The following is a 57,671-nucleotide window of genomic DNA, read 5'->3' on the forward strand; positions in this document are numbered from 1 at the left end:
CCTACGGCTTTAAAACCATCCAAATCAAAAGGTTTCGCTGTTTTTAGATTGATGTAAGAGCCAATCCCCCCCTCTTGATTCGACGCATTGGATGTTTTGTAAACGTCTGCTCCAGCAATCAATTCCGAGGCTAAGGTATCAAAGCTAAACTCTCGACCTGATCTTTCAGACGCCATTTGACGTCCATTAACTGTTACTAGGTTAAATTGCGGACCAAAACCACGCACAGAAATTAACTGCCCTTCACCACCGCTGCGGTCAATAGCCACACCTGTTATACGTTGCAAAGATTCAGCAACGTTTTGATCAGGGAATTTACCTAAATCTTCAGCTGCAATACCATCTGAAACAATCAAGGCTTCTTTTTTATCAGAGAAAGCACGCTTGAGACTACTGATTAAACCTCTGACCTCGATAACTTCAGTTTCGTCGTTTGCGGGTACTTCTTGCGCAACGGCCGAAGATATACTCATACTCGCTGTTGGTACTATCAAGGCGGCTTTTACCGCTGTCCATAGGTAATTCTTTTTCATGTAATGTGTCCTGTTATTGTGTAAATAGTTTTTATTTTGTAGGTGTAGGGTATTGTCGTTTCATCGACCTTATTATTTTTATCATTCTATTATTGGGTCAATTCACCACTGTTAGCACTGACTGATGCAGTTACAATTTGCTAACATTTCTACATTAGAAAAAGTTTTAGTTAACACTCAGGTTTATATTCCCCTCTAATTTCAGTGCTAAAACTTGTTTCAACAATCAAGATAAATGCTAAGTATGTCGCTGCAGCTATCCTAATTGCAGCACTAACTTACACTTATATAAGACAGAAGAGTATTTTTTTCAATGATATTTGCAATTCAATTCCATTTATATTTTATTAACAATCAGCCCGCAGACACCACAAAACCTTAACAAATTCGTTTTTTACTTATCTATTGCGTTATCTATTCACTTATCTACTACCGAGAAAGTGATTAGTTTTAATTGCAAAAAATATTGCTCTGAGGCATAACTGCAGCCAATTTTTGCTGTCGATTATGCAAACAACTTTCTGGGGTTAAGCCATGTCCAATTCTTCACACAACTATATATCTATGTCCGGACGAAACAGTAGTTTGGTCATCGATTGCAACAATGAGACGCCACAAATTATTTATTGGCGTGACCGTTTATCTAAACAAAGCACCGGGCAGATGATGGACTTGTTACGCCTGAGGCAAGAAGCGCCGGCCTCACCTATGCAAGAAATTGGTCTAGCCATCACTCCAACTACTGGGCAAGGGTATATAGGCCATCCAGGTCTAAGCTTACACGGCGAGACAGATCAGTGGTCAGTGGCCCCTGAAATATCAAAATTTGAAACCGTCGCACCCAACCACTATACAATCACCAATGTTGATACAAGCCGTCATGTAACAGCTATCCATACCCTCAAAATGGATGCCGAAACCGATGTCCTCGAAATTGCCACTAAGCTAATTAACAATAGTGAATCCGCGATTCACGTGGATTGGTGCGCAGCGGCGACCTTTCCCATTCCTAGTAACTGTCAGCATATAATAGGTTTTGAAGGGCATTGGGCTGGAGAGTTTCAAGAGCACCAGCTTGAACAACATTTTGGATCCTATGTCAGAGAAAATCGCCGCGGTAGAACCTCACATGATAGTTTTCCCGGGCTCATCATGCGCACCAAAAACACCAACCAATTGCAAGGTGAAGCTTATGGCTTCCACTTAGGTTGGAGTGGAAACCATAAAATTGTGGCTGAGAAAATGGGGGATGGCCGAGCTTACGTACAAATGGGCGAGTTACTTTTGCCGGGTGAAATCATTTTACAGAAAGGCCAAAGTTACCAATCGCCCACATTGTATGCCAGTTATAGTAATCAAGGATTATCTTCACTGTCTCAGCAATACCATCAATACGTGCGCAGCCATTTAATTCGCCAAACAGTCAAAAACAAACCTCGCCCAGTTCACTACAACACTTGGGAAGGCATTTATTTTGACCATAATCAAGACACCTTAAAAGACTTAGCGACACGAGCTGCTAGCATAGGCGCAGAACGTTTTGTATTAGATGACGGTTGGTTTATTGGTCGTAATGATGACACAGCAGGTCTAGGCGATTGGTACGTCGACCAACAATACTATCCCCATGGATTAGGCCCGCTAATTGAACATGTTAAAGCCGCAGGTCTAGAGTTTGGTCTTTGGTTTGAACCGGAAATGATTAATCCAAACAGCGATTTATTTCGAGCTCATCCAGAATGGGTGTTATCTACCCCTCCTAATCCACAACTCGGCTTTCGTAGTCAACTAGTATTAGACTTAAGTCGTACTCAGGTATTCGATTATTTATTCGAACGCATTGACAGTTTGCTAACTGAATATGACATTTCCTATATTAAATGGGACATGAATAGAGATATAAATCATCCCGGTGATGCTAATGGCAAGCCCGCTATTCACAATCAGACCCGTGCTTTTTATCGATTATTAGCCAAACTAAAATCTGCACACCCCAATGTAGAGATCGAAAGCTGTGCCTCTGGCGGCGGTCGTGCTGACTATGGCGTATTAGCTCATACCGACCGTATTTGGACATCTGATTCAAACGATGCGCTAGAACGATTAAAGATTCAAAAAGGGTTTTCCTACTTTTTCCCTGCGGAATTGATGGGTACACATGTGGGTCCAAGAGATTGCCATATAACCCATAGAACGGTCAACATGGCGATGCGCGCATCTGTCGTGTTGTTTGGTCACATGGGAATGGAAATGGACTTAAGGGAGTTAACCGAGGACGAAATTGTTGAACTCAAAGCCATGATCACTTTGTATAAAAAACATAGACAATTAGTGCATTCTGGAGATTTATTTCGCCTTGAACTACCGGAATATATGCATGGTTTAGGCATTGTATCTCAAGACAAATCCGAAGCGTTGTTTTCGTGTAGCCTAGTAGCTTGCAGTTCAGCTTCGTTACCAGAACAATTCTATTTTGCCGGGCTCGATAAACAGGCTCTATATAAATTGCAGATTATCTGGCCTACAAAATCAGGTGAGCACTGGCCCAAAGCCTCGGTTTTCAATTTTAAAACCAACCTTCCTGATATAGATGGCAAACAATTTTCTGGTGAATTATTAATGCAATTAGGCATGCAAATGCCGTTGCTCACACCGCAAAATAGTTTAATTTTTCATTTAACTAGAGTGAGTTAGCAGATTCATTATCGAAAGTGACAGAGCATCTAATTTATGAGGCTCTTTCACTTTAATTCAGCAACCTATACACTGCTTGCAGGGAATTCTCCTCAACAATCATTACAAACAAAACAACTAAATCTAATTCAATCAATACGACGGAAGACAGTTAATATAACGGAGACGACATTTGTGAAAAAAATACTTAAAATCTCGGCAACCTTTGCTTTGAGTGTAGTGTGTGCCAGTCATGTCGCTGCTATCACTGTCAGTGAAAAAGCGAACAAACTAGCCCAAGAAAATATTATTATTGATTCTCATATCGATGTGCCTTATCGCCTAGAAGAGAAGTGGGTGGATGTCACTAAAGCCACAGCAAGTGGTGATTTTGACTACCCTAGAGCCAAACAAGGTGGACTCAATGCGCCTTTTATGTCGATTTATATTCCAGCAAGCCTAGATAATTCTGCTAATTCAACTAAATTAGCTGACAAACTCATCGATTATGTAGAAGCCATAGTAGGCCGCGCTCCCAATAAGTTTGCCATTGCAACTAGCTCTGCAGATGTACAACAACAATTTGAAAAAGGGCTGATTTCATTGCCATTAGGAATGGAAAATGGCTCGCCTATTCAAGGTGACTTAGCCAATTTAAAACACTTTTACGATAGAGGTATTCGCTACATTACTTTGGCTCATTCTATGGCTAACCATATCTCCGATTCGTCATACGATTTGCGTCGCAAGTGGAAAGGCCTTAGCCCTTTTGGTAAAGAACTAGTCAAAGAAATGAACAATCTAGGTATCTTAGTAGATATATCTCACGTATCTGATGCGGCCTTTTATCAAGCCATAGAAATCAGTCAAACACCTGTTATTGCTTCTCACTCTTCACTGCGGGCTTTTACGCCTGGATTTGAGCGTAATATGGACGACGCCATGATCAAAGCTCTAGGTAAAAATGGGGGGGTGGTACAAATTAACTTTGGTTCTACTTTTGTTACTAAACGCGCCAATGCGTGGAGCAAAAATCGTAGAGCTGAGCAAAAAAAGGCCGCTGAAAAGTTGGGTAAAGACAGCGATGAATTTAAGGCATTCATCACCAAGTTTAACAAAGAAAATCCTCTGCCCTACGCCACATTAGACAGTGTACTAGACCATATCGACCATGTTGTTAAACTTATTGGCATTGATCACGTGGGTATCGGCTCAGATTACGACGGCGTCGGCGACTCACTGCCCACAGACCTAAAAGATGTCTCGACTTACCCTAATTTGATCCAAGGTTTATTAGATCGCGGATACAGTGACAACGACATAGTCAAGATACTAGCTGGAAACTTCATGCGTGTTTGGAAAGCCAACGAAGAATACGCTGCTAAACATTAATAAATTCATTAACTAGCCACAAACAATTTAGACTTGGTTGTGGCTGTTTTTCCTCTTCTGTAGTCTTCCAATTATTCAACTTAACTTGCAAATTAATTCGAGCTTTTACTACTAAAGTTGAATTGTGAGTATCAATTCTTACAACTATTATCCGGATAGTTTAGTTCACTTAATTGCTGTGAATTAGTTTGAAGGAGAATAAACATGGTAAAGCAGATAATTGACCATTCTGTAAAGGATATTTCCAGTGCTGTTATATTGCTGGTCGATGACGATCGCCTAAACACCGCTATTTTAAGTAAAGCATTTGAGCAATTCAAAAACGTTTTTTCCGCGCATTCAGGTGAAGAAGCCATTGAATTTTGCCAAAAAAACTTGCCTGATCTAATTTTATTAGACGTAATGATGCCAGGTTTAGATGGTTACACCACCTGTAAAATCCTGAGGAGTTTAGAGGGAATGGAAGATTGCCCAATTATATTTTCCACATCACTAAGCGGTATTGAAGACGAACTCAAGTGCTGGGAAGCAGGAGGGACAGATTTTGTGTCTAAGCCTGTTTCGCCCAAAACTCTATTAAAACGTGTAGAAGTACATATTCAACTTAAGCTAGAATCCAATAAATTAAAGCATTTAGCCATTTATGACAAACTAACTGGGTTACGTAACCGTCGTTTTTTTGATGATTATTACAAACAACAGCTTCACATATGCCAACGCAGCAATACTGATTTGTCATTAGTAATTGTAGATATAGATCACTTCGAAGATTTCATCGGAATTCACGGACAACCCGAAGGCGATTCATGTATTAAGTTGTTAGCCACGACAATTTGCGAACTGTTGCACTATCCAACAGATGCTGCAATTCGCTATGACGAACATAAACTAGTCGTTGTATTACCTAACACCAATTTAAGAGGCGCAAAGTTTATTGCTAACGAAATAATTAATAAATATGAAAAACACGCAATCCCGCATCCGCAATCAGCTAGGGGGATTGTAACTGTAAGTACAGGATTGGCATCATTTGCTACAACGGCAGATGAAGTAGACATTTTTAATTTGGCCGAGCAACGCTTGAAGTCGCTCTCGAATGAGAGCAATTGTATTTCTGCATAGACATTAATTGGCTAAGCGATCAAGAATTGATCGCGCCCCGCTCGCTTGGCTGCATATAGTAGTTTATCAGCCCGCTCGATAGCTTGGTCTGTTTGAAGTGTTCCCCGCTCAACTAAAGCCCCACCAATACTTACGGTAATTTTAGAAAAAGGCGAGCCTTCATGGACGATACTAAGCTCTCGAACCTTCACTAATAAACGTTGACCAAGATATTGGACGCCTTCAAAATCAGTCCTTGGCAACACCACGACAAATTCCTCTCCACCATACCGAGCAACACAATCAGTTGGCCTATCAAATGCTTGAGAGAGTGTTTCTGCCACTATTTTTAAACAGTCATCCCCCCTAAGGTGACCATAGGTATCATTGTATTGCTTAAAAAAATCGATATCGACCAACAGCAAACCTAGAGATTCTTGATGCCTAGCGGCGAGCTTTGACTGTTTTAAAATATATTCATCAAAGAAACGTCTGTTCTTAATATTGGTTAAACCATCGGTGTTAGCTAACCGCTTAAGTTCATCAGTGAGAATTTTTACCGATAAGTGTGAGTTAACCCTATGCCGTAACGTTTTAACGGAAAACGGTTTGCTAATAAAATCAACACAACCAGCGTCCCAACATTCATCCTCTGACTGAGGATCACTCGCTGCTGTAATAAACACCACAGGAATATCTTTTGTTAGCACGTTACGTTTCAAAATACCGCAGGCTTCTAGACCGCTTATTCCTGGCATATTGATGTCCATTAGCACTAAGTCAGGTGGCGTCACTAAACAATAATCCACAGCGCTCCTGCCATCTGACACATGATGGGTAATATAAATATCTGACAAAGCCTGAGTAGATATAATGGCACTAATAGGGTCGTCTTCCACAACCAGCACCGTTATTTTCCTTGAAGCAAATGTATGCTTAACGAGGGTATCTATCAAGATAATACACTCCTAAAAACTGAGTAGACTTAAGCGTCAAAGAGCAAAAGTACGACTTCCATTACCGCTAAGATAGTAAAACCACTAAAACTTAATATTAATTATCTCTAGTAATTCAGGGTAAGGTACTACAGCAATATACATTTACTTATTCGATTTGTTCTATAAATGTATATATACGGACGATCAACCCTAAAGGCTAACTTGAACCAAACTTTGATAATGAATTTGCCTTCCTATTCTGGCGTTTCGAGCTTATCTTGCGTTTTGTTCTCAAAATCACTGGCATCATTGCGCTGGCGAAGTTGCCCCGCGGGATCTCCCCAACTGCGGTTCACCATCTTACCGCGCTGAACCGCGTCCCTAGCATCAATTTTTTCAGCCCATCCTAGTAGGTTTTTATATGAGGCGACATCTAAAAACTCAGCAGCTTCATATAGCTTGCCTAATACCATCGCGCCATACCATGCCCATATTGCGATATCTGCAATGGTGTATTCGTCACCACAAATATAATCTTTATCAGCTAAGTGAATATTCAATACATCTAGTTGACGTTTTACTTCCATCGCATAACGATCAATCGGATATTGATACTTTTCTGGTGCATAAGCATAAAAATGACCAAACCCGCCACCTAACATCGGCGCACTACCCATTTGCCAAAATAACCACGACAGACACTCTGGCTTTTTAGCAGGGTCGCTAGGTAAAAACGCATTAAACTTTTCGGCCAAATACAATAAAATAGCACCGGACTCAAAGACTCGCGTAGCGGGGGTAGTGCTGTTATCCATTAAAGCGGGTATTTTCGAGTTAGGATTAATAGCCACAAAATCGCTGCCAAACTGTTCTCCTTCCATAATATTCACTATGTAAGCATCATATTCAGCCCCAGTAAAACCAGCCGCCAGTAATTCTTCTAACATTACCGTGACTTTTACACCGTTGGGGGTAGCTAACGAGTGTAGCTGAAGAGGGTGTTTACCAACTGGTAAGGTTTTATCATGGGTTGCACCTGCTACGGGCCGATTGATATTCGCAAACTTTCCGCCGCTTCCAGCGTCCCAAGTCCAGACTTTAGGAGGGACATACGTTGCATCTGACATATTAAGGTTTCCAAATTAAGTAAGTTCAAAAGAGATTAGTGAGGGGAAACGTCATTAATCTTTCAATTTATATGGGGCTATCTTACAAAAACTAAGCCCACAATATAATACTCAGTTTTAAAACAAAAAAGGGCTCCAAATACTTGAAACCCTCGAAATAAAACATGATCAAGCTTTTAGCTTAGTATTCCCACCAAGACTGTCGCCACCATTCCAAAAACTCATCAAAGTCTATAGAGCCATCATGATTTTTATCGATTAAACCAAACCCCTCTTCTACATGGCTTGCTTTAGTTTTGGGCGATAATACTGTCAATAATTCAATAAACTCACGTAAGCCTATTGTGCCGCTACCGTCCTCATCAAAGAAATCAAATTCTTTGCGAGCTTCAGCAATTTGTTCTGGAGTTAATACTTTATCAGACATAGTTTCTTCAACCTTTTATGTAATGACCTAAGTCTACCGTTTATAACAAGTAGGGTCTATGAGCTATTAGTATTAGAAGGTCTTTTCGGTTAATTTATCAACCGTTGCTTTTACCCATAGCAGTTCGTTGCGCGCGACGAGTTGCTGCTTTTTGCTGGCGTCGAAGTTTTATCGCTTTGCGCGCTTCTAAACCTAAGTGTTCCTCGTCACGCTCACGAGCTAAATTGACTTGTTTTTCACGCTCTCTGAAACGCGCAATCTGTTCTTCACTATGTTTACCATAACATTTAGGACAACTCACCCCCGCTTCAAATACAGGACTTTGTTTATCTTCTTCTGTAATTGGTAATCGACAGGCATAACACTGATCGTAATGACTCTTTTCTAAATCATGATTAACGGCCACACGGTTATCAAATACAAAACAATCGCCTTCCCATAGGGTATTGTCTTTAGGTACTTCTTCTAGATATTTAAGAATACCGCCTTCAAGGTGATACACCTCATCAAACCCTTGCTCTTTTAAATAAGCCGTAGATTTCTCGCAGCGAATCCCCCCGGTACAAAACATCGCTACTTTTTTGTTTTTGTCTGGGTCTAAATTATCTTTCACATATTGAGGAAACTCTCTAAACGACTCAGTGTTAGGGTTTACAGCATGTTTAAAGGTGCCGATTTCAATTTCATAATCGTTACGAGTATCAATTAATAATACGTCTGGATCGGATATTAAATCGTTCCAGTCAGCAGGCTTTACGTAAGTACCCACTGTCTTGCGAGGATCGATTCCTTCAACACCCATCGTCACTATTTCTTTTTTAAGCTTCACCTTAGTGCGATGAAAAGGCTGAGTTTCATCCAGAGATTCTTTAACCGAAATCGGATTAAGGCGTTCATCAGCATTAAGCCAATTAAGCAATGCATCAATAGTTTGGCGAGTACCCGATACAGTACCGTTAATGCCCTCTTCAGCAAGTAACAAAGTACCTTTGATATCGTTCGACTCCATAAACTGCAGTAAGGGTTGACGGAGTTCCTTGAAGTTTTCAAGAGAGACAAATTTGTATAACGCGCAGACCACGTATTTTGGAGATGTAGATTGTAAGAGTTCAGACATATTATTACCTTGCGAGTTGGGGCGTAATCCCAGAGCAAAAAATTGGGGGCGGATGGTAGCAGATCATCTTGTTTAGCGTCAACGCTGGAGGGGGCATTGCATGGGGTTGCGGGGTTATGACTTTGTCATTGAGGCTTTAAAGCATGCGCTGGCGCTTACTGCCATCCATGGCTTTTTTCACATAGAATCCCTTCTGTGCGATTTACTTTTTACCTACAGCCGCAAAAAGTAAACAAAAAGGGCCGCTCGAGGGAAATGATCTTCATCCACCTATTTATTAATTTTTGCAGGTCGTAATAATTCGTTCCATACGAGCTATTACTCAATCGCCTATCCATGGCGTTTGACCTACAAAAATGAACAAATAAGCGGCGAGCATTCAGTCGAGGGTAAATCAAGAGCATCGGCTTTGCCGACTAAAGACATGGAGAATTAAACCGAGTATCTTTTGCGTGAAAAATGGAATACGTTTATAACAGAAGTACGAGATGGCCAAATAAAAATATGGTCTCAGTTTTGTTATTGAGTAAATTGTTAATCGAATGAAAAAGGTACACATCGCAATACATCAACTGGAAAAAGCAATAGCTTTGTTCCTTGATGAACAAGATTATATTTGCACAATCACACTCGCTGGAGCTGCAGAGGAAATTCTCGGCAAACACGCTAAATATAAAGGTAAGATACCCGCAAATGATTATTTCCCTAAAGGTCTGAGAGAAAAATATGGTCTTGACTTAAGTGATAAAGAAATTAGAGATGGTCATCTAAACTATGCACGTAATTCAATTAAACACTTTAGAAAGCTCGAAGAACCTGAAGTAAATGTCAATTGGGAAGGGCAAGCAGTAGTAATGCTAATCCGCGCATGTATTAACTATATTTTAGCATTTGAGTCTTCCTCAAAGCCTATAAGTAAACTTTTCATCTGGTTACAAACCAATGACAAACGGCTTAGAAGTTTCGTTTAGCAAGTTTGGCTAGCAAAATTTGCGGACAATCATGTTAACTTGTAATGATTGACCAAGACATAATATCGTCAGACGAAATATTAGCTAATCGGAAACATAAAGGAAATATCTCATGGATGTAGTATCAGCGGTTTTTGCAACTTATTTGGATGTTGTTTCAAACTCTGTTCATGAAAGAATGTCAGATCGAATGAATACTGAAGTACAAGCTAAAGCGAATTAACGAGACAGTCATGTTAATTCGTGGTCAAAACCAACTTTTTCACCAGCCCCGTTATACGAATAAGGAAGTCTGTGTCAAAAATCAAGGGTGATAATCCCCAACAAAGAAAAAAATCGTTAGCCATCTTAGTTTGCGAACATCTAAACACCTTAAACTTCAATGCTAGAGTCATCGAAAACAGAACTAACTCTGCTGGACATAGAGATCTTGTCGTAATTGAAAGCGATTTAGGTTTAGTTCATATCACGGCGTTATCAGGTTCAAATCCTAATGAATTAATCCCTTATCAAGGTGGAGACAAAAAGTGGGTAGAAGAGAAATCTTTTATAGCTGTAGGTTGGAATGTGAAAGGAGGAAGAACCTTTATCTTCTTCGTGCCTTCTGAGCACTTTCAAGAACGCAATGACCTATCAAAAAGTAATATTAAGCCTCTATGTAATAAAGAGTTAACAGCTATCATAATGTAAATTAAAATTCGCATAGGAGTCTGTAAATGAATGATAATGAAATTTTGCAACACCTAAAGGATGAAGCGCGTGAAGACCTTGATTTTTACTCGAATCTTGGAAAAGAAAAAAGAGAACGTTGGGTAGTATCTGAGTTCCTCCGCGTTATTAAACACCCATTTAAAGAAACTGAGATCAAGTCGCTAGAACAAAGTAGTAAAGTTGATGTGAGATTTGTTGATGCTAATTTTCAAATTAAAGAAATAACCAATCCCAACACTTTACGTGGAAAGCGAGTAAAAGATACGTATAACTCAATTAAATCAATTCAGAGTCTTAACGATCTTCAACTTCCTTCGATTGTTGAAGATGTTCCTGCAGTGGCTAAAATATATGACTTGATTGTTACTCAAACTGAAACTTTATCCGACATTGGAAAATACGAAAAATCTAAGAAAGAGCTTGATCTTATTTTCTATATAACAAGAACTAGAGCATCTCTAATAGAGGAAGAAGAAATTAACACTAGTGATTTTTCCGGATTAGGTTGGCGTTCGGTTATTTGTCTAAATGGAAGGCAAGCAGTTGTGTTATATGCATCGGAAGAAGCACCCAGATATATTCAGGCGTGCTCTGGTCGAGTTATCGATATTGATAACCATTAAGCGTAACAAGACAGCTATGTAAATTATTATAAAAAGGAGCTTCCAAGATGAATGAAACAACAACTCATGAAAGATTTATAAGGAACTTTCGTAAAAATCTAGGTCAGTACCAACCAATAACAGAAGGACGGGGCTGGGCTAAAATTGGTCCAGAAACATTATACAATCTATTAAATTCTACAAGTGGAGTTGCAAGGCGAGGCGCCAAACAACTAATAAATCAAATGGCACGAGACTTATGGACAATTAAATCTACAGCGAAAGAGGGAGGCTATGATCCAAACGCTCCATTGCATATTACTGTTAAAGTTCCAATGAATGGAAATAAACCAAGTTATCATTTGAATTGCCGTGAAATAAAAGGTAGAGGGCTATTTATTTATGAAATAACGCAAAAAAGACTCAATTAAAAATTAACTGGACAGTCATGTTTATTCGTTTAGTTAAACTTTTTAAATATATCGAACTCACTGGGAGGGACGGGTTTTTGAAACAAGTATCCTTGTCCATATTGGCATTTGAGATTATTTAGAAAATCGTAACAATCTTGGGTTTCAATCCCTTCCGCGATAACTTCCATATTTAATTCATGGCCCATAGCAATAATAGTTGAGGCGATAGTGTTGTTGGCGGGCATAAAACTCTTATCTATTTTTAATACGTCAAAAGGTAAGTTTTTTAAGTAACTTAAACAGGAGTAGCCCGTTCCAAAATCGTCTAGTAGCAGTTTAGTACCTAACTTAGCTAACTCGTGCAAAGTACTTACGCAGCGTTCGTCTTCGGTTACCGCAAAATTTTCGGTGATTTCAATATGAATGCTCGTTGGCAGTAACGACAGTTTTGTTAAAATCTCAGCAAGACGTGTCGTAAATAATGGAGCTTTTAATTGATGGGAAGACACGTTTATGGCCATAACATGATTAACAGCCCCTGCATCATGCCATTCTTTACATTGCTGACATGCTCGTTCTAATACCCAATAACCAATTTCAATGATTTGTCCCGAATGTTCCGCTATAGGGATAAACTCATCTGGACCAATTACTTCATCATTTGCATTGGTCCAACGTATCAAGGCTTCGCTGCCCACTGTTTGACCTGTGGATAGTTTAACTATAGGTTGATAAACCAAACTAAATTCATTGTTTTCAATGGCGTGATGTAGCTGTTTGGCAATACTCAACTTACGGTTTTGTATACTTGCAGAGACTTGGTCGTATGGCTGAAATTGATTTTTACCCGCGTTCTTAGCCTGATACATGGCAGTATCTGCGTGGCTCAACAAAGAAGTTGTGTTATTGCCATTTTCTGGGTAGCAGGCAATGCCAATACTAGCAGTAATGAGTATTTCAGAATCGGTTATGTGGATAGGTTTTTTAATAGTTTCGATAATTCTATTAGCGACAGAATCGATAGTCTCTACTGAGTCAAAACAATCTGTGATGGCGACAAATTCGTCACCACCAAAACGTACCACCAAGTCGTTTTCGCGCATTGCAAGTGAAATACGATTGGCCATTTTAACTAGTAACTTATCACCCACAGAATGACCAAGGGTATCGTTAATATCTTTGAACTGATCTAGATCTATAAACATTACCGCAAAAGATGAGTGTTCTCGTGAGGCTTTTGCAATGGCTTGGTTAATATAATTTTCAAGTATATTTCGGTTCGGTAAACCGGTTAACGTATCTAAAAAGGCTAGCTTTCTATTTCGCTCCTCACTTTCTGCGAGGGCTTTCATTGCCTCTTCTCGTTTAGTCAGTACTCGTGAGACTGAAATAGATATAAATAGAGTGACTAAAAGTACAATAGCCGAGCATAAAATGATCAGCCAAACGGTTGCCTTGGCAATAAAATCATTGGTTTTTTCTACTGGGTATTCAAATTCAGTAGAGTTGCTCTCAAAATCTGCCAGTGCTGACACTAATTGATTTTGCAAAGCCTGTATATCGACTTCACCTTTTTGATAACGCTCCAACATAGCGAGTGCTAGATCTGCACTTTGGATGTCATTTTCACAAATGCTAATAATTGCCTCGGTACCAATCAGCTTCATTAGGATTCTATCAGTGTTATCAATAGTGGCTAAACAGGTATCTGGCTGATTGCGCACATTGATCAATGCTAGTCTAATTTGTTCAAGGTCTACCGTCTCTTTAAGAGAAACAAGCTCTGCGCGTTTGGAAATTAAAGCATTCAATTCGCTAGTATATTTGAAATGACGCATGTTGAGTTGGTGCAATTGACTGCCGTGAATAAGAGTGAAAAAGCTCCACAAGATAATTAAACTGAAGACTAAGAACATAATAGTTAAAAATGGTAACGCTTTTTTAACCCTATTATTTTTTGTTTTCATCAATCCATGAGCCTGTGTAGCAATTTTATGTAAAGTAGAGTGGGTACTTTAAATTATAAAAATCTAAGATTTGAGTGGTACTTCATGAGCTTGCTATAAAGAGTTTATAGCACAACAGGGGAATTAGTGTATTAAACTAAAGTAGTATTGATAGACGTTTTAGGGAAAACATTGTCACTGCAAAATGAAGATGAGTTCCAATCGATACCAAAAAATTTATCAGAGACAATGTGTACCCTTGATGGTTATGACCTGTATTCAGCCTTTAGCAATATTATTACTAAAGGCTGAAGTCACTTTTATTTCACACGGTATTTGTTATTGGTGCGAATGTAGATGGTCGCGGCTGTATCGCCTTTGTTTTTAAGCGAATGACTGAACTTGCCCGTTGATTCTAGGTAACTACCTGGGCTTAGGTTTTGTGGTGTTTTTTGTTCTTTTGAGAGGTACTCCACCGCGCCAGTAATTACTACTGCACGGAACTCACTTGCTGCTGTGCTAATTTCGCCATCAAAGCCTGCTGGTAATCTAATCATAGTTCCGTTCATGTCGGCGGTGCTTCCCCACAAATAACTAGTTAGTGCACCTGCCGCTTGAATATCATTTAGATCACTGTCGTTTAGCCAAACTATATTATCTCGGTGCAGGTTTAGTGGGCGCTCACCATTATCAAACTTCTCTGTTGAGGGTTTAACTAGATAGGGACCTGAATCAATTTCAAGATAAATTAAGTTAGTCGCAGTGTTAGCCGCTGTGGTGTGATCTTCACCTGCAGGTTGAGTCCAAAACGAGCCCGCTGGCATCCACATTTTTTCTGCGTTGGGATCGTCGTTATGCATTTGTCCTTCAATCACTATGCCGCGGTAGGTAATGTTGTGAATATGTGGTGGCGACTCGAAGCCTTTTTTGAAACGTACTAACATGCCTGTGGCAGAATCAGTGGTACGATCCCCCCAGAGATCAGCTGCTCCAGGGCTTTTTTCACCGCGAAGTGGGTTGAGGTAGCCCCATTCAATATTATTTGCTACCACGACTTTCGAAGCCGTTTTATCTGCAAAAACTACAGGGGATAGAAGTGTAACCACTAAGGCTAAGGTCGGTATGTTCAATAGTGTTCTCATTTGTTCGTCTCCATTGATTGAGTATGACAGTATCCTAAGGCCTAAGATTTATTCGATAAATGGGCAAATCATTAATACACTTTCGCGAAAACGTGGATAATAGTTTTAGCTGAAATTCACTATTATTGCGCGATATACACGAGGCCTAAATGAAAATTGCTGATTTACAAGTATTGCTCAAGGTTGCTGAGCTATTATCTATTACCGCCGCTGCTAATAAATTAGATATGAGCTCATCCGCTGCCAGCGTCTCTTTGAAGCGTGTTGAACAAGAGCTAGGAGCTCAATTATTTGTGCGCACCACCAGGCAACTGCGTCTTACTCCTGAAGGCGAACGCTACCTGCCGCTATGTCAACAAGCGTTGAATTTATTGCAACAAGGTCAAGTATTAATAAACGAAGAACAGCAATCCATTACTGGCGAAGTACGCATGGCGGTATCTTCTGAGATGGGCAGAAATTTAATGCGTGTTTTACTTAATAAAGTTATGAGTAACTACAGCGAAGTGACATTGCGCCTTCATGCTAGTGATAGCCGAGCCGACTTTTATCGTGACGGGATAGATGTAGCATTACGTGCGATCACCAAAGAAGCTGTAAAAGACTTAAATTTATACGGGTTTAAAATTTGCAATATTCCCCATGTGTTATGTGCTGCGCCCCATTATATTGCTAAACACGGCGAACCTCTGACCCCTAATGACCTCCCTCAGCATAATGCGCTGCTTTATAAACTATATGAAGTGGTGCACGACGCTTGGGAGCTGTATAACCAGCACCAAAAATTCAAAATTAAAATGAACAGTAACCGAGCGGTTAATGATGGCGATATTGTCAGACGTTGGTGTGTTGATGGAGTGGGCATTGCTAAAAAATCAGCCATTGATGTGGCCCAAGACTTACTATCTGGAAAGCTAAAAAGATTAATGCCAGAGTACAAAATCCCCTTGACTGAAATGTGGTTAGTACTGCCAAGCCGCCAGTTAATTTCCCCTGCCATACGCTTGATACGAGATGAACTTAAACAAACCATTAACGAGTTGAGAGAACAATTAATTACCCAGAAGCTGTTAGAAGAAGACGAATGGCCGGCCACAGAAGTTGAGTAACGACTAAACGTCTCCACGGAGCAACTATCAAAAATAATGGCGGCAAAGGGTGATTGCTTGCCTACTCGCGACAATATTCGTATTTAAAAAACGCCAAGCCATATAGTGGCGACCACACCCACTAACAAACAATATGCGATCATTGGCAGTAAAGTGAGTCTTATCACTGCACCTTCTTTACCGTTTAGTCCCACAACGGAACAAGCGGCAACAACATTGACGACACAAATCATATTACCGGCGTTAGAGCCCAACATTTGCAGCGCTAATATAAGGTGCTCGGCGATACCTAACTTTTGTGCAGTTGCCTGTTGTAAATCCGCAAACATCATATTGGAAAAAGTCGCAGAGCCAGATATAAATGCGCCTAGGGCACCCACAAAAGAAGCAGCCATAGGCCATGCTTGCCCAAATATATCAGCCATAGTCGCGGCAAGCTCTTTGGGCATGCTGCCAAGTGTGGCCCCCTCCACATTAGAATTTATGAATATTCTAACTAAGGGTACTGCTGTCGCTAAGGTCAGAGCGGTAGGTATGATTGTTTTTGCTGAAATTGTAAGTGAGGACAGTACTTGTTTAGAAGACATGTTATGCAAAAAGAAGGTGATAATACTAACAATCACAAATATAACCCCAGGCAAATACAATGGGCTAAAAGAAGCGGAAATGTTGGTCCCCCAAATATGCAAAAATTCAATCTTTGGCGCTTCAAGAAATGACTTAAAAGGTAGAGAGTTGAGTCTGGTTAGCACTAAAAACATTGCCACCAGCACATAAGGCAGCCATGCCAAATAAAGGGATATGGGTGCGTTATTGTTGGCCATTTTACTCTGGGGTTTTGTTACTGAAGCTTGCTGTTGATCTTGGGGAAATCGCCACACATTTTTTGGCACTAGAAAATTCATCTTTACCGCACTGATTACCACAATCAGGCCGACCAGAGCACCAATAATAGAAGGAAACTCTGGGCCAAGTAGGTTGGCCACCAGCCAAGCGGGAAATAAAAAAGCAAATCCAGAAAACAATGCAAATGGCCACAATGTAAGGCCTTCTTTAAAGCTGTCATTTTGGCCCCAAAAACGAGTCAAAATACTCACTAACATTACAGGGATCAAAACCCCTACAAACATATCAATACTAATGGCAGAAGTAGAAATTTGCTGTAATTGCCCAGCGCTTACGCTATCTAAGCCACTGCCGATACCCACTAACACTGGCGTTCCCACTGCCCCAAATGAGACTGAAGACGAATCTGCAATTAACGCTAACGCCACAGCGGCTAGTGGGTTAAAACCCAAAGCAACTAACAAAGGAGCACAAATAGCAGCAGGGGTACCAAAACCAGAAGCGCCCTCTAAAAAGCTTCCAAATAACCAAGCAATAATAATCAGTTGGATGCGGCGATCAGGAGTAATACCTATGAAACCCTCACGTATCACTGCTATCGCTCCACTTTGCCTCAATGTGTTGAGTAAAAAAATGGCGCCAAACACTATGATTAAGATAGATGTGGTAATAATCCAGCCTTCAAACACAGAGGCTGATATTTGCACCAAAGGCACCTGCCAAAAAAAGAACGTCATCAGCGCACTAATCACTAAACTTATCGCCATTGCTTTCATAGCAGGCCAATGCAGAAGAACTAAAAATAATAGTACAGAAACGACCGGCATTAGAGCCGTAAGTGTTTGTAACAAAGTCATCTGAAATCCAAACTCAAAAAGTACTCGTTTAGTAGTCCACTTGGGCACTTACTTTGGGTGCGTAGTCTTCGGTTGCGTAGCCTTAGTTTTGGTTACTGTTACTTACCAACACTAAACTTGCAAGGGACTTTAGGGTGTCGTACTAAAAAGTAGTTAGTGTAGGAGTCTGCAGTGGTTTTATATGAAAAATAGCAAACACGGTAACGAAGAATTTTAATTCCACAATTACCTTTTATTTCTTTGTATCCGTGGCAAACTATAGCGGCGTATTGTTTTATCTAAGTTGTAAATGAAAGCTGTAACATTTTTTAGAGTTGTACCCTATTCGTTGTTTCTTGTGTTCGCTATGTGTATTGATGCACGAGCGACGAGCTCTTCTTTCGAGCCTAAAGTTAAACTTTCTTCCTCTGGCATATGCCATGACCAAACTAGCGCTTCGTTTAACCGAACCAAAAAATATCAAGCCTTCGATACAATAACCGACTGCCTTAATCAAGGTGGCCGATTACCTAAGGCAAAAACTAATCAAATAGATAAAGCGACCGATGAAGCAATAGAACAAGGTCGCGCCTTTGTTACCCTATACGACAGAGGTGACTGGCCTCACTGGTTGGACAGTGACAAAGATTGTCAAAATACCCGTCATGAAATGTTACTTCAAACCTCGACTAAAACCGTTTCCTTTAAGTCGAACAAACAATGTAATGTGCTTACCGGTGAATGGTACGACCCGTATTCTAGCGAAAAATTTACTCAATCTACCGATTTAGACCTTGACCATATTGTGCCTTTAAAATTTGCTCATGGGCACGGCGCCAGCAACTGGAGTCGCGAACAAAAAGCACTATTTGCTAATGATAGTGAAAATTTAATTCTGGCTCAGGCTTCTTTAAATCGGCAAAAGGGTGCAAAGGGACTTAGCGAATGGTTACCACCCAATCATCACTATAGATGTGAATACATCGCTCAATTTAATAAGGTAATGACTAAGTATAACTTAACCTATGCTCCTTCTGAGCAACGTATTGTTAAGCGACTAGTCAAAGCTTGTAACCGAACGGTATAATAAAAACAGCAAGCAATTGCAATAAATCGTGGGGATCGCGGTCTGTTACTAAGCCGCAGTAAATTACGGTGCACCGCTTTAATTTTCGGCGACTTTAATTTTTGGCAATTAACAATCTAGTATTTAAACCCAATAAGTGACTTACACTTACTACCATTGAGATAACCATGCAATTTACCCATACCCATCGCGCTAAAATATTAATTGGTCTTTTGGTTTTATTAAGTGGCCTTAGCTTTATGACGCAAGCCGCCCCCAAACCTAAAGTGATCATATTCGACGTCAATGAAACCTTACTTGATTTAGAGACGATGCGCAGTTCCATCGGAGCAGCGCTAGATGGAAGATCAGAACTCACCACTTTGTGGTTTTCTACTATGTTGCATCATTCTTTAGTGACAACTGTTACTGGCGATTATCATGATTTTGGTAAAATTGGTGTGGCAGCGCTTTTGATGGTTGCAAAAAATAACGGCATAGCTATCACGCCAGAACAAGCCCTTACCGCAATTAAAACCCCTTTGTTATCATTGCCGCCACATCCAGACGTAAAAGTAGGTTTATCTAAGTTACAATCCTTAGGTTATAAAATAGTCAGCTTAACCAACTCATCTAATCAAGGTGTAAAAACTCAGTTCGCCAATGCGGGTTTAACTGAATACTTTGAGGAAAGATTGAGCATTGAAGACATTAAGATATACAAACCTGATTTACGCTCTTATACATGGGCGATAGAGAAACTTGGCATTAAACCACATGAAGCTTTAATGGTAGCGGCTCACGGTTGGGATGTCGCTGGAGCAAAAGCTGCGGGCTTGCAAACCGCTTTTATAGCGCGACCAGGAAAAGCCTTATATCCCCTTGCGCCTAAGCCAGATTATGTAGTGAAAGATCTCAATGAATTGGTGGCAATTTTAAAGTAAAAACTCTGTAGCTCACCCTACCCTAGTGGCTAGGGTGGCTATAGTGAGTTACTCAATACTGGACTGATAACCTGTTCCCACAAGCTTTGGCAATGTGCTTTATGCCAGCCGATATGCCCAATACGTTTCAGGCCTACGTTTTGCGGCTCTATGACATGACGAGTAACATCAGCGCCACTAAATTGTTCATGTAACATATCGATGTTTTTTAGAGACATCATATCGTCATCACTAAAAGCGATAGCTGTAATAGGTAAATTCACGCTAGCAAATCTTTCTTGCAACCACTGCCCTTCCCCTTCGACCGCATAGCCGTCTTTCAAACACCAACGACGCCATTGCATCATCACACCTTTAGGTAAATTGCACAGAACGTTTAACCTATCGCCGGGAAAGTATCCCAACAACGGCACAGTCACCGGCACCAACACGTACCACAAAAACCAAGAAACACGTTTAGTACTAGGAGAGTTATGCCACCAAGTACCAGTACCCACTGCTACATTGATGGCCCGAGAGATTTGTTTTGTATCGGGCATCATCCCTAACATATGGCCCCCAACACTATGACCAATCCAAATACATTCTAGGTTACCAAACTGCTGTTCAACCGCCTCGAGTACTGCTGGGCAGTCATTATTTGCCCAACTGAGCACGTCACTTTTACAGTGTTTTACATGCCCATCAATAGATAACCCAATGCCATCATAATCAAATGTCACTGCATGATAGCCCTGAGTGGTTAGCCAAATGGCAAAGTCGCGATATAAACGCTGCGCGACACCTGTTGCTGCAGCAATAATGCATATCCCTTTAACGGCCTCAGTTTGGCTGTGAAACAAGGTAAGTGCTACGCTGTGCCCTGCCTTAGTAGGTAACTTTTGGAGTTGCCCGGCGACCGTATTTTTAGTTGTATTCATCGCACACCTCTTACTATTAGGTTTTTATGCCAACTGTTTGTTTGCTTTGGATCATAAAACCACTATTTATTTCGCAAGTAAATTACTTTTACTTCAATGTCGAAATAAAAGTAATATAGATGCTACTTCTCGGTAGGTTTCAATCTTGCCAAACAATTATTTATTTCGTATATTAAATAAATAATTTCTAAAGAATATCGTAATGAAAAAACAGCTAAAAGTGTTTCATTTATTGCAGCTAGCACACGGCGCTTTGTTTAAAGCTGCCGATCGTAAACTCAAACGTGACATGCAAATTAGTACGACACAATTAGCAGTGCTCTTTTCCCTTGCTAAATGTGACAACGCTCCAATTACAGCCATTGCTGATCAGCTCAACATGAGCTACTCAAGCATGTCTGGGGTGGTGGATAGGATGGCAGCTATTGAGTTACTCAAGCGTGAAAAAGATCCCAAAGATGCCCGGGTGCAAAACGTTATTTTATTACCCAAAGGCAAGGTAATAGCGCAACAGTCCAATCACAAGGTAAGAACAATCAACCGCGCCTTATTGCAAGAGTTCAGTCTTGCTGAACAAGAAACCATAGTGCGGTTTTTAGCACATATAGCCAAAAATGCTGAACACATTGTCAATACCGATAACTAGTCTTCGTCAGAAACAGGAAAACATGATGTCAACCAATCTTATTGTAGAAATCAAACACCGCGTAATGCGCCTCACCATTAATCGACCTGAACTTAAAAACGCTTTAGATCGCAGCTTATATGGTGCTTTGGCGGATGCCCTAGAAGCAAGCCAATCTGATCCACAAATCCGAGCGGTGTTACTGACCGCAACAGGAGACATATTTACCGCAGGCAACGATTTAGCTGATTTTGTTAACCCTATCGAAGAAACAGGTACGCCTAATGTTATCCGCTTTTTAAAAGCAATTTCAGAATGTGAAACACCCATCATTGTGGCAGTAAACGGCCCCGCTATTGGCATCGGACTCACCATGTTGTTACATTGCGACATGGTTTACGCCTCTACGAGCGCCAGTTTTCGTGCGCCTTTCACCCATGTCGGAGTCGTCCCTGAAGCAGCCTCTAGCCTGTTGTTGCCTCTAGCGGTTGGCAACGCTTGGGCCAACGACCTAATGATTGCAGGACGCACTTTAAACGCTGAAGAAGCCCTAAGTGCGGGTTTAATATCTCGCGTATTTGAAGATGAAAACCTACTAGCAGAAAGTCTCAAAATTGCCGAGCAAGTCGCTGGGTTAGCGCCGAATTCTGTCAAACAGTCTAAGCAGTTGATCCGCGGAATCAATAAAGAACAAGTAAAAGCACAAATGCAAAAGGAAGGTGAAATTTTCGCTGAACAATTGGCTTCAGCTGAATTTAAGGAATCAGTGGCTGCCTTTTACGAAAAACGTGCTCCTAAATTTGACTAGAACAGAGTATGTAGTCGCAATTATAGCCACTATGATTAATTGCGTTTACTTAACACTAAACAAGCCAATACAGTGCAATCACATATAGAAAATCCTAAGAATGACACCGAGCGCCTAATCAAAAGATACAATTAGATACAAATATTCGTTCCGTTTTAAGGTCAAATACTAGTTACTATTGCCTGTACGCTGAAATGGAAGGAATATTTTGTATAAACTTTTAGGCTATTGGTTTGCCTTGGTAACCCTAACAGTAATTTTGGGATTCACCCCTGGTGCCGTCACTGCACAAACTTCCAATGAAGATGACAGTAGCAACGGCGGTTTTATGGAAGCAAGCTTTGCAATTGCTGCCTTCGATAGCCGATTTGTAGACGCCCCTCACCACTTTGGCAACGTTTTAAATCTCAGGTTCAATTATCAATGGAACGGTTTTTTTATTGAAGACAAAGGGCTGAAAGGCCTAGGGCTGCCGGGAATAGGTTATAATTTTTATTCCGACCCTGCTTGGTCGTTTGATATGTATATCAGTGAAGTACATACATCAATTCGGGTCGACGATTCAGATACAATCAACAATGAACAAAATGGTCTCATTGGAATTAACCCAAGGAAATCAGATAACCGTTTTGGATTGCGGGCTACTCACTATATCAACGAAACCAGCGCCCTTAGACTATTAATTGCACCTATTTCTGATCTTGAACACCACGATACACACCTAGCTTTGTGGTACGGAAAAACCTGGCAATACTTCAATGCTAACTTGTATACCACCTTCAGCGCTCAATATGATAATAGTAAAACACTGAATTATTATTACGGCGTTTCAGACTCTGAGGCCAGTGATAAGTTTCCGGTCTACACAGCGGGTAGCGGTATTACCCTTGGCGCAGAATTCGGTATCAGTTACCCCTTAGCGACTGATTGGGTGCTTGAAAGTTCGATACAATTCACCCGGCTACCTAGTAGTGCCCACAACAGCCCAATTGTTGATCCTAAAATTGAATCAATTGCGCAAATTTCTATCGTCTATGTATTGTTCTAAGGGCAATCACATGACTTGGGTTAGCAGCACTTTTTGTAACATATGCAAAGGTATCAGCCTAGCTTGTTTACTAGGCTTAAATCATCATGTGTGGGCAGATTCCTCATTGCAAACAACCGAAACGAATAAATTACAGATTCAACCCAATACTTGTGTTTCTTTACATATTAACCAAGCTTGTTTTGTGAATCTAAAAATGAGCTGGCGCACGGCTAAACCTAACAACTATTGTTTGTATTCGTCCGCTCAAGATTCTCCCCTAAAATGTTGGGTTGCAAGTAACCAAGGAGTATTTACACAGCAATTTAGCACAGACAACACCCTGCATTTTTATTTAAAATTAGAGAAAAGCAGTGTTGTTATCGCGGCATCTGCATTAGAGGTATCCTGGGTGTATAAAAAGCAACAAAAATCTCGATTGTCATGGCGTTTATTCTAATGAATGAAAAAGAAACACAAATATTGTTAGTTGAAGATGACGTGTCGTTATCTGATTGGATACGCGATTATCTAAGTAATAAAGGGTTTATTGTGACCCAATGTATGCGTGGTGATGAAGCGGTTTTAGCCATCCCACAATTACAGCCCGCGGTGGTAATTTTGGACGGTATGTTGCCTGGTTTAGATGGTTTCGAAGTGTGTAAACAGGTTCGGCAGAAGTACTCTGGCGTTATTATTATGCTCACTGCCAGAGACGAGGAAATTGACGAAGTGCTTGGATTAGAACTGGGTGCCGACGACTACATCACTAAACCGGTGCGCGCACGAGCTCTGCTGACACGAATCAATAAGGCCATTGCAATGCGAACCAATATCGCTACTCAATTGCAAAAGACTCCTTCGCTACCAACAATTGAACCTTCCCAAGAACCAACCAAGTTAACATTTAAAAGTTTGCAGGTAGATAAACTGTCTCGTAGCGTAAGCTTAAATGACCAATTGATTAAGGTGTCTTCAAAGGAGTTTGATGTATTGTGGATCTTGGCGTTAAGTGCCGGTACGGTAATCTCTAGAGATAGCTTAATTAGCCAATTGCGTGGTATCGAATATGACGGATTTGATCGCTCTATTGATTTGCGAATTTCCAAGTTAAGGAAAAAATTAGGCGATGAATCTCGCGATCCTTTAAAAATAAAAACAATCTGGGGTAAGGGTTACTTGTTTGCACCTGATGCTTGGTAGTTCAATGCGCTTATTAACGCTGTCTTTAATAGCAGCCGTTCTGGCAGCCACTATCGGTTTAGGGAGACTATTGGACAATTTATTTTATTATGTTGTGCCCAATTCTTCGAGTGTCAATAACGATACAGTGCTTGTATTGGAGCAAGTTGGCAAAGATCTAGCAGCAACACTAAACGCCATAGAACGACCTCAAGACGTGGTGGCAAGTTGGCCGCAACAGGGGCAATATCAATTGAGTATAATGCCGCTAACTCAAATTCAACTACCAAAACCTCTAGTGCAACAAGTAAAATCCGGCGAACCTCTTTTGTTAACAAACAATAATGAGGTGAGCTTGTATTTTTATTTAGAAAAACAACAATCCTTGTTATTACTTAAACCCACTTTTGCGATTAACCCACCTGAACCTAGCAACTTAAAATTATTGCTTACCCTGTTGTTTTATGGGGCTTTGGTATTGTTGATTTGGATTTGGACTTACCCACTGGTTTCACGCTTAATCAATTTACGTCATTACGCTCAGTTATTTGGGAAGGGTCAGTTAGATAAGCGCATTAAAGTCGGTAGTGTGTCCTACGTCAAAGACTTAGAGCAAGAGTTTAACCATATGGCGCAACGTATCCAAAATTTAGTGAGTGATGTGAAATTGCTCAGTAGTGCCGTGTCTCATGACCTACGAACACCTTTAGCGCGAATGCGTTTTGGAATTGACACTATTGCTGAAGAAACCAACCTAGAACAACGGCAACTCTATCTAAAACGTTTAGGTAGTGACGTAGATGAAATGACCTGTTTAGTAGAAATACTGCTGGATTATGCCCGATTAGAACAAGCAATGGTTAAAATTGATAAACAACAAGTTAACGTCAATCTGATTGTACAACAATGCATAGACACTAAGAACCAAGCTAAGAATTCAACCGAGCAAAAAATCACTCTGCAACCTAGTAGTGAATCGTTTTGGGTAGTTGGCGACCCAAAATATTTGCAGATTGTAGTCAACAACTTGCTGCAGAACGCATTGCAATATGGTGATACCCAAGTTTTAGTGAACATACACCAAAGTGAACAACATATTTGCTTGAGCATTGCCGATGACGGTTGTGGTTTTGCTGGAGATGAAAAGGACTTAATTAAGCCCTTTGTACGAGGCAAACATGCCGTTGATAAACCCCAAGGATACGGTATGGGATTAGCAATAGTACAGCGCATCATTGAGTGGCATAACGGTGAGATACTAATGACACAAAGCCAAACACTCAAAGGCGCAGAGGTAATAGTGAAGTTACCCATTCAAACTGACTGAAGCCTATGCACTGGTTCAAACTAGTTCTCAGCCTAAATTGTAGTAGCTTACATCTAATACTTTGAGTCAATAGGTTTTGATCTATCTTGATAGGCGACAATGAGCGAATTGCAGACATATTCGAAATTGACTGATAGTCTGGATTAAGGTCGATTTTCGACCCAAAGTCGACCAAATAACTTAACGGGTTGAACGGTAAACTTTGTGACAAATCATACGTTTCAGCAAACCTCAACCCCGCAGGCTTCATTACGAATAATTTAACTTTGTTCTGACCCTGATAGTTTGCTGATAGTTTCTTGTGACACCGATAGTTTCTAGAATGGGTGTTTTCTTTATTTTTCTTTATTTTTACTCTTTATTCTCTTTACAAATGGATCAGAATTCAATTGATCAAGTGGACCAGTTTTACATTCTTGTTAACAACTGAGACATGACAGACCATCCGTGGTTGTTTGAATACCTTAAGGTATAGAACAAAGCGGCGTTTTCGCTACTTTTTAAGAATGGGTGTCTTCTTTAGTCTTTTTATTCTTTATAAACAATCACTTAGGATATTCAACGTAAAGCAACGTAGCGCCTAAATCACACCAAAATATTTGATCACATTTACCGCATTTATGTACTTGACTTGCTGAATCAGCTGCGACATGATAATTAACATATGTGAGCATTATTGATCGCAGGTGTAAATTTTGTGTAAATTACAGAAAAATCACTCTTTGATGATGTTTAAAGCATAAGTCTGACGCACAAACTAACCGTAAGCTCGCGTTGGCAATATCAATAAAAAAAATATATAAGACCAAGGAGAAAATAATGAACTCGAAAACTAAAGTATGTGCTGCTGTAGTTGGCATATTATCCGCAGGCATTGGTCACACTGGACTGGCGCAAGAAAGCGTAAGCAGCAACTACACGCTTGAACAGATAGTGGTTACTGCGACTAAGCGTGAAACCACCCTAAACGACACAGCCATTAGTTTGGCAGCCATTAGTTCTGAAGATATTGATCGTAAGAATATCGAAGACATGGACGATTACTTGCGCACCGTGCCAGGTGTGAACTACGTGGATTTAGGATCCGGCGTAAATGGTACTGTCGTTCGGGGTTTGTCAGCCAGTGTGCAAACAGAAGTTGGCGGCAGAGCTGCTGTGTATACCTACCTTGGTGATGTGCCTTTAACGGGCACTGGTTGGCAAGGAAGCACTCCTGATTTGAAAATGGTGGATCTAGATAGGGTAGAAGTGCTTCGCGGCCCACAAGGTACTCTGTTTGGGGCTGGTAGTTTTGCCGGTGCCGTACGTAACATTGTACGCGCACCTCAACTCGATATTTTTGAGGGAAGTGTCAAAGCTTCACTGTCTTCGACTAGTGGTCCGGGCTCGACCAATAATAGACTTGAAGCGGTTCTTAATGTGCCGTTGGTTGACGACGTTCTAGCTCTGCGTGCAGTGACTTATCGACACGATGATAGCGGCTTTATTGATAATGTTGCGGGCAATGTTCGCGAGCAAAATGGTTTTGTAACATCATCTGCAAGATTCGATGATTTTTCAGGTCTTGGCGGTGGTGAGTTATATGTAAACCAGTCGGATGTGGGTCGCGTTGAAACTTCCGGTGCTCGTATTTCCTTGCTGTGGGAACCGACTGAAGAACTGTCTGTAAATTTGATGTATATATATCAAGAAGGCGAACAAATAGGTAAGCCAAATATAGAATTACTAAACGAAAATTTAAGTAACAGTAATTACGCTCAAACTTCTATATCTATTGGTCTCAGTGATATCCCTGAGGTTCGGGGCAATGATGTTGGTCATCAAAACGAAGTAAATCTCACTAATCTGATTGTTGAATATGATTTAGGTTGGGCGAGCTTGTTGTCATCCACCGCATGGATCGATGCAAACAGCGAAGATTGGTATGATCTAACCGGTGCCAATGGATTACCTGCGGCAGGCTTTCGACCAGATGACTCAAAGCGATTTGTAGAAGAATTACGCCTAACATCGCAACTAGACGGACCTTTCCAATATTTGGTGGGGGCGTATTACGAGGAGTCTGAAAGTTCCTCCGACTATACTTTATGGCTACTAGGGCAAACTTTAATCGGTGTTGTAGGGAATACACAGCCTAGATATTTTACTCAAAATAAGGACAACACCATTGATCAGTTTGCGCTGTTTGGCGAGTTATCTTACGAGATTAATGATCAATTCGAATTGACCTTAGGTGCCCGAAACTTTGACTACACCACATCCAGATATGAAGATGAAATCATCTTTGAGTCTGGTGTTGTCAATGTAGATTTTCCATATAAAGAAACATCAGAACGCGACACGGTATTTAAGGCCAACTTATCTTATATGCCCACTGATGACACCTTGCTTTACGCCCAATGGTCTGAAGGCTTCCGTTTAGGTGGTGCCAACCTTGCTAACCCAGAAGAGCGCGTTCCACAAATTGTAACCTGTGACCAAAATAACGATGGTATTCTAGACGGCACTAGTGCCGCCTATCAGCCTGGTTTTGATTCTGATCGTACCGAAAACTTTGAGCTAGGTGCAAAACTGACATTGCTGGATCAAAGGCTACAAATTAACGCATCGGTTTTTCAAATTGACTGGCTAGACCTGCCTGTTGACGTTGCTGGTCAATGCGAAAGCTTGGATGTTGCCGGTGCCATATCAAACTTAACGATATCCTTAAATGGCGGCGAAGCGAGTTCACAAGGTTTTGAACTTGAAACTATATATCAACTAAACGAAGCCTTAAGACTTAATTTAGGTGTGTCATATACAGAAGCGGAGTTCAGTCAAGACGTGCCAGAAGCGGGCGCTTTTAGCGGTGATCGTCTAGCTGGGTCGCCGAAGCTAAGCTATAACCTTGGCCTTCAGTATGATTCAGAAATTTCTGGTTATCCGTTTTATGCCAGTGCAAACTACTCTTATATTGGTGAGTTTTATGCGGATATCGCTGAACGTGGTCAAGAAGTGGGTGACTATGGTGAGCTACGCATGAGTATGGGATTAACTGTAAATGACTTACATATTGAGTTGTTTGCCAATAATTTAACTAATGAAGACGCCTTAGTGCACATGGATTTCTTTTCAGCTGATGCACGTGGCTATCGTTTACGCCCAAGAACGATTGGCGTAAACCTACGCTACGAATTCTACAATTAGTTAATACACTCACTTAAGACTGGTTAAGCAAGGCGGTCCTGATGCCTTAAGACGTCAAGAAACATCTGACATAAGGCATAAAAACTGTGTAGATAAAGCCATCGGAGATGCAGTCATAAAGTTCTCCGTTGAACATCCCCACCTTGGTCAACAGAAAGTGGCAATCAAGCTGACTGAAGCTCTCGGCATTGATATTAGCGCTGGAGGTGTGCGTAGCACGTGGCTAAGAAACAATATGAATACCACTGCACTGAGAGTTGAAAGGTCGCAAGCGTTGCAAGAATCAGCATAAAACAAAGCCAGTCTAACAACTGGCTGATATGCTGTTTACGACAAAGTCGCTCGGTAGTTAGACCGACATAATCCCTGGTAATCACACTAATTCACCTAAATTGAGCCTAAATTAAATAGCAAGCTCATTACTGAGCTTGCCCATATTCATGACTGTTAAAGCTCTTCTGCTGAAACAGTATTTTTAGAACGTCACACTTAAACCAATTGAAGGGCGTAACGAAAAGTTGTCGCTCTCTTCGACTATTATTAAATCATCTGTCGAATTGATTTTGGCGTAATCTAGATCGATATAACTGGTATTTTCTTGACCATAAATATTCATAACCTCAAATACCCAAGTCGCATCAAGCCCCCACAGACTGCTCTTATATTCCGCTCGAACGTCTAGACGATGAGCAAGATCAAACCGTTCTGAATATGCCTGCCCGTAAATGGGCAGAAAGTACCCTTCGGCTCTGGGGTTTTCCCGTACACCAATGATGGGAGTGTAAGGCTGACCACTACGTGCGGTGAAGTTAAAACCCAGATTCCATTTTTCACTGAGTTGATAATTTAGCACCATATTAACCACTAAAGGCGTGTCGGCGTAATATTCAAAGCTCTGTTGTTCACGTAGGTTAGTGCGCTCACTTTTTGAATAACTGAGTGATAGCCAACCATACCATTTGTCCACAAGGTTTTTATTGATCAATAAATCGACCCCATAGGCCTCCCCTTCTACATCATTGGAATACAATAAGTCAGCATCGACCTCTGTCTCGTTTAAGGCTAAGGGCAAGTCTTCCATTTTTTTATAGTAGGTTTCTACTGACCAACTCCACTCATTCGCAAGGTGTTGCTCAAAACCTAAGGTAGTATGGGTTGCAGTTTGCGACTTAAGGTCGGGATTACCTAAAGTCGGCAAAATATAATCGATATCTTGTAGACGATTATACTTGCCGTATTTTGCGGTTATCGTACTGTTATCATTGATAAAATAACTCAAGCTAAATCGCGGTAAAACGAAGCTTTCTTCACTGTAGTTATTATGTTGCCACTGCACACCTAACTCAGCTTGCCAGTTTTGACTGAACGCCCATACGTCAGTAATACCTACAAATTGGTTACTGGTATCGACTTCGTTTATATCGTTAACACGCTCGCCGAGATCGCCATCACAATCTGGATCAATTTCGGTACAAACCTGTTGAAAAATATCATATGCATAGGTTTCAGTAACATCATAATAGGCCGCATCAACAATCAAATGATGCGATTGAGCGAATTGGTAGTTAAGGCGACTTTTATAGGATATTTGTTTTTTTTCACTGTCGATGAACAAACCTATTGGGTTGGCGTCACTCTTACCTAATTCGAGGCGTTCGCTGTCATTTAAAAACCCGATACCACTTTTTACGTGTAAATTTTTAGAATAGTGATCCCAAATAATACTTTGGCTATTAAACTTTTGAGTAAACTCAGCGTCGCCTTGATAATCTGGGATTTTTAACGCTATGTCAGCGCGTTCGTTAAGATTGATTGCAACGCTATCTTCGGCTCCTGTGGCAGACACAGACAAAACATTGTTATCATCGATATCCCACACCCATTTACCTTGATAATCATTATCGTCTGGTTCGTCGTTGATGGTCAGGCCACTGAGTTCACCGTCATCATCTTCTAACTCTTCACCTGTTTCAAAAAATAGTGGCAACATACTTTTTCGGGCAGAAAAATAAAAAGCGCTGTTTTCACTTACTTGCCCTTCAACAAAAATTCCAGAATTAAATAGACTAAAATCAATAGTGGTTTGAATATCTTGATGTTTAGGATTACGCAAACTCACATCAAAAACAGCACCAGTAGCTGCACTATAACTAGTGCCATAACCCGCCGAATATAATTGAAAATCCTGAACTAAATGACGGTTAAAAATAGATTGTCCAAAATCATGGAAAATATAACCGGCTGGCATGAAATCAATCTCAAATAAATTGTCTTCAGGAGATGACCCCCTGACCGCAGGAGATCCCATCGCACCACCAGCTGCCACTACGCCTGGCAAAGCAAACACGGCTTGTAATGGGTCGCCATTGGTACCGGGCATAGCAATTAATTTCGCGGTGTTTTCGGTTATTTCAGACATTACACTGCTACGTTTATGGATCACTTCGATGCGGTCTGTTTTTACTTTGTCGGTTTTGAGATTACCTGATTGACCGGCCGCATCCTCCTGACAATAGGAATAATGCGGAAATAAGCTGCATAACAACAATGCAATAGGCGTGAGTACAAGTTGGGTTTTCATTCTAGTCCTTTAATGTGAGTAAATTGAATGTAAGAAGGAATGCGACAAGAATAGGGAAGAATTTAAAAGTGAACTGTTAGAAATATAAGAAACTTTGTATCGACTTGTAGCCTTTTGCTCAATCAATGTAAAAATCGCCGCAATTGCGATAATTTCAACATTGATACATCTTCAACAAGTTTATTTATATGCAATGGTGTACTCTAGGTTATCAGTTATATATTTCTCGTGTTGCTCATGCAAAGCCTCTCTATTCGCTCTTACAGCCGCCAGCGCAATGGACATTTCCATAGTTACCATCAATTGGTATTGCCATTACGTGGCACCATAAATATAGAGTTAGTCAGTTATTCGGGAAAAGTCGCGCCCGGAGAATGCGTCATTATCAAACAAGGTGAGATGCATCACTTTACTGCAAATAAAGAGGCTAAGTTTGTAGTGGCCGACATGGTGGATTTACCCGAAAACCTCTTAAATTCTCAGCACATAGTTTTTGCCATTACCCTGCCACTCATGAGTTATTTGAACTTTGTGGAAAAACAGCTCGAAAATCAGGTCAATCCAAAACTTGAACAGTCGATGTTAACTACCTTCATTATTTTATTGGAGCAGCAGAGTCTTTTTAAACAGCTTGATCACCGCATCCGATTGGTGATTGAATATATCCTCGAGAATCTCGCCGCCCCGCTTTCAATTGAATCCTTAGCGAAGGTCGCCTGTTTAAGCCAAACCCAGTTTAAGAAAGTCTTTACCCAACAGCTAGGTTTAAGTGTCTCCAAACACATCACAAAAGAGCGCATGGAAAAAGCTAAAGCCCTTTTGATGCATACCGATTACCCTATCCAGATTATTGCTGAACAAGTGGGATATACAGATTTATCTGCTTTTAGTCGCCGCTTTTCGCAGTACTACGGGATCTCACCTCGAGAGTTTTCACAATAAAAACGCCTAAATAGCCAATATAAGCGTCTGAACAGCAAAGTACATCACCCATACGCATTGTACAATTTGTTGTAGTTTTCAAACTAAGTTCGGAGTGTTTTGTGTCTGACCACAAACAAGAGTTAAGAGGAAGCGCCGCAATTATTTTAGCCTGTTTATTGTGGGGCACAACAGGTACAGCGGCGAGTTTTACACCTAATGTCAGCCCATTGGCTAGCGGTGCATTTGCTATGGGAATAGGCGGAATTTTACTAGTAATAAGTGCATTTAGACATCTTAAAATAGACAAAGAAAAACTACTATCAAATTATAAGTTATTAATAGTAGGCGGATTATCGGTAGCGATTTACCCCCTAGCATTTTACAGCGCTATGCGATTATCTGGAGTCGCCATAGGCACGGTAATATCACTTGCCAGCGCGCCATTTTTCACTGTGTTATTGGAGTGTCTAATTAGCAAAAAATCCATAGCGGCTAAGTGGATTATCAGTTTTGCCATAGGGGCAGCCGGTATAGTACTTTTATCAATGGGAAAAGTAGATGATAGCATCCAGAATTCTTCTCCATTTAACCATTATTTTGGCATGATACTTGGACTAGTCGCGGGCTTAAGTTACGCCTTATATTCTTGGGCTGCAAAGTGTTTAATCAGTCAGCAAGTACATTCTAAATCGGCCATGTCGGCTATATTTGGGTTGGCAGCTTGCCTATTGCTACCTTCTCTATTATTCACCGGTGACAATTTATTTGCCACCACTACCAATACAACGGTTGCTTTGTATATGGCGATTATCCCTATGTATTTGGGTTATATTTTATTTGGTTACGGACTTAACTATGTTGAGGCAAGCCAGGCCACTTTGTTAACTATGCTGGAGCCCGCTCTTGCAACGGTCTTGGCTGTAGCGGTGGTAGGAGAAAAATTCACTGCGATTGGCTGGATTGGCATTGTATTGATCTTACTGTGTTTATTTATTCAAATGACAAATAAACCAGCAGTACCAATTACTTCAGCGGTTACCTAATCAAAATTCAGCGTCCACTGTAAAACTCATGGCAACCTTGCTAACTGGATGAACAATTTCTAGAGTTTGCGCATGTAAATGCAGGCGCTTGCCGCGTACCCCATATAGATCATCACCTAAAATGGGCATGTTTAAGCCCTCCTTGTGAGCACAATGCACCCGCAATTGATGAGTCCGACCAGTGTGCGGGGTTAGCAGTATTCTAGTTTGATTGTTATTCGGGTAGTGTTCGAGTACTTGCCACTGAGTATGGGCAGGTTTTCCATCTTGATAGCACACAATTTGTTTGGGTCGGTCGTAAAAGTCGCCTGTTAACGGCAACCTAATCTCGCCGTGATCCTGTTGTGGTATACCTTCTATTATAGCGACGTATTTTTTGTGGACTTGTCGCTGGATAAATTGTTTCTGCAGATATTTATTGGCTTGAGGATGAAGTGCCAGAACCATTAAACCAGAGGTAGACATATCAAGCCTATGGACTATTAACGCTCCGGTTGCTTGAGGAAATTGCTCTTTAATACGCTGGTAAACTGAATCAGAGATTTCTTTGCCGGGTACAGACAAAAATTCGGTGGGTTTGTTAACGATTAGTATGTCGGCGTCTTGGTACACCAGATCTAAATTTTTATCTTCACCATAGTTAAATATTAGTGGGTTTTCGTCTAAGGTCGTGCCCGCCAACATGTGTTTTAAAATGGGTTGGCACTTTCCTGTGCAAGCTGGGTAATACTGCTGATGTTTTTTCACTTCAGATTTTGGAGAGGCTCCCCACCAAAATTCGGCCATAGCGAGAGGGGTTAATTGATGTGAAAAAGCATAGTGTAAGAGTTTAGGTGCTGCACACTCCCCTGCTCCAGCAGGTGGAGTTTTCATGGCCGTTTCTTCAAAAATATCCAGTAAACTTTTCGACTGTTGTGCTTGATTTAAAAATTGATAATGACTAAATATTTTATTCTGTAACTCAGCTGAAAGCTTTTTTCGTTGCAACTTTAACTCACTTATTTGCGTCGTGAATTGTTCTATTTTGAGTTGCAGTTTCTGGGCTAGTTGTTGGGAATGTTCGTTTAGTTCTTTTAGGCGCCACTTATCAAACACACTTTGCTGTGCTAAAGCCTGTAGGCCTGAATCTGCAATTTGGTTATCTGATTCTCTTTGCAGCAACTGTCTTTGCTTTTTGCGTTTTTTGCGGTTTTCGATTAACTCAATTTTAAGTTCGTCGATCTTTTGTTGCTGCTGTGTTTCTAATAGCTGTAAATCTCGTTGCAAGCATGCCAGTTGCGGCGTGTTTGCTAGAGTGTCTATTTGTTCATTGAGCTCGTTAATTGTTATCTTTTCATTCAAAAAGAAACTATCACTCGCCAATAAATCGAAAACCGGTGGCACAAATCCTTGGATATGATTTTGCTCAGCTAATTTGCCTGAAAAAGCCGCGATAAAGCCCAGCTCGCCTTGCTGGTTTCTAACCAACAACACCCCGAACATTTTCCCAATTATGTTTTTAGGATCATCAGACAAACCAAAGTTGTGTTGCCATTGCGTTTGAGTCATTAGATGCTGTTGTAATTGGTTTGCTGCCAAGACACATAAGGGGTGTGGCTGATAATAAAAAGGGAACGTAAAACGTTTGGGTAAATCGTATTGTTCGATAGGTACGGTGAATTTTGTAAAACACCGCTCTTCAATTTGCATAACACTTGGCTCTTAACTACGAGGAGATAAACTGATACTTGTTTTCACTAACACTGTGTTTTTTAGCTTGGGCTATTTTGACTTAAACCAGTGTTTTTTACTGAGGCTTCAAGCTCATGGGATAAACCCATGATTGCTGTTGCCTAGATTTTCGCCGCGCATTATGCGTGCTCTAAAGTGCAATGTATATTAAATTAATCAGATAAAGTTTCAGTTGTAGTTTAACTTTGCGTTAACTTTGATTGACCTAAACCTCAGCTCCTAAAAATTGCTCCCTCAATAGTCGGGTATGAAGAGACAAATTATGAATATCAAACACTTCGAAAAAACATCCTTAGGCTTTTTCCCCACACCTTTAGTCGAGTTGTCAAATCTAAGCCATTTTCTAGATGGCCCGCAAATATTCATGAAACGAGATGACCTGACAGGTTTGGCATTAGGGGGCAATAAAACCAGAAAACTCGAATATATTTTAGCTGACGCGTTACAACAAGGTTGCGACACTATCATTACCGCCGGAGCGGCGCAGTCCAACCATTGTCGTCAAACGGCCGCCGCCGCTGCTAAATTAAATTTAGAGTGTCATTTATTGCTTGGGGGAGAAGCACCAACGGAAACCCAAGGCAATTTACTGTTAGATCAACTTTTTGGTAGCCACATTCACTGGACTGGCTCTAACCGCAAAGGGCAAGATATCCCTCGCATATTCTCGCAACTGCAAGCAGAAGGTAAAAAGCCTTATATCGTGCCTTATGGTGGTTCTAATGAATTAGGTGCATTGTCTTTTATCGATGCGGTAGCTGAGTTGCAACAGCAAAATACCGATGTTGAGTTTTCACATGTGATATTTGCTTCAAGCTCCGGAGGTACTCACGCAGGATTAATTTTAGGCAAAGAAATTTACAAGCAAACCTTTGATTTAATAGGCATTAACATCGATAAAGAAGCCAATTCAGATTTACCTTTTGAACAGCAGATTGCTCAGTTGGTAAATACCACCGCTGAAAAAATAGGTCTAGATTATCAATTTCAACCACACCAGCTCATTCTAAATGCGGATTATGTCGGTGGAGGGTATGGCGTAATTGGGCAACAAGAAAAAGAAGCGATTTCACTAACGGCAAAACATGAAGGCATATTGTTAGATCCTGTTTATACCGCAAGGGCCATGAGTGGACTAATTGATTTGGTTCGTAGTGGCAAACTGACTAAAAACGACAAGGTGCTTTTTTGGCATACAGGTGGCGCGCCATCGTTGTTTGCCTACGCACAGGCGCTAGATTAGTCCGCTATCACCAATTAAGGCATATGATAGCTCTGCAAAGTCGCACTAATCTATTGCCACTCTAGTGTGTTGTTATAAAATTAACACTTTGTTTTATAATAGATTTAAAGGTAAAAATTGATGGAAAAACCGGCTACTGAGAGCTTTTGGGGACTCACCCCTATATTACTGTTTATGCTCTTAGTTATAGGCACCGGGCTGATGACACAAAGTTTTTCCACTATGCCTATCTTAGTCGCATTTATGATTTCAGCGGGATTTGCGTTATTACTTAACAATAAAACATCAAAATTATCTGTATCAGAAAAAATCGATATTTTTTGTAAAGGTGGCGGCGACAAAACCATTATTTTATTGGCTGTGATTTTTCTATTGGCTGGGGCGTTTTATGCCGTCACTATTGATATTGGCGCCCGAGACGCCACTGTCAATTGGGCCTTAAATTATGTGCCCACTGCCTATCTATTGCCTGGCCTGTTTGTGATTGCTTGTTTTATCGCTTTTGCTATGGGCACTTCAATGGGCACCATTACCGCGATAACACCTATTGGTATAGGGTTAGCTGAAAGTCTCAGCGTGCCTGTCCCTCTGACAGTGGGTATAGTCATTGGTGGAGCAATGTTTGGTGACAACTTGTCCTTTATTTCCGATACCACCATTGCTGCAACTCGTACCCAAGGTGTGCAATTAAGGGATAAATTTAAAGCCAATTTAATCATTGTTTTACCAGCAGCATTAATAACAGTAGTGTTGCTTTTAGGAGTAGATATTGATGGCAGTGCTGTTATTACCTCTGAAGATTATGACCCATGGTTGATGTTGCCCTATTTGTTGATTATTGGTTGCGCACTGTTTGGAGTAAACGTAATTGGCGTGTTAGCTGTGGGTATAGGCAGCGCCTGCGTGATCGGCTTATCTAAAGACTTGTTGACCCTTGCAGCTATGTTACAAAGCATACAAAAAGGAATGGGATGGATGCAAGACATGGTAGCCATTGCCCTACTAATAGGTGGCATAGTGGCACTTATGCATGCCTATGGCGGTATTCAGTGGTTGGTCAGTCACATTACTAAAGGGATCACCAATAAAAAAGGTGCAGAATTTGGCACTGCTGCATTAGCGAGTGCGCTGGATATAGCCACAGCCAACAATACTATTGCAATACTTGCCACAGGTCCCATAGCCAAAGACTTAGGTGACACCTACCAAGTAGATCCGAGGCGTACTGCAAGTTTACTTGATATATTTTCATGTGGCTTTCAAGGGTTAGTCCCCTACGGAGGACAACTTTTGGCTGCCGCTAGTCTTGCCGGTGTATCCCCCATAGTGTTAACACCATATTGTTGGTACCCCATGTTGATTTTAGTGTTTGCGCTTTTGGCAATCGCAACTGGGTTACCCAAATTCAAAGATAAGGCAACCGATGACTTTGGCTAAACTACGCAAAACCTTGATGACAGTTGTGAATGCTAGACTCATTCTTTAAGCCGCAGTAGGATCCAATTGTTGCAATATATCGTACAGGCCAGTCTCATCAACTTTTAGGGTATTGGCGGCGGCTTGTTGCAACCGAGCTTGGGCAATAAAACTACAGTTAGCGACCACCTCTGGGTCGATAACCTCTGCATTATTGTGTTGTGATAACGGTTCAGGGTGCATCGCCAACCACAGATGCGCAGATTGTATTTGACCACTGTCTATTAATTGACTGGTATTCTGACAAGTTCGCCAATAAGTATCATCAACTTGCAGAGGATTGGGGCGGTAATAATTGAGATCTTTTGGATGCTCTGGGCTTTGATTGGTTTGTTGGTTTTTCTCTACATTCGGTCGCTGTGAACAATCTTGCTCAAGCATCGCCATAATCAACGCAAATTTTGCCCCTTCTCTCGAGGCGCGGTTAATTGTGCCATTTAATTCATAGTCATTAGATAAAATCGCTTCAAAGCTAGCGTTAAGATCAGATTGACTTGTATTAATCGAGTCGGGCAAGTGCGTGTTCACTAAGAAAAAAACAGATACCTTAGTTATCGTGTTTTCTAGCAAAGACTTTAGGCATTGAAACACCTAGGTGTGCGATACCACCTGTAATTTCGGCCAAATCGTTAACCATGACTTTTGGGATATTCTGTTTCTAAAAACCTGTTCGTCTGCTTTTGGGTTAAAGGTAATCTGTTGTGCGAATAATGAACTAAGGCCAAAAGGTGCATTAACAGTAATGACTCCTCTCGCATCTATTTTTACTGCAACTGCGGTTTCTTTTTCCGGCCAAAAAGTCATGGCATCGGTACTACTTAGATAACAATTATGCTGGCGCTTTTTATGCATCAAGGCTTGATTTTTAACCTGCCAATTGACATTAGGGAGTCGCTGCTGCAACTGGCGAGTGGCGTGTTCAGCTAGCTGACCTTGCGTGTCGGATTGACTATAATAGATCACGTCCACATCATTCAATTGAGTTTTAATTTTGTGTAAATGATCCCAAACCAAATTACGCACAAAACCAGCGGCCACCCAACAGTCGGTCAATACGAGGGTGGCAACAGCTTCAAGTATTGCCAAACGATCGTTATCACTTTGCAACAAACTTATGAGACGTTGTTCTTCGCCCAATGCCATTTAGCTTTAAGTAAATAATTTAGGAATGAGTACAGGTGTCGCCTTTTTATAGCGTTGATAATCGTCATTGTCAGCCCAGCGCTCATCAGCTTGCTCTTCTTGCAGAGACACCCCGCTGATTTTTGTCAGTAATAGTAAAACGAACAAGGGAGAAATTAGCGTTAAGTGTTGCCATTGATACAAAGCGGGATAAGCGATAATTGCGATTCCGATCCACAGCAAAATTTCACCAAAATAATTAGGATGACGGGATCGAGCCCACAACCCCGTTTCAATAAACTGTGTTTTTGTGTCTTGTCGTTGTTTAAATTTGCGCTTTTGATTATCGGCCACAGCCTCAATTAAAAAGCCAATTAGCCATAGCATAAGACCAACGACCCCAATCCAACCAAAATCAGTTTTATGGCTCGAGGTTATAGCCGCGATTGCTGCGCCCGCGGTAATTAAAACCCATAACCCTTGCACCGTCCAGGCAATCGAAAAACGCCAAAAGTTATGTTTAATCTCATCGAAACGACTATCAGATCCTTGTTTACGTACTCTTAAAAACAGAAAACCCGCCAAGCGAATCGCCCAAATAGCCACCACGGCAGTCAGGATCGTGGAGCGAATGTCAGTTTGTTCACTTTGCAGATAAGCAAAAATAATGACGGCTATGTAGGTTGCGCCCCCAGTCAAATCATAAAAATGCTCTGTTTTAAGTAAGTGAGCAGGGATCAACACCACCCACTGAACGACGAAAGCGATCAGCGCACAACTTGCAAAAACTGACAAGGTGCTGTCTAAGGTAATATTGTTTGAATCTAAATTAAGTAGCTGGCCATCATCACTGCCTGCCCAAACCATTGCCACAGCTAATACAAAAACGACGAGATGAATAATTAAAGCGCGAATAAATTGCATAGTTAAGGTTCCTAAGTTTTTATTTTGATTATCAACCCTTAGCGCTTTTATACCCTTTCTAATCAAAAAAAGTTCTGTTAACTCATTTTATTTTGACAAATAGTTAATTTGATAGCATTCTTTAAGCCTAATTTATAACCGAGTAAGCCAATGAACAATTCAATTGCCAGAGTCGCCCCTGCGATTATCAGCTCGGTTATGAAGTCTGAGATTTCCAGCCGAGCATAATCTTTCTAGGCATAAAGCGACAACAAAGCTTTGTTAGCCCTAAAAAATCAAATTAAGTAACGACCTAACATCTGACTATTTTTGCTGCGCTAAAAACAGGTTAGTTGTCTAGGCATATGGAAATTATTATGCAAAATCAATCAAGTACCAATTCAGAACAAAGTAAACAATCTATATATAGCTTATTCAAACAATCCTTGAGCAGCGATAATCAGCAAGACTTAACCCAAGGTTCAATTGGCAAAGCGGCATTTTTGCTTTCTGTGCCTATGGTGTTAGAAATGATAATGGAATCGGTGTTTGCTATTACCGATATCTTTTTTGTCTCCGCTTTGGGCCCAGAGGCCATCTCGGTTGTGGGCTTAACCGAAGCGGTGATCACGCTGTTGTATGCCGTAGCAATTGGCTTAGGCATGGCGGTCACCGCCACGGTAGCTCGAAGAGTTGGAGAGAAAAACATTACTGGTGCCAATCAAGTTGCGGCTCAAACGATTTGGATAGGTTTGGGGGTGGCTTTGGCGGTAGGAATTCCAGGCAGTATTTATGCTGTCGAGATATTACGCTTGATGGGCGCTACCCAAGACGTGGCGATAATGGGCCAAGGATACACTGCCATCATGTTGGGAGGGTGTGTCAGTATTTTATTTTTGTTCTTATTCAATGCTATTTTTCGTGGTGCCGGTGATGCCAAAATTGCAATGAAGTCTTTGTGGTTAGCCAGTGGCATTAATATTGTACTTGACCCCATATTAATATTTGGATGGGGCCCCTTTCCTGAAATGGGATTAACTGGTGCGGCCGTGGCCACTACTATTGGTCGCAGTGTTGGGGTGTTGTATCAGCTATATCATCTGTTTTCTGTCAGCGGAAAAATCCAGCTTTTTATCCATAAGTTAAGACTAGATTTAGCGGTTGTTGCTGGAATACTAAGAGTTTCTGTAGGCGGCGTTTTACAATTCTTAATTGCCACAGCCAGTTGGGTGTTCTTAGTGAGGATAGTGTCACATTTCGGTAGTGATGCGGTGGCAGGTTATACTATTGCAATTAGAATCGTGATGTTCACTATGCTACCCGCCTGGGGCTTAAGTAATGCTGCGGCAACATTAGTAGGACAAAACTTAGGTGCTAAACAAGCCGCAAGAGCTGAAGTTTCGGTGTGGGCAATTACAAAATATAACTTAGCCTTTATGTTAACTGTGGCTTTCGCATTTTATTTTTTCTCAGCCAGCATCATTAGTCTCTTTAGTGACAACACTCAAGTTATTGAATATGGCACGCAATGTTTAGAATTTGTGGCTTATGGTTATGGATTTTACGCTGTGGGTATGACTTTAGTACAAGCCTTTAACGGTGCGGGTGATACTATGACTCCCACAGTGATTAACTTTGTTTGTTATTGGTTATTGCAGATACCACTCGCGTACTGGTTAGCCATTAGCTTAGAGGTAGGGCCTGCGGGTGTATTTGCAGCTATTCCTTTGGCATCACTGTTTATCGCTATACTCGCATTCGTGGTTTTTCGCACGGGCCGCTGGAAAACTAAGCAAGTTTAGCGGTTAATTGACATTTGAGATTAATCCACGAATATAGCGGTTGCGCAAAACTAAAAACGCGATAACAGCGTAACGCTTATTAAGCATCAGAATAAACTATTGGGAAGTATCTATGAACAAACTTTTATGTGCGGGTTTATCAGCCACGTCACTATTGTTATCGAGCCAAGTTTTGGCAGAAAAATCTCCGTTGCAGCCAAACAGCAAGGTAAATAACCAACTCGCTGAAACGCGTATTGTTGGAGGGGAAGAAGCCGTTCAGGATAACTGGCCTTGGATGACCGCCTACGTATTCACTTTTACCGACTTCCTGACATCCTTAAGTGTGAGTGGCGTTGATTACGAAACCAGACCTTTTACATCTGGTGCGCCGGGTGAAGCGAGCGCTGAAATGATTTCCTGTGGCATAGCCGATGAAGTCTGTGCTGAGGCCACTGGCAAGGTGTGTTTAATCGAACGAGGAGAGGTAGATTTCTCCCTAAAAGCAGACAACTGTGAAGCCGGTGGAGGTATTGGTGCGATTATTTATAACAATGAAGAAACAGGCAATATCTCCGGTACATTAGGCGATGATTATACTGGTACTATTCCAGTTGTTGCTGTCACTCGAGACGACGGCTTACAACTATTGGAACAACTTGATAGCGTTGCAACACTGTCGGTGAGCGCAACAGCACAATTACAACAAGACTCTACATGTGGTGCGTCATTTTTAGGCGATAAATGGGTACTGACCGCGGCGCACTGCGTGGACGACGGCAATCCATCCGGCTTTAAAATGAACATAGGGGAATACGATTTATCTGATGGAGCAGAAAATGCCATCGATATCGCGAATATCTTTATGCACCCACAATATGATGCCGACGAAATCAGCAGTGACATTGCCATAATTGAACTGGTTACGTCCGTCGAAGGAGCAGCCGTACAATTAGCCAATTCTGAAGATACAGATCTGTGGGCTATTGAAAACAGTGTGGCAACTGTCGCCGGTTGGGGTGGCCGTGAAGGTTATGCGCCAGGTGAAGGCCCAACGTCTGATTTTCCAGATGTACTGCACAAAGTTGACTTGAGCCTTTCAACTAATGCGCAATGTAGAGAAGTGTTAGGAGAAACCTTTGGCATTTCACCAGACAACGTATCTGTAACTGATGTGATGATTTGTGCATCTTTTCCCGCTGGCGGTAAAGGTTCCTGTCAAGGAGACAGTGGCGGGCCGCTTGTTGTGAATACAGGTTCAGGTGTACAACAAGTTGGTATTGTCAGTTGGGGCTTTGGTTGTGCTGAAGCGGGGTATCCTGGCGTGTATACTCGCGTAGCTGAGTTTACAGATTGGATATCAGCAATCACTGACGGAATTGCAGTGCCGCAAACCCAAGATTTTGGTATCGGACTGGAAGGGGTTGAACAAACTACCGAACTGACTGTTTCTAACAACAGTGAAATCAATGTAGGCCTAAGTTTTGAACTTTCAGCGAACAGCAACCTCGACTTCAGTTTGGATAGCAGTAATTGCGCCACCTTAGATGCCGGTGCAAGTTGCCAAATAAGCTTAAGTTACCTTCCCACTACTTTAAGTGCTGTGACAGCAGAGTTGATTATCACCACAGACAACGATCAAGTGCCAGCCAGTAAAACTTACATTCTTGGTAATACCTTGGGCTCTGCAAGTGACTTATCATCTGCCGCCGGCACAGCTTCAGACGCCGTCACTATCTTTAGTGGAGGCTCAAACGGAGCGTCAGGTTGGACAGCCAATGCTAGTGAAGGCCTTGAGAGTGGCACGAATAATGATTTGCAAGACAGCGTGCTAATAGCTCAAATTGAGGGAGAAGGTGTGTTAACTTTCGATTGGTCAGTCTCTTCTGAAGAAAACACAGACTTAGAAATCACGGATCCTGAATTTGAACCCTACGATGCCCTTTATTTATATGTGAACGGGGAGCTAATTGAATACATTTCAGGAGAAGTCGATTTTACAGAAGTGACTATTGACCTACCTGAAGGTACAAACGTCGTCAATTGGACCTACAACAAAGATCCTGCAGCTTCGGAAGGTGAAGACAAAGGTTTCATACGTAACTTGGTATTTACGCCAACAGTAGTGGAAGAGCCTGTGCCACTGCCAGTTCCCACCGATTCATCTGGTTCGTCAGGCGGTGGTAGTTTAGGGTGGATGATACTGTGCTTATTTGGACTAACGTTTAGATTGAGAAACCCACACTAGTTGACATCTATATGATGATAAAAGGCAGGGTATGTGATAACTACCCTGCCTTTTTTGTATCTAGAAAATTTTCAAAGTACTGGAAATCGTTTTGCGTATCGCCCTTGGGAGTCAGCGGTATCGAGATTTTCAATAAACGGCTTACTTGATTCTGGACTGCAAGTCACGATGTGTTGGGTCTGTGCAGAGAGTATTGCAATACAGCTTACTAACAATAAAAATCCACAAAACCATAAACCTATCAGAGCTTTTTTCATCAAACACACCCAAAGTGTTTGTTATCGACATACTAATAAGTCGATGCGCAATCCAAAAAAGTTTATAGAAGTTGCAAATAAAGTTGAGCAGTAGCCTTACGTGATTGATTCAGAGTCTCGATTCACTGGTCTTTTTTTATTTTTTGCCACGCGGCTTCCATCTGTTGCAGACTAGCGTCGTGTATATTCATACCTTGATTATCAATCTCTTTCTCAACCTTTCGAAAACGATTCTCGAATTTACGATTAGCTTTGATTAATGCGGTTTCAGCGTTGACTGAGCTATGTCTGGCTAAATTGACTACGGCAAATAATAGATCTCCAATCTCTTCTTCAATCGCTACTTGATTTGGCTCTGGAGCGTTAATTTCAACAAGAACTTCTTCTATTTCTTCGTGAATTTTATCAACAACTGGCGGTAACTCAGTCCAATCAAATCCAACATTGGCACACTTTTTCTGGATTTTTTGCGCCCGCAATAAAGGGGTCATTCCTTTAGGAATGTTTGCCAAAGCACTGATATCTATTGGTTTGTTTGATGCTTCACGTTCTTGTTGTTTAATGTGTTCCCATTGCTGATTGAGTTCATCTTCGCTCTTTGTGGCAGGACCTTTTACAGCACTTTGAAAAACGTGGGGATGACGCCTTACTAACTTATCACTGATAGTTTGTGCAATATCCTCAAAGTCGAATTGTTGTTGTTCCTGGGCAAGTTGTGCATAAAACACTATCTGAAATAATAAGTCACCTAACTCGTCCTTAATATCAAGCATATTACCGCTCAAAATAGCGTCTACCACTTCATAGGTTTCTTCTATTGTATGGGGCACTATGCTCGTAAAATTTTGTTTTTGATCCCATGGGCAACCAGTTTTTGGATCTCTTAATTGCTGCATTATTTTCAACAAACGGGAGATTTGCTGATTAGACATTTTTGCTTCAGACACTTACTTATCAACCTTAATCACTTCAGTTACCCCTTTGATAACTTGCAGGCGACTCTTGGCTTTGGATAGAAGACCTAGGTTTTTCACCTCTAAACTTAATTCAATAATGGCGGTATGAAGCTTAGTATCACTTTTACTGTTAACTCCCAATAGGGTTACTTGTTCGTTAGCGATAACAGTGGTTACATCTCGTAAAATACCGTCTCGGTCTTCGCAAACTACCTGCAATTTAGTCTGAAATGCAGCTTGTAAATTATTAGCCCAATTGACGTCTATTTGCCTTTCGGGGTGTTGATCCAGCAAGTTTGCTAGTTGCTCACAATCTTCTCTGTGTACACTGACACCACGACCTTGGGTGATATAGCCCATAATTTCTTCGCCCGGTAATGGCTGACAACAACCCGCGATTTGACTGAGTAGATTACCGACCCCTTCTACCACTATGCTGTCTTTCTTGAGCTTCGCCGATTGCGGTTTTTTAGACCTGATTTTTAATTCTGGCTCTGGCGCATATTTTTGCTGTAAAAAGTGCACCACTTGCATAATACGCACATCGCCACCGCCCACACCGGCATAGAGGTCGTCGATGCTTTGCATGTTAAATCGCGAAATAGCTTCGCCTGCCAGTTTCGGCTCAATATTGGCTTTGACTAACTCTCTATCAAGCAACTCTTTACCCGCTTGTTGGTTCTTATCTTTATCTTGCTTCTTAAAGTAAGTTTGGATCTTGGCACGAGCACGGGATGAATACACATAACCTAAACCTGGGTGCATCCAATCGCGACTGGGATTTGAATGTTTACCCGTAAGAATTTCAACCTGATCCCCAGTTTGTAATTGGTAAGTAAAAGGAACAATTCTGCCGGCTATTTTGGCTCCATTACATCTATGCCCCACATTACTGTGAATGTAATAGGCAAAATCCAATGGCGTTGAACCTAGGGGCAAATCAACCACATCACCTTTGGGAGTAAAAACGTAAACCCTATCATCAAATACCTGACTACGTAGTTCTTCAACTAAATCGCCACTGTCAGCCACTTCTTCTTGCCAAAGTAGAATTTTCCGCAACCAATTGATTCGTTCTTCGTAGGCCGAACGACTCGACGTCGTACCTTCTTTATAGCGCCAATGCGCTGCCACACCTAACTCGGCATCTTCATGCATTTTTGCAGTACGAATTTGAATCTCAATGGTTTTACCTTGTTTACCCAAGGTCACTGTGTGGATTGATTGGTATCCATTAGGTTTGGGCGTGGCTATATAGTCATCGAATTCATTCGGGATATGTTTCCAGTGAGCATGCACTACCCCTAAAGCGGCGTAACAATCTTGCAAACGTTCGGCTATGATGCGCACCGCTCGAATGTCATACAGCTGTTCGAAACTAAGATGTTTTTTTTGCATCTTTTTCCATATGCTATAAATATGTTTGGGCCTACCATAAACCTTGGCCTTAATATTTTGGCTATCTAGAACCCCCTGTAACTCCTCAACAAAATCATCAATATATTGCTCACGGTCGGTGCGACGCTCATCGAGTAACCCAGCTATTTGTTTATAAGTGGTGGGATGTAGATATCGAAAAGAGTGATCTTCTAGCTCCCATTTTAACTGGCCTATCCCTAGTCGATTCGCCAAAGGGGCATAGATAGTCGAACATTCCCGCGCCACCAACACCCGAGTTTCTTCATCCTCATGTTTAACTTTTTGCAAGGCGCAAATACGTTCAGCAAGCTTAAGCACGACGGCGCGAACATCTTCAACCATGGCCAATAACATGCGGCGCACGTTATCGATTTGCTCTTCATCGTTTTTCTTTTTACTGTTAGCCCGAGAATGCAAAGACTTGATAGCGTCCATACGTCTCACGCCGACAATTAACTTCTGTATGCCTTCACCAAAGAGTTCTTTTATTTGCTCTTCATCTAGCTTGTGTACTTCACAATAGGGATAAATTAGCGCCGCCTGCAAGGTCTCATCGTCCATGTGCAATTCGTGCAGAATCTCAACCATTTCCTGCCCAATTAGCAGGATTTCAGGGGTATCAGACACATCTCTGAGTTTTTGTTTGCTTGTTTCGGGCAGATTTAAGCCTGCCAACCATTTATCAAAGGGAGGGCGGTGATCTTCATGTACTGTTCGAATTGAAACCATATAAATCTATCCTACTTCACCGAAATGAGATGAATTGGGTAAAGCAATTATTAATTGCGGCAACATAAGCTAAGTCCATTTTTGCAGGTTACTTTGACGTTAGTATTGAATTTTCCATCTTTTGTCTTCAATTTTACAATCATATTACGCGCCAACATTTTTGCTACACGGCGCCCCAATTAAAAGGCTTACATGGCTAGGCTGATGACGGCTGCATCAAGCTAGCACTTAGTGGCACCAACTTAGTGCGTACCTAGTTAAAACTATTTTACTTCTTTATTGAATGCTTTTGATTACAGCCTTTATTCAACAAGACTCTAGAACAACAGTCGCCATCGCATAATGCTGTTCATCTGAAATCGATATAAAACTGTTATTGATAGCCTGTTCTTCACAAAGTTCAGCAAATTTCCCTGAAAAAACCAGTGTCGGTTGCCCAGAGGGCAAATTCACTACTTCTACATCGTGAAAACTGACCCCGTTTCCAATGCCAGTGCCCAAAGCCTTTACAGCCGCCTCTTTAGCAGCAAAACGTTTTGCCAAAAAACGCTCTGGAAATTTATGGGTAGTAAAAATAGCTAATTCGGTAGCGGTTAATACTCGCTGTGCGAGACGTTGTGACTTATTTAATTGACTCGCAATTCTTGCGATTTCCACCACATCAGTACCCAGCCCTCTAATTGCCATGAGTTTAAGCTCTAGCTTGGTTCATCAATTGACGCATGTCACTCACAGCTTGATGCAAACCATCAAAGGCTGCGCGGGCAATAATGGCGTGTCCAATGTTAAGTTCATACAACTCTGGAATGGCGGCAATGGCTTTTACATTGTGATAATGCAAACCATGACCGGCATTCACTTTAAGACCTTTCGAATGAGCGTATTGAATACCTTCGATCAAGATAGCTAATTCTTTTTGCTGTTCAGCTTCATTTTTTGCTTCAGCGTATTGCCCAGTATGAATTTCGATGTAAGGGGCATTTGCTGCAACTGCTGCATCAATTTGTTTTTTATCTGCGTCAATAAACAACGACACCAAAATTCCTTGTGCCGCTAAACGCGCGCAAGCGGTGTCTATGCGAGTTTGATTACCCGCTACATCTAAACCGCCTTCTGTGGTTAACTCTTCGCGTTTTTCAGGGACCAAACAGCAAAACTGCGGACGTATTTGTTCTGCTATTAGCAACATTTCTTCTGTCACCGCCATCTCGAGATTCATACGCGTTTGAATTGTTTCTTTCAAAATACGCACATCACGGTCGGTAATATGACGTCTATCTTCTCGCAAATGCACTGTGATGCCATCAGCGCCGGCTCGCTCTGCTATTTCTGCTGCGTGCACAGGATCGGGATAAGATGTACCTCTGGCATTGCGTAAGGTAGCGATGTGATCGATATTCACACCAAGTAACACTTCTTTCATTTCACGTTTCCAATATTGTTTACTGTATTAGCCGACCAAGTTTGTTGGAACAACTCTCGACTCTTTAAGGGTTTGTGTCCAAGTAGAGGCGAAAGTGCCATCCTTGTTATGCGCTTTGCACATTGCAGACTATTCGGTGTCCATACATTATTGTTCACTTGCAACAAAGCTTCTCCATCGAATCGATTCGAGCCTTGTGCCGAGTATTCTGCGCGTTTAATACCATTCTCTAATACCAAACAATAATCTACACCAGCCTCTACCAACTGACCATTTTCATAGTCTTGTGTTAAATCAAAACCGTATCCCATGTCATCGAGTAATAACAGTTCGAATTGGCGTAAACATGGTTCGATTTCGCCATCATTTGCTAACCATTGCAGACTTTGTTGGTAGGAATGAAACAACTCAGGGTGCGGCACTTCTTTGGGTAACAACCGATTTAACAACTCGTTTAAGTACATGGCTGAAAATAGTTGCTTACCAACAAGTTTCAGCATCGAGCCAGAGGATTCAAACTGATTGAGATTGCGTAATTCGTGCTTACCTGAAAGCGACAACAATAAGGGCTGAAATGATTGCAATAAACTTTTTTTATCGCCTTTGTTGCCTCTAACACCTTTGGCAACCGCACTTATCTTACCTAATTCGAGGGTAAATAAATCTGTTAAATAACTGGTTTCTCGATATGCGCGTCGGTGCAGCAAAAAGCCAGTCAGTTGCTCAGGAAGCATCCGCACAAACCTTATAATAAGGAACTAAATGTTAACTTACTTTGATGCGCACAACTTTCATGGCTTCAAACTCCATACCGGCGATTTCTTCGGTTATGGGGTAATAAGTTAAATTTACTCTAGCATTAGTCAGGTTTTTATATACTTTCCTACGACGGAACTTAAAAGGTACGTCGGTACCTTCCACCATCAATGTATTCAAAAACCAATCATCGTCTTTACGTTGAACATGAGAAACCACAACTAACTCTTCGGAATGAGTTAGGTTTTCGTGTTTATCCAGTAATTTTTCTACGTCGGATTTTTTTGCCATGATCACTAGTTAGTTGCTAAAAAAGTAAGTCTAGCACTTTTCCTAATTTCACTAAAGAAGGTTAACACCTTGAATACTTGATTCGACAATTAATTCGAAGGCTCGCTAGTTTGAGAAACCACTATTGCCCTTAAGCCAAGTACTTTTTCATCATCAATAGGCATACGACCGCTCACATCTATCACTACGTTAGAGGTCATGTTAGTTACCCCATTCGGATTCGACTCAGCAAGCTCATAACTGAATTCAAGGTCTTGGGGATAAATATGTATTTCTAGATCGGTATCACTAAATGGCCTGACTTGAGGCAACAGTTGTGCACCATCGCGATTGTCTCGAGCCATATAAAGTAAAGTGTTGTCGGAACAATAGGCACTATTGCTGACGCGTATCCGTTCAATCGGCATGATACTAGGCAACTCAAACTGTTCTGCCAGTTTACAGTCTTCTAATTCTAGCGTTGCGTAGGTCTCTTCACACTGTTTACTCTGGTAACGTGATTCAGCTTGTTTTAACTTGCGCTCGGCGGGTTTACAAATGTTCTTAGGTTTTTTGTTTTTTTTGGGTTTTCGTGGTTTCTTGCTCATTCCCATGGCTTCTGACATAGCCGTTTTAAGGTAAGCAGTGGTTTGTTGCATACAGGCTTGATAGGCTTTCATATCTGTATCTGCACCCATGGTACCGCAGGTTTCTGTTATACATTGTTGCATATCCTGAGCGATAGTCGCCATATTTAAGGGCTGTGGCAACGAACACTTAGGCTTGGCTAATGGCTCAGCTAATGGCTCAGCCTTCACAATCGTTTCTTCAGATAGCCCACAACTGTTGGCCTGCGCTTGCTCTAGTTCAGACCTCGCCTTCTTAATATCTTGGGCATAACCGTCACAACGATCCACTTGGCTCTGGGCGTTTCTATTGTTAGATTCACATTTCCTTACTCGCTGTTTAGCTGCATTTTTGGCCATAGTGAGATTTCGCACAGGCGCATCTTTTGGCATTTCAGGAATGTAACAACGGTTTCCAAACTTAAGAGTGTCAGATTGATACATAAGCTCAAGTGGGATCATAAACTGGGAAGGTAATTTATCTGCCAATTTTAATAGCCAGTCTTTGTAGTCAATTCGTAACCCTGCTAATTCTGCATAACTCGGCGCCCTGCGCTGTGCATTGAAAAATCGCCCTGCATAGGGATCCTTGGAATATTTTTCATAACTCCAACGCGCACTTAACATGGCGTCTAAGGTACGGTCTGTTAGCTTTTCAGGTGCATATTTAACTAACAATATATCCTCAACAAATGGATTAAGCTGAGCTGGCGATTTAAACTGGTGAATTTTAGGTGGCTGCAATGCCTTTATTTGCGTAAAACTTGCGGCTCCCTGCATTTGTTCACCATTTTCGCTCCACCAAATATTGTCATCTTTGTCGATAATAGAAACTTTGTTAACTTTTGCTTCTAATAAAACATCAACAAATTCCTTGGTTTTTCCTCGCGTTGTTTCTACTTGATTACTGGTTCGCAATTTGGGTGTTTGTAGTTCAATTACCACTCTCCAGCCTGGATGTGCACTGGCCCTCACCAAAGCAACCGCTTGCTCAGAAGTTAACGACGACACATCTAAACTCGAAGGAATATTAATCTGCTTGTTTAAACCCAAATACTGTAACCTTTGTGGATACGCCAAACTCAACACATTACCCCAGTGGATGGCACAGTCCCGAGATTTACGTTTAGGGTTATTAAAACAACCTGCTTTGGGATTGTTAACCAACCCACCGACCTCTGACTCAGAATTTCGCAGGTAATATAGGACATTGTTTCCAATGAATTCTGGCGCTAAATCAGTTGTTATAACTGGATGCATACTCGATTTTTTATTAAATTCAAAGGTTTGAGTGTCTTGCTGATAGCGTAAATCTTTCAATTGTATAGTGAGGGTTAAATGATCTATTTTTTGGGAGTTTGCTAAGTCCATGGCAAATTCTTGAATAAGCGATTTGTCTTCTCCTTCAGCGACTAAATGCATGGCTTCTTGGCTGACTTGCAAATGTCCTTGCCTAAAAACTGTAGCAAGATTGAGTCCCCAAGGTACACTTGGCAGAATCTCAGGCCAAACAGGTTGTGAGTTTTCTATTTCTCCGTAGCCAAGTATATAGTCGTAAAAAGCTTGTAGTTGTTGTGCACTCATTTGCTGTTTGTCTTGCCAACTAAATACCGATAGATTTGCACGATCTTCAGCTTGTTTGACTTGCGACACCAAATCTTTCTTAGTCAAGCTACTAGATAGTGACGTTGCATTTTCTTTGGTGCGCGCAATGTTATCTTTACGTCTTAAATGTTCCTGCCAAAATTTACGCTCGGTAACCGGTACATTGCGCCACATGTTCTCGAAATATTGTTCTTTAAGTTTATTATCTTGCAAAAGCATCAAAGGAATAATTCGTCCATCTAAGATTTTAGTATTCTTAACAGTTTGATACTTTGGTTTAGAAATAACGCCATCTAATGTGTCTTGTTTTGGTGAATAGTTTTCAAGGGGTAAACTCGTTTCGGCAATTTTTTGAGTTAACTGCAAATCTGAGAATATTTCTAGTTTCGGGCTCGCAAACTTGTAAGCCCACTCTCCAGAGTTGAAAAGGTGTCTTTGAGATTTCAAAGAAAAAGGAAATAAATCTAATTTAACAACCGCATAGAGTTGTCTGTTTTTGCCACCTGTTACTAAGTCTTTGGCTTGCTGACGCCCCATCTCTAAAGTGACTTGATAACTTCTAGGATATTGAGTTCTATTAAATTCTTCTGCTGTGCCTTGGGGAGCATATCTTGCGGAATGTTGAAGTTTCCTCGACTGAAAAGCCTGCCGCTGCAAACCACTTTCACTGTATGCTTTTGCCTCGTTGAATGGTGAAAAGAAGTTGGATGGCAAATTATAACGAAAAGAGAATCTCTCTTCGTTAAATTGGTAATTACCTAAATTAACTTTTGTAACTAACCAAGCTTGTTTAATTTTGCTGATATTTTTACGATAATTAACGAAGTTTTGATAATGGGCATTCATTAAATTGTCGGTAATGTCTCTTACCTCAAATTCATCGGGACGTCGAAACTGAGCACCAGGCTTAGTTGTATTTTTCACCATAATATTTTCGACACTTTTAGCCGCACATGGTGAGTCCATATTTTTGCAAAATGCTTTCTGATGGGTTTTTGGGCGCATTGAAAATGCCATCATTTCTAGATGTTGGGACCAGAATTGAGTTTGTTGATGGTGTTCAATCAAGGTATCTTGGCATTGCTCGACTCGAACCTTATACCCTTTCAAATTATTGTAACAATCAGGAAATTGCTGCATATATTGCAGTTTACCGCTCAATCCAATGGAATAGTTATGTAATTCGATAGCCTCTACAGATTCACTACTACTGAGTTCTCCCAACCGAGGTAGGCCTTTATAACTACTTAGTTTGATCGGCCTATAGTCGTTTGTACCTGAGGAAAGTGTGATAGTGGCATGAACCCTTAAATTACATAAAAAGGCACTCAACAAAAGGGGAATTACGAGGAATTTATGCGCAAACATGTTCTGTTCCTTGAAGACATATTAGATTCGTAAGATCTCACATAATGCCAGAATAGAACAAAAAACAAACAACAAAATCACATTTTTACATTATTTATAGGGCGACCATACCTTCAACCAGTAACTGTAAGCTAGTTCTGCCGCGAAATTCGTTAATATTTAATTTGTAGGCAAGATTCACATGAGAACATTGTGGATTGGGCCACAGCCCTAAATCAATATTAAACGCAATAGCGTCAATTAACACGCCACTTTCATGTTTCACCATAATCTTGAGATGTTTACTGCCTACTATGCGTTGCTCTACTAATTGAAACTCTCCATCAAAAAGAGGTTCTGGGAAACCTTGCCCCCACGGACCTGCATCTTGCAAACATTGGGCAAATGCAACTGTAAAATCTTCACCTTGTAACTCTCCGTCAGAAATTAACTCACCTGCTAAAGGTTTATCTTTAAGGTTCTCTTCGGCTATTTGCTGAAAAACCTGTTCAAAGGCTGCCAAGTTTTTTAACGGCAAACTCAGCCCAGCGGCCATCGCATGACCGCCAAATTTATCAATCACATCAGGGTAACGATTGTTTATTTCTTCCAATAAATCGCGAATATGTAAGCCAGGAATTGACCGAGCCGAGCCTTTTAATGTGTCGTCATCTTGGTGAGCAAAAGCGATAGTAGGGCGAAAATACTTGTCTTTGATTCGCCCCGCTAAAATCCCTATCACGCCTTGATGGTAGTCGGCTTGGTACAACACAATCCCATAGGGCAATTTATTGGCTTGAATATTTAGGTTTTCTAAGGCACTCACCGCTTCTTGCTGCATTGAACCTTCTATTTCACGCCTTTCTTTATTCAAACTATCAAGTTGCACTGCGATTTGCCTAGCGCGCGCTGGATCGTCAGTAATCAAACATTCTATGCCCAATGACATATCATCTAATCTACCAGCTGCATTTAGACGCGGTCCCACTACAAACCCCAAATCAGAAGCCACTAAGCGACTTTTATCTCTGCCTGCCACATCGAGTATTGCTTGAATGCCTGGGCGACACTTATCACTACGGATCCGTTGCACACCTTGATGCACTAAGATTCTATTATTTTCATCTAAAGGCACTACATCAGCCACTGTACCTAAAGCCACCACATCCAACAAATCAGCCAAGTTAGGGACAGATAACCCTCGCTGTTCAAACCAACCATTGTTTTTTAGCTGCGCACGTAGTGCCAACATTAAATAAAAAGCCACCCCCACTCCCGCCAAATTTTTTGACAAAAAATGACACCCTGGTTGGTTGGGATTCACTATTGCATCGGCAATAGGTAATGTCTCTGCTGCTAAATGATGGTCGGTCACTATGACAGTAATCCCCAAGGCTTTAGCTTTTTCCACTCCAGCAAAACAAGCGATGCCATTGTCTACTGTCATGATCACTTGCGCATTTTGCTGCGCCGCGACTTCGACTATTTCCGGGCTTAAGCCGTAACCAAAATCAAAACGGTTCGGGACCAAATAATCGTGATTGTTAGAGCCCATCATTCGCAGCGCCATAATGCTTAACGCAGTACTAGTGGCACCATCAGCATCAAAATCCCCAACAATAATAATTTTTTTGTTGTTAGCGATCGCATCGACTAAAAGGGCTACAGCTTTTTCGACGCCATGTAATTGCTGGTAATGTAATAGTGCTTTTGCGCTTCGATTGAGTTGCTCTGCACTCTCTACACCTCTGTCGGCATATATTTGTTTTAATCTAGGATGTAACTGATCGGGAAGGTGTTGGCTGTCTTTTGTGGGTCTGCGACTGATTTGCACTTAACTATTTACCCTGTGGGGAATGAAAATAAAAAAGCCTGTATTAGATATGGAGTATGCTAATACAGGCTAATGAAGGGTTGTCTTAATAAATTATAAAAGCGCTTTTAATGCTTGTTCAAGTTGTTTGGGTGGTTGATATCCAGGAATAACAGAACCATTAGGCATGATAATATTCGGTGTGCCGTTTACCCCAATTTTTTGGCCAAAAGCATATTCTTCTGCCACTTGTGTTTGGCAGCTTTTAGAAGGTACAGAGCCCCCCGCTTTAGCATTATCCATGGCTTCTTGTTTGTTATCCGCACACCAAACCGAAACCATATCGGAGTAGGTACGACTCTTTAAGCCACCTCTAGGAAAAGCTAAGTAGCGTACGGTAATACCAAGATCATTATACTGATCCATTTCATTGTGCAACTTACGGCAATAACCACAGGTAATATCGGTGAAAATGTTAACGACATATTTTTCGTTATCCGCTTTGTATTCAATTACACCATCTTTAAACTTTTTTAAACCGTCTAATCGCATACTACCTAAGGTATCTTCAGTGACGTTACGCATACCTTCATCGATGTTATAAATGCTGGCACGGAATAAATATTTACCATCTTGGCTAGCGTAAAATAAACCTTTCTCTGTTATTACTTGTAATATTCCAGGTACTGGTGCATCACCTATCGCACTAATATACATGCCAAGACCCGCCTGCAACTTAGCTTTGACTTGGTCATAATTATCTGTTTCAACCGAAGCAGATAGGTTAAAACTAAGGATTAACAAGAATCCGTTCAAAACAGTGCTTATTTTTGTCCACTTTTTCATAGTGTTTTCCAATTAATTACGATGCTAATATGACCCTAAATCTGGGAAATAATTTCAAATTTATCGCGGTTAGTTTATCTGAATCAAAAAAGGAAACCAATGGTCTTTAAGGATGTATACCTAGACCATAGATTTATTATTGTATTTATTAACACGTTACCCTCTTGGATGATGTTCTGCCACCAATTTTTGTAGTCGTTCAGTGGCGACATGAGTGTATATTTGCGTAGTAGACAAATCACTGTGTCCTAATAACATCTGTACCACACGTAAATCCGCCCCATGATTAAGTAAGTGTGTAGCAAAGGCGTGGCGCAAAGTATGCGGAGACAATTCAGTTTGAATATTGGCCAATTGGCTATATAGCTTAATACGATACCAGAATGTTTGCCGAGTCATCGCCACACCACGTTTGCTGGGAAACACGATATCACTCTCAGATTTAAGCATTACCCCTCGACCTTGTTTTAAAAATGTTGTCACCCAATCAATTGCCTCTTCCCCTAAAGGCACGAGTCTTTCTTTGTTTCCCTTACCGGTCACTCGCACAACGCCTTGCTGAATACTCAATTGGTCTAATCGCAGACTGATTAATTCTGTGACCCGCAAACCCGTCGCATACAGCACCTCCAACATCGCTTTATCACGTAGTTGAATCGGGTCTTCTGTATTAGGGGCGTTAAGTAGGTCAACAACCTCAGATTCAGTCAATGTTTTAGGTAAAGACTGCGGCAGTTTGGGATTTTGCAGCAAACTCAGAGGATCGTCACTGCGAATTTTTTGCCGCAACATATATTGGCACAAGCTACGTAAACTACTTAAAAATCGTGATGTGCTTCGCTCCGATAATCCTTCGTCATATCGTGTAGCCAAATATTGATGGAGGTCGTCTTGGCTAAAATCACGCAACAACACCAACTGCGTTTTGTCTTTTTGCTGGGCTAAATAACCTGCAAACTTGGATAAATCAGAACGATAGGCACTGAGGGTGTTTTCGCTCAATCCTTTTTCTAACCACATAGCCTCAACAAATTCTTCAATTTGGTTAAGGTTGCTATTATCTGGCGCCATAGACCTTTGCTTTAATAGAAGTTGTTGGAAGAAATCTACGAGGCATTTTCTGTCCCGCATTGCCAACACAACTCAAAGTTAGCCAGGTTGGACTCGTTACATTTAACACAAACCCAAGGCGTATGGTTTGAAGTTTGGGACTCGAACTCCTGTTCAAACTGTTTTACAAAAAGCTGTGCTTTGGGCAACCATTGAGGATCGCTAATCCAAACTTCGGGCAATACGTCCATGGGCGATAACTCTCCCATGGCGCCTATGGCAAATTCGTTTTTCACAAAACATGGAATGCCTTTATTATCTAGTAATTGCTTGACTTGAAAAACCATAAATCTGTCAAAGTGACTATAAACCTTATCCAAGACAGTGGTTAATCCATATCAATCGAAACATTAGACAACGAACCAAGTTGATTGCCCTCATCAGAGTCTAATTTGATCATCAAACGTAGATCATTAGGCGAATCGGCATGATGAATAGCATGTTCTAACGTCACTTTGCCAGCTTTGTACAAATCGTATAAAGCCATATCAAA

At 41.1% G+C, this 57,671-nt stretch carries 50 protein-coding genes (2 of these 50 only partly in view); 24 read left to right on the forward strand and 26 right to left on the reverse strand.

The features are described from left to right. A protein-coding gene (locus tag ABJK37_RS02115) for a TonB-dependent receptor (protein WP_348349622.1) crosses the window boundary here: on the reverse strand, window positions 1-533 show its beginning. 2,233 nt of this gene lie to the left of the window's left edge; the window shows 533 of its 2,766 coding nt (coding positions 1-533); the start codon lies at window positions 531-533; its stop codon lies beyond the left edge, outside the window. 534 nt (window positions 534-1,067) lie between these two features. Here ABJK37_RS02115 and ABJK37_RS02120 point away from each other — a divergent pair. From ABJK37_RS02120 to ABJK37_RS02130, 3 genes are all read left to right on the forward strand, one after another. Continuing rightward, window positions 1,068-3,227: an alpha-galactosidase gene (locus ABJK37_RS02120; protein WP_348349624.1), complete on the forward strand. Its 2,160-nt coding sequence runs from the start codon at window positions 1,068-1,070 to the stop codon at window positions 3,225-3,227. Window positions 3,228-3,419: 192 nt separating this feature from the next. Then, window positions 3,420-4,598 carry a dipeptidase gene (locus tag ABJK37_RS02125; RefSeq protein WP_348349950.1) on the forward strand — a complete coding sequence of 393 codons (1,179 nt, stop codon included), beginning with the start codon at window positions 3,420-3,422 and terminating at the stop codon, window positions 4,596-4,598. Window positions 4,599-4,802: 204 nt separating this feature from the next. Then, complete coding sequence (locus tag ABJK37_RS02130; RefSeq protein WP_348349626.1) at window positions 4,803-5,720, forward strand: diguanylate cyclase; 918 nt, start codon at window positions 4,803-4,805, stop codon at window positions 5,718-5,720. An 11-nt stretch (window positions 5,721-5,731) separates the two neighbouring features. Here the strand turns inward: ABJK37_RS02130 and ABJK37_RS02135 are convergent, their stop codons facing one another. The 4 genes from ABJK37_RS02135 to ABJK37_RS02150 form a co-directional block, all read right to left on the reverse strand. Next, window positions 5,732-6,655, reverse strand: coding sequence for a diguanylate cyclase (locus tag ABJK37_RS02135; protein WP_348349628.1), 924 nt, complete (start codon window positions 6,653-6,655; stop codon window positions 5,732-5,734). Window positions 6,656-6,891: 236 nt separating this feature from the next. Then, window positions 6,892-7,764, reverse strand: coding sequence for a glutathione-dependent disulfide-bond oxidoreductase (yghU, locus tag ABJK37_RS02140; protein WP_348349630.1), 873 nt, complete (start codon window positions 7,762-7,764; stop codon window positions 6,892-6,894). A gap of 181 nt (window positions 7,765-7,945) precedes the next feature. Next, a complete protein-coding gene (locus ABJK37_RS02145) occupies window positions 7,946-8,191 on the reverse strand; it encodes an EF-hand domain-containing protein (RefSeq protein WP_348349632.1) in 246 nt (81 codons plus the stop codon). Between the two features lie 97 nt (window positions 8,192-8,288). Continuing rightward, complete coding sequence (locus tag ABJK37_RS02150) at window positions 8,289-9,308, reverse strand: rhodanese-related sulfurtransferase (RefSeq protein ID WP_348349634.1); 1,020 nt, start codon at window positions 9,306-9,308, stop codon at window positions 8,289-8,291. Between the two features lie 542 nt (window positions 9,309-9,850). On the opposite strand from ABJK37_RS02150, the gene ABJK37_RS02155 reads away from it, so the two are divergent. From ABJK37_RS02155 to ABJK37_RS02170, 4 genes are all read left to right on the forward strand, one after another. Then, window positions 9,851-10,279 carry a hypothetical protein gene (locus ABJK37_RS02155; RefSeq protein ID WP_348349636.1) on the forward strand — a complete coding sequence of 143 codons (429 nt, stop codon included), beginning with the start codon at window positions 9,851-9,853 and terminating at the stop codon, window positions 10,277-10,279. Between the two features lie 294 nt (window positions 10,280-10,573). Beyond that, on the forward strand, window positions 10,574-10,969 hold the full coding sequence (locus ABJK37_RS02160) for a hypothetical protein (protein WP_348349638.1): 396 nt from the start codon (window positions 10,574-10,576) through the stop codon (window positions 10,967-10,969). 26 nt (window positions 10,970-10,995) lie between these two features. Continuing rightward, on the forward strand, window positions 10,996-11,613 hold the full coding sequence (locus ABJK37_RS02165) for a DUF1780 domain-containing protein (RefSeq protein WP_348349640.1): 618 nt from the start codon (window positions 10,996-10,998) through the stop codon (window positions 11,611-11,613). 47 nt (window positions 11,614-11,660) lie between these two features. Further along, complete coding sequence (locus ABJK37_RS02170; protein WP_348349642.1) at window positions 11,661-12,023, forward strand: hypothetical protein; 363 nt, start codon at window positions 11,661-11,663, stop codon at window positions 12,021-12,023. 29 nt (window positions 12,024-12,052) lie between these two features. Here the strand turns inward: ABJK37_RS02170 and ABJK37_RS02175 are convergent, their stop codons facing one another. Both ABJK37_RS02175 and ABJK37_RS02180 read right to left on the reverse strand, forming a co-directional pair. Beyond that, a complete protein-coding gene (locus tag ABJK37_RS02175) occupies window positions 12,053-13,972 on the reverse strand; it encodes an EAL domain-containing protein (protein WP_348349644.1) in 1,920 nt (639 codons plus the stop codon). 299 nt (window positions 13,973-14,271) lie between these two features. Beyond that, entirely contained in the window at window positions 14,272-15,093 is an 822-nt protein-coding gene (locus ABJK37_RS02180) for a DUF4437 domain-containing protein (RefSeq protein ID WP_348349646.1), read from the reverse strand. Between the two features lie 149 nt (window positions 15,094-15,242). On the opposite strand from ABJK37_RS02180, the gene ABJK37_RS02185 reads away from it, so the two are divergent. After that, window positions 15,243-16,202, forward strand: a complete 960-nt coding sequence (locus ABJK37_RS02185; RefSeq protein ID WP_348349648.1) for a LysR family transcriptional regulator — start codon at window positions 15,243-15,245, stop codon at window positions 16,200-16,202. 83 nt (window positions 16,203-16,285) lie between these two features. On the opposite strand, the gene ABJK37_RS02190 is transcribed toward ABJK37_RS02185, so the two are convergent. Then, window positions 16,286-17,905: an L-lactate permease gene (locus ABJK37_RS02190; RefSeq protein ID WP_348349650.1), complete on the reverse strand. Its 1,620-nt coding sequence runs from the start codon at window positions 17,903-17,905 to the stop codon at window positions 16,286-16,288. Window positions 17,906-18,194: 289 nt separating this feature from the next. On the opposite strand from ABJK37_RS02190, the gene ABJK37_RS02195 reads away from it, so the two are divergent. Together ABJK37_RS02195 and ABJK37_RS02200 are read left to right on the forward strand one after the other, a co-directional pair. Continuing rightward, a complete protein-coding gene (locus tag ABJK37_RS02195; protein WP_348349652.1) occupies window positions 18,195-18,971 on the forward strand; it encodes an HNH endonuclease family protein in 777 nt (258 codons plus the stop codon). A gap of 239 nt (window positions 18,972-19,210) precedes the next feature. Further along, window positions 19,211-19,894: a haloacid dehalogenase type II gene (locus ABJK37_RS02200; protein ID WP_348349952.1), complete on the forward strand. Its 684-nt coding sequence runs from the start codon at window positions 19,211-19,213 to the stop codon at window positions 19,892-19,894. A gap of 38 nt (window positions 19,895-19,932) precedes the next feature. Here the strand turns inward: ABJK37_RS02200 and ABJK37_RS02205 are convergent, their stop codons facing one another. Next, window positions 19,933-20,814, reverse strand: coding sequence for an alpha/beta hydrolase (locus ABJK37_RS02205; protein ID WP_348349654.1), 882 nt, complete (start codon window positions 20,812-20,814; stop codon window positions 19,933-19,935). Between the two features lie 202 nt (window positions 20,815-21,016). On the opposite strand from ABJK37_RS02205, the gene ABJK37_RS02210 reads away from it, so the two are divergent. The 7 genes from ABJK37_RS02210 (at window position 21,017) to ABJK37_RS02240 (ending at window position 28,969) form a co-directional block, all read left to right on the forward strand. Further along, complete coding sequence (locus tag ABJK37_RS02210) at window positions 21,017-21,460, forward strand: MarR family winged helix-turn-helix transcriptional regulator (RefSeq protein WP_348349656.1); 444 nt, start codon at window positions 21,017-21,019, stop codon at window positions 21,458-21,460. Window positions 21,461-21,485: 25 nt separating this feature from the next. Next, window positions 21,486-22,247 (forward strand): enoyl-CoA hydratase-related protein, encoded by a 762-nt coding sequence (locus ABJK37_RS02215; protein ID WP_348349658.1) that lies wholly within the window; start codon window positions 21,486-21,488, stop codon window positions 22,245-22,247. Between the two features lie 208 nt (window positions 22,248-22,455). Beyond that, window positions 22,456-23,295 carry a MipA/OmpV family protein gene (locus ABJK37_RS02220; protein WP_348349660.1) on the forward strand — a complete coding sequence of 280 codons (840 nt, stop codon included), beginning with the start codon at window positions 22,456-22,458 and terminating at the stop codon, window positions 23,293-23,295. Window positions 23,296-23,305: 10 nt separating this feature from the next. After that, window positions 23,306-23,734, forward strand: coding sequence for a DUF3019 domain-containing protein (locus ABJK37_RS02225; protein ID WP_348349662.1), 429 nt, complete (start codon window positions 23,306-23,308; stop codon window positions 23,732-23,734). Further along, on the forward strand, window positions 23,734-24,477 hold the full coding sequence (locus ABJK37_RS02230; protein WP_348349664.1) for a response regulator: 744 nt from the start codon (window positions 23,734-23,736) through the stop codon (window positions 24,475-24,477). The genes ABJK37_RS02225 and ABJK37_RS02230 overlap by 1 nt, the downstream gene beginning before the upstream one ends. 4 nt (window positions 24,478-24,481) lie before the next feature. Next, on the forward strand, window positions 24,482-25,783 hold the full coding sequence (locus tag ABJK37_RS02235; protein WP_348349666.1) for an ATP-binding protein: 1,302 nt from the start codon (window positions 24,482-24,484) through the stop codon (window positions 25,781-25,783). 819 nt (window positions 25,784-26,602) lie between these two features. Continuing rightward, window positions 26,603-28,969 (forward strand): TonB-dependent receptor, encoded by a 2,367-nt coding sequence (locus ABJK37_RS02240; protein WP_348349668.1) that lies wholly within the window; start codon window positions 26,603-26,605, stop codon window positions 28,967-28,969. A gap of 475 nt (window positions 28,970-29,444) precedes the next feature. On the opposite strand, the gene ABJK37_RS02245 is transcribed toward ABJK37_RS02240, so the two are convergent. Beyond that, on the reverse strand, window positions 29,445-31,550 hold the full coding sequence (locus ABJK37_RS02245) for a TonB-dependent receptor (protein WP_348349670.1): 2,106 nt from the start codon (window positions 31,548-31,550) through the stop codon (window positions 29,445-29,447). A 237-nt stretch (window positions 31,551-31,787) separates the two neighbouring features. Between ABJK37_RS02245 and ABJK37_RS02250 the strand changes: the two genes are divergently transcribed. Both ABJK37_RS02250 and ABJK37_RS02255 read left to right on the forward strand, forming a co-directional pair. Beyond that, on the forward strand, window positions 31,788-32,492 hold the full coding sequence (locus tag ABJK37_RS02250; RefSeq protein ID WP_348349672.1) for an AraC family transcriptional regulator: 705 nt from the start codon (window positions 31,788-31,790) through the stop codon (window positions 32,490-32,492). A gap of 101 nt (window positions 32,493-32,593) precedes the next feature. Beyond that, complete coding sequence (locus ABJK37_RS02255) at window positions 32,594-33,517, forward strand: EamA family transporter (protein WP_348349674.1); 924 nt, start codon at window positions 32,594-32,596, stop codon at window positions 33,515-33,517. Here the strand turns inward: ABJK37_RS02255 and ABJK37_RS02260 are convergent, their stop codons facing one another. After that, window positions 33,518-35,206: a pseudouridine synthase gene (locus ABJK37_RS02260; protein WP_348349675.1), complete on the reverse strand. Its 1,689-nt coding sequence runs from the start codon at window positions 35,204-35,206 to the stop codon at window positions 33,518-33,520. 304 nt (window positions 35,207-35,510) lie between these two features. Between ABJK37_RS02260 and ABJK37_RS02265 the strand changes: the two genes are divergently transcribed. Both ABJK37_RS02265 and ABJK37_RS02270 read left to right on the forward strand, forming a co-directional pair. After that, window positions 35,511-36,491 (forward strand): D-cysteine desulfhydrase family protein, encoded by a 981-nt coding sequence (locus ABJK37_RS02265; RefSeq protein ID WP_348349677.1) that lies wholly within the window; start codon window positions 35,511-35,513, stop codon window positions 36,489-36,491. Window positions 36,492-36,611: 120 nt separating this feature from the next. Continuing rightward, entirely contained in the window at window positions 36,612-37,928 is a 1,317-nt protein-coding gene (locus ABJK37_RS02270; protein ID WP_348349679.1) for a Na+/H+ antiporter NhaC family protein, read from the forward strand. A 45-nt stretch (window positions 37,929-37,973) separates the two neighbouring features. On the opposite strand, the gene ABJK37_RS02275 is transcribed toward ABJK37_RS02270, so the two are convergent. The 3 genes from ABJK37_RS02275 to ABJK37_RS02285 all read right to left on the reverse strand — a co-directional run bounded on the left by ABJK37_RS02275 (window position 37,974) and on the right by ABJK37_RS02285 (window position 40,013). Next, the gene (locus ABJK37_RS02275) at window positions 37,974-38,483 is read right to left on the reverse strand and encodes a VC2046/SO_2500 family protein (protein ID WP_348349681.1); all 510 of its coding nucleotides are present in this window, start codon (window positions 38,481-38,483) and stop codon (window positions 37,974-37,976) included. A 75-nt stretch (window positions 38,484-38,558) separates the two neighbouring features. Next, window positions 38,559-39,110 carry a nucleotidyltransferase family protein gene (locus ABJK37_RS02280; RefSeq protein ID WP_348349683.1) on the reverse strand — a complete coding sequence of 184 codons (552 nt, stop codon included), beginning with the start codon at window positions 39,108-39,110 and terminating at the stop codon, window positions 38,559-38,561. Between the two features lie 6 nt (window positions 39,111-39,116). Continuing rightward, window positions 39,117-40,013: a DUF1295 domain-containing protein gene (locus ABJK37_RS02285; protein ID WP_348349685.1), complete on the reverse strand. Its 897-nt coding sequence runs from the start codon at window positions 40,011-40,013 to the stop codon at window positions 39,117-39,119. A gap of 356 nt (window positions 40,014-40,369) precedes the next feature. Here ABJK37_RS02285 and ABJK37_RS02290 point away from each other — a divergent pair, with 356 nt between their 5' ends. The 3 genes from ABJK37_RS02290 (at window position 40,370) to ABJK37_RS02300 (ending at window position 44,372) form a co-directional block, all read left to right on the forward strand. Next, on the forward strand, window positions 40,370-41,794 hold the full coding sequence (locus tag ABJK37_RS02290; protein WP_348349687.1) for an MATE family efflux transporter: 1,425 nt from the start codon (window positions 40,370-40,372) through the stop codon (window positions 41,792-41,794). Window positions 41,795-41,906: 112 nt separating this feature from the next. Next, entirely contained in the window at window positions 41,907-44,021 is a 2,115-nt protein-coding gene (locus ABJK37_RS02295) for a trypsin-like serine protease (RefSeq protein ID WP_348349690.1), read from the forward strand. A 33-nt stretch (window positions 44,022-44,054) separates the two neighbouring features. Then, window positions 44,055-44,372 (forward strand): hypothetical protein, encoded by a 318-nt coding sequence (locus ABJK37_RS02300; protein ID WP_348349692.1) that lies wholly within the window; start codon window positions 44,055-44,057, stop codon window positions 44,370-44,372. Between the two features lie 28 nt (window positions 44,373-44,400). On the opposite strand, the gene mazG is transcribed toward ABJK37_RS02300, so the two are convergent. The 12 genes from mazG to ABJK37_RS02360 form a co-directional block, all read right to left on the reverse strand. Beyond that, window positions 44,401-45,210: a nucleoside triphosphate pyrophosphohydrolase gene (gene mazG, locus ABJK37_RS02305; RefSeq protein WP_348349954.1), complete on the reverse strand. Its 810-nt coding sequence runs from the start codon at window positions 45,208-45,210 to the stop codon at window positions 44,401-44,403. A 15-nt stretch (window positions 45,211-45,225) separates the two neighbouring features. Continuing rightward, window positions 45,226-47,382 carry a GTP diphosphokinase gene (gene relA, locus ABJK37_RS02310; RefSeq protein ID WP_348349694.1) on the reverse strand — a complete coding sequence of 719 codons (2,157 nt, stop codon included), beginning with the start codon at window positions 47,380-47,382 and terminating at the stop codon, window positions 45,226-45,228. A 306-nt stretch (window positions 47,383-47,688) separates the two neighbouring features. Beyond that, a complete protein-coding gene (gene acpS / locus ABJK37_RS02315; protein WP_348349696.1) occupies window positions 47,689-48,069 on the reverse strand; it encodes a holo-ACP synthase in 381 nt (126 codons plus the stop codon). Window positions 48,070-48,073: 4 nt separating this feature from the next. Further along, a complete protein-coding gene (gene pdxJ / locus ABJK37_RS02320; protein ID WP_348349698.1) occupies window positions 48,074-48,805 on the reverse strand; it encodes a pyridoxine 5'-phosphate synthase in 732 nt (243 codons plus the stop codon). Beyond that, window positions 48,802-49,539: a DNA repair protein RecO gene (recO, locus tag ABJK37_RS02325; RefSeq protein WP_348349700.1), complete on the reverse strand. Its 738-nt coding sequence runs from the start codon at window positions 49,537-49,539 to the stop codon at window positions 48,802-48,804. The genes pdxJ and recO overlap by 4 nt, the downstream gene beginning before the upstream one ends. A 31-nt stretch (window positions 49,540-49,570) precedes the next feature. Next, entirely contained in the window at window positions 49,571-49,852 is a 282-nt protein-coding gene (locus tag ABJK37_RS02330) for a hypothetical protein (RefSeq protein ID WP_348349702.1), read from the reverse strand. Between the two features lie 89 nt (window positions 49,853-49,941). After that, window positions 49,942-53,430 carry a hypothetical protein gene (locus tag ABJK37_RS02335; RefSeq protein ID WP_348349704.1) on the reverse strand — a complete coding sequence of 1,163 codons (3,489 nt, stop codon included), beginning with the start codon at window positions 53,428-53,430 and terminating at the stop codon, window positions 49,942-49,944. Window positions 53,431-53,524: 94 nt separating this feature from the next. Further along, a complete protein-coding gene (gene recJ, locus ABJK37_RS02340; RefSeq protein WP_348349706.1) occupies window positions 53,525-55,243 on the reverse strand; it encodes a single-stranded-DNA-specific exonuclease RecJ in 1,719 nt (572 codons plus the stop codon). Window positions 55,244-55,336: 93 nt separating this feature from the next. Continuing rightward, entirely contained in the window at window positions 55,337-56,068 is a 732-nt protein-coding gene (gene dsbC / locus ABJK37_RS02345; RefSeq protein WP_348349708.1) for a bifunctional protein-disulfide isomerase/oxidoreductase DsbC, read from the reverse strand. Between the two features lie 156 nt (window positions 56,069-56,224). Continuing rightward, complete coding sequence (gene xerD / locus ABJK37_RS02350) at window positions 56,225-57,139, reverse strand: site-specific tyrosine recombinase XerD (protein WP_348349710.1); 915 nt, start codon at window positions 57,137-57,139, stop codon at window positions 56,225-56,227. 35 nt (window positions 57,140-57,174) lie between these two features. After that, window positions 57,175-57,498: a DUF2007 domain-containing protein gene (locus tag ABJK37_RS02355; protein WP_348349712.1), complete on the reverse strand. Its 324-nt coding sequence runs from the start codon at window positions 57,496-57,498 to the stop codon at window positions 57,175-57,177. A gap of 8 nt (window positions 57,499-57,506) precedes the next feature. Further along, window positions 57,507-57,671, reverse strand: partial view of a PilT/PilU family type 4a pilus ATPase gene (locus ABJK37_RS02360; RefSeq protein ID WP_348349714.1) — the final stretch only. The gene runs 948 nt beyond the window's last position; only the last 165 of its 1,113 coding nucleotides appear in the window; the start codon falls outside the window, past its right edge; its stop codon occupies window positions 57,507-57,509.

This window comes from Paraglaciecola sp., from assembly GCF_039964565.1.
Classification (GTDB): domain Bacteria; phylum Pseudomonadota; class Gammaproteobacteria; order Enterobacterales; family Alteromonadaceae; genus Paraglaciecola.

Excerpts from the sequence above, each read along its gene's own strand:
- ABJK37_RS02260 (WP_348349675.1), bottom strand. The coding sequence starts at position 35,206 with ATGCAAATTGAAGAGCGGTGTTTTACAAAATTCACCGTACCTATCGAA.
- recO (WP_348349700.1), bottom strand. The coding sequence starts at position 49,539 with ATGCTTCCTGAGCAACTGACTGGCTTTTTGCTGCACCGACGCGCATAT.
- mazG (WP_348349954.1), bottom strand. The coding sequence starts at position 45,210 with ATGTCTAATCAGCAAATCTCCCGTTTGTTGAAAATAATGCAGCAATTA.
- ABJK37_RS02155 (WP_348349636.1), top strand. The coding sequence starts at position 9,851 with ATGAAAAAGGTACACATCGCAATACATCAACTGGAAAAAGCAATAGCT.
- ABJK37_RS02335 (WP_348349704.1), bottom strand. The coding sequence starts at position 53,430 with ATGTTTGCGCATAAATTCCTCGTAATTCCCCTTTTGTTGAGTGCCTTT.
- ABJK37_RS02285 (WP_348349685.1), bottom strand. The coding sequence starts at position 40,013 with ATGCAATTTATTCGCGCTTTAATTATTCATCTCGTCGTTTTTGTATTA.
- ABJK37_RS02330 (WP_348349702.1), bottom strand. The coding sequence starts at position 49,852 with ATGGCAAAAAAATCCGACGTAGAAAAATTACTGGATAAACACGAAAAC.
- ABJK37_RS02200 (WP_348349952.1), top strand. The coding sequence starts at position 19,211 with ATGACGCAAGCCGCCCCCAAACCTAAAGTGATCATATTCGACGTCAAT.
- ABJK37_RS02145 (WP_348349632.1), bottom strand. The coding sequence starts at position 8,191 with ATGTCTGATAAAGTATTAACTCCAGAACAAATTGCTGAAGCTCGCAAA.
- ABJK37_RS02165 (WP_348349640.1), top strand. The coding sequence starts at position 10,996 with ATGAATGATAATGAAATTTTGCAACACCTAAAGGATGAAGCGCGTGAA.
- ABJK37_RS02150 (WP_348349634.1), bottom strand. The coding sequence starts at position 9,308 with ATGTCTGAACTCTTACAATCTACATCTCCAAAATACGTGGTCTGCGCG.
- ABJK37_RS02230 (WP_348349664.1), top strand. The coding sequence starts at position 23,734 with ATGAATGAAAAAGAAACACAAATATTGTTAGTTGAAGATGACGTGTCG.
- ABJK37_RS02170 (WP_348349642.1), top strand. The coding sequence starts at position 11,661 with ATGAATGAAACAACAACTCATGAAAGATTTATAAGGAACTTTCGTAAA.
- ABJK37_RS02175 (WP_348349644.1), bottom strand. The coding sequence starts at position 13,972 with ATGAAAACAAAAAATAATAGGGTTAAAAAAGCGTTACCATTTTTAACT.
- ABJK37_RS02210 (WP_348349656.1), top strand. The coding sequence starts at position 21,017 with ATGAAAAAACAGCTAAAAGTGTTTCATTTATTGCAGCTAGCACACGGC.
- yghU (WP_348349630.1), bottom strand. The coding sequence starts at position 7,764 with ATGTCAGATGCAACGTATGTCCCTCCTAAAGTCTGGACTTGGGACGCT.
- ABJK37_RS02240 (WP_348349668.1), top strand. The coding sequence starts at position 26,603 with ATGAACTCGAAAACTAAAGTATGTGCTGCTGTAGTTGGCATATTATCC.
- ABJK37_RS02295 (WP_348349690.1), top strand. The coding sequence starts at position 41,907 with ATGAACAAACTTTTATGTGCGGGTTTATCAGCCACGTCACTATTGTTA.
- ABJK37_RS02225 (WP_348349662.1), top strand. The coding sequence starts at position 23,306 with ATGACTTGGGTTAGCAGCACTTTTTGTAACATATGCAAAGGTATCAGC.
- ABJK37_RS02130 (WP_348349626.1), top strand. The coding sequence starts at position 4,803 with ATGGTAAAGCAGATAATTGACCATTCTGTAAAGGATATTTCCAGTGCT.
- ABJK37_RS02290 (WP_348349687.1), top strand. The coding sequence starts at position 40,370 with ATGCAAAATCAATCAAGTACCAATTCAGAACAAAGTAAACAATCTATA.
- ABJK37_RS02280 (WP_348349683.1), bottom strand. The coding sequence starts at position 39,110 with ATGGCATTGGGCGAAGAACAACGTCTCATAAGTTTGTTGCAAAGTGAT.
- ABJK37_RS02265 (WP_348349677.1), top strand. The coding sequence starts at position 35,511 with ATGAATATCAAACACTTCGAAAAAACATCCTTAGGCTTTTTCCCCACA.
- xerD (WP_348349710.1), bottom strand. The coding sequence starts at position 57,139 with ATGGCGCCAGATAATAGCAACCTTAACCAAATTGAAGAATTTGTTGAG.
- ABJK37_RS02270 (WP_348349679.1), top strand. The coding sequence starts at position 36,612 with ATGGAAAAACCGGCTACTGAGAGCTTTTGGGGACTCACCCCTATATTA.
- ABJK37_RS02245 (WP_348349670.1), bottom strand. The coding sequence starts at position 31,550 with ATGAAAACCCAACTTGTACTCACGCCTATTGCATTGTTGTTATGCAGC.
- ABJK37_RS02250 (WP_348349672.1), top strand. The coding sequence starts at position 31,788 with ATGCAAAGCCTCTCTATTCGCTCTTACAGCCGCCAGCGCAATGGACAT.
- pdxJ (WP_348349698.1), bottom strand. The coding sequence starts at position 48,805 with ATGAAAGAAGTGTTACTTGGTGTGAATATCGATCACATCGCTACCTTA.
- relA (WP_348349694.1), bottom strand. The coding sequence starts at position 47,382 with ATGGTTTCAATTCGAACAGTACATGAAGATCACCGCCCTCCCTTTGAT.
- dsbC (WP_348349708.1), bottom strand. The coding sequence starts at position 56,068 with ATGAAAAAGTGGACAAAAATAAGCACTGTTTTGAACGGATTCTTGTTA.
- ABJK37_RS02190 (WP_348349650.1), bottom strand. The coding sequence starts at position 17,905 with ATGACTTTGTTACAAACACTTACGGCTCTAATGCCGGTCGTTTCTGTA.
- ABJK37_RS02215 (WP_348349658.1), top strand. The coding sequence starts at position 21,486 with ATGTCAACCAATCTTATTGTAGAAATCAAACACCGCGTAATGCGCCTC.
- ABJK37_RS02180 (WP_348349646.1), bottom strand. The coding sequence starts at position 15,093 with ATGAGAACACTATTGAACATACCGACCTTAGCCTTAGTGGTTACACTT.
- ABJK37_RS02195 (WP_348349652.1), top strand. The coding sequence starts at position 18,195 with ATGAAAGCTGTAACATTTTTTAGAGTTGTACCCTATTCGTTGTTTCTT.
- ABJK37_RS02185 (WP_348349648.1), top strand. The coding sequence starts at position 15,243 with ATGAAAATTGCTGATTTACAAGTATTGCTCAAGGTTGCTGAGCTATTA.
- acpS (WP_348349696.1), bottom strand. The coding sequence starts at position 48,069 with ATGGCAATTAGAGGGCTGGGTACTGATGTGGTGGAAATCGCAAGAATT.
- ABJK37_RS02120 (WP_348349624.1), top strand. The coding sequence starts at position 1,068 with ATGTCCAATTCTTCACACAACTATATATCTATGTCCGGACGAAACAGT.
- ABJK37_RS02235 (WP_348349666.1), top strand. The coding sequence starts at position 24,482 with ATGCGCTTATTAACGCTGTCTTTAATAGCAGCCGTTCTGGCAGCCACT.
- ABJK37_RS02205 (WP_348349654.1), bottom strand. The coding sequence starts at position 20,814 with ATGAATACAACTAAAAATACGGTCGCCGGGCAACTCCAAAAGTTACCT.